General features: G+C 68.3%; 47 protein-coding genes and 1 pseudogene (1 of these 48 running past the window's edge). 30 read left to right on the top strand and 18 right to left on the bottom strand.

The features are described from left to right. Positions 1 to 597 carry the 5' portion of a molybdate ABC transporter substrate-binding protein gene (locus LSI54_RS09985; protein WP_241478280.1) on the bottom strand. The gene continues 261 nt to the left of window position 1, outside the view, so the window shows 597 of its 858 coding nt (coding positions 1-597); it begins with the start codon at positions 595 to 597; its stop codon lies off the left edge, out of view. Between the two features lie 74 nt (positions 598 to 671). Further along, positions 672 to 1,109, bottom strand: coding sequence for a DUF4307 domain-containing protein (locus LSI54_RS09980; protein WP_241478279.1), 438 nt, complete (start codon positions 1,107 to 1,109; stop codon positions 672 to 674). 233 nt (positions 1,110 to 1,342) lie between these two features. On the opposite strand from LSI54_RS09980, the gene mca reads away from it, so the two are divergent. The 4 genes from mca to LSI54_RS09960 all read left to right on the top strand — a co-directional run bounded on the left by mca (position 1,343) and on the right by LSI54_RS09960 (position 7,338). Next, positions 1,343 to 2,200: a mycothiol conjugate amidase Mca gene (gene mca, locus LSI54_RS09975; RefSeq protein WP_241465557.1), complete on the top strand. Its 858-nt coding sequence runs from the start codon at positions 1,343 to 1,345 to the stop codon at positions 2,198 to 2,200. A gap of 118 nt (positions 2,201 to 2,318) precedes the next feature. Next, on the top strand, positions 2,319 to 2,693 hold the full coding sequence (locus LSI54_RS09970) for a hypothetical protein (RefSeq protein ID WP_241465155.1): 375 nt from the start codon (positions 2,319 to 2,321) through the stop codon (positions 2,691 to 2,693). Positions 2,694 to 2,811: 118 nt separating this feature from the next. Beyond that, a complete protein-coding gene (locus tag LSI54_RS09965; protein ID WP_241478278.1) occupies positions 2,812 to 5,019 on the top strand; it encodes a prolyl oligopeptidase family serine peptidase in 2,208 nt (735 codons plus the stop codon). A 135-nt stretch (positions 5,020 to 5,154) separates the two neighbouring features. Further along, on the top strand, positions 5,155 to 7,338 hold the full coding sequence (locus LSI54_RS09960) for a thioredoxin domain-containing protein (RefSeq protein WP_241478277.1): 2,184 nt from the start codon (positions 5,155 to 5,157) through the stop codon (positions 7,336 to 7,338). Between the two features lie 4 nt (positions 7,339 to 7,342). Here the strand turns inward: LSI54_RS09960 and trhA are convergent, their stop codons facing one another. After that, complete coding sequence (gene trhA, locus LSI54_RS09955; RefSeq protein ID WP_241470661.1) at positions 7,343 to 7,972, bottom strand: PAQR family membrane homeostasis protein TrhA; 630 nt, start codon at positions 7,970 to 7,972, stop codon at positions 7,343 to 7,345. Positions 7,973 to 8,184: 212 nt separating this feature from the next. Between trhA and uppS the strand changes: the two genes are divergently transcribed. Both uppS and LSI54_RS09945 read left to right on the top strand, forming a co-directional pair. Further along, positions 8,185 to 8,967 carry a polyprenyl diphosphate synthase gene (uppS, locus tag LSI54_RS09950; protein ID WP_241465152.1) on the top strand — a complete coding sequence of 261 codons (783 nt, stop codon included), beginning with the start codon at positions 8,185 to 8,187 and terminating at the stop codon, positions 8,965 to 8,967. A 307-nt stretch (positions 8,968 to 9,274) separates the two neighbouring features. Then, entirely contained in the window at positions 9,275 to 10,651 is a 1,377-nt protein-coding gene (locus LSI54_RS09945; RefSeq protein ID WP_241478276.1) for a PhoH family protein, read from the top strand. 89 nt (positions 10,652 to 10,740) lie between these two features. Here the strand turns inward: LSI54_RS09945 and LSI54_RS09940 are convergent, their stop codons facing one another. Further along, positions 10,741 to 11,451, bottom strand: a complete 711-nt coding sequence (locus tag LSI54_RS09940; protein WP_241465151.1) for a rhomboid family intramembrane serine protease — start codon at positions 11,449 to 11,451, stop codon at positions 10,741 to 10,743. Positions 11,452 to 11,597: 146 nt separating this feature from the next. On the opposite strand from LSI54_RS09940, the gene LSI54_RS09935 reads away from it, so the two are divergent. Both LSI54_RS09935 and LSI54_RS09930 read left to right on the top strand, forming a co-directional pair. Beyond that, positions 11,598 to 12,194, top strand: a complete 597-nt coding sequence (locus LSI54_RS09935) for a MarR family winged helix-turn-helix transcriptional regulator (RefSeq protein ID WP_241478275.1) — start codon at positions 11,598 to 11,600, stop codon at positions 12,192 to 12,194. 78 nt (positions 12,195 to 12,272) lie between these two features. Further along, positions 12,273 to 13,694 (top strand): class II fumarate hydratase, encoded by a 1,422-nt coding sequence (locus LSI54_RS09930; RefSeq protein ID WP_241478274.1) that lies wholly within the window; start codon positions 12,273 to 12,275, stop codon positions 13,692 to 13,694. 97 nt (positions 13,695 to 13,791) lie between these two features. Here LSI54_RS09930 and LSI54_RS09925 read toward each other — a convergent pair whose 3' ends face one another. The 4 genes from LSI54_RS09925 to LSI54_RS09910 form a co-directional block, all read right to left on the bottom strand. Next, positions 13,792 to 14,319, bottom strand: coding sequence for an NUDIX hydrolase (locus LSI54_RS09925; RefSeq protein WP_241465148.1), 528 nt, complete (start codon positions 14,317 to 14,319; stop codon positions 13,792 to 13,794). Positions 14,320 to 14,323: 4 nt separating this feature from the next. Beyond that, positions 14,324 to 14,857 carry a prepilin peptidase gene (locus tag LSI54_RS09920; RefSeq protein WP_241478273.1) on the bottom strand — a complete coding sequence of 178 codons (534 nt, stop codon included), beginning with the start codon at positions 14,855 to 14,857 and terminating at the stop codon, positions 14,324 to 14,326. Positions 14,858 to 14,942: 85 nt separating this feature from the next. Continuing rightward, on the bottom strand, positions 14,943 to 15,572 hold the full coding sequence (locus LSI54_RS09915; RefSeq protein WP_241465146.1) for a carbonic anhydrase: 630 nt from the start codon (positions 15,570 to 15,572) through the stop codon (positions 14,943 to 14,945). Further along, complete coding sequence (locus tag LSI54_RS09910) at positions 15,569 to 16,207, bottom strand: DUF4245 domain-containing protein (RefSeq protein WP_241465145.1); 639 nt, start codon at positions 16,205 to 16,207, stop codon at positions 15,569 to 15,571. The genes LSI54_RS09915 and LSI54_RS09910 overlap by 4 nt, the downstream gene beginning before the upstream one ends. A 134-nt stretch (positions 16,208 to 16,341) precedes the next feature. Between LSI54_RS09910 and glpX the strand changes: the two genes are divergently transcribed. The 3 genes from glpX (at position 16,342) to LSI54_RS09895 (ending at position 18,755) form a co-directional block, all read left to right on the top strand. Next, on the top strand, positions 16,342 to 17,406 hold the full coding sequence (gene glpX / locus LSI54_RS09905) for a class II fructose-bisphosphatase (RefSeq protein WP_241465144.1): 1,065 nt from the start codon (positions 16,342 to 16,344) through the stop codon (positions 17,404 to 17,406). Between the two features lie 420 nt (positions 17,407 to 17,826). After that, positions 17,827 to 18,405 (top strand): nuclease-related domain-containing protein, encoded by a 579-nt coding sequence (locus LSI54_RS09900; RefSeq protein WP_241465143.1) that lies wholly within the window; start codon positions 17,827 to 17,829, stop codon positions 18,403 to 18,405. Between the two features lie 50 nt (positions 18,406 to 18,455). Further along, complete coding sequence (locus LSI54_RS09895) at positions 18,456 to 18,755, top strand: putative quinol monooxygenase (protein WP_241465142.1); 300 nt, start codon at positions 18,456 to 18,458, stop codon at positions 18,753 to 18,755. A 42-nt stretch (positions 18,756 to 18,797) separates the two neighbouring features. Here the strand turns inward: LSI54_RS09895 and LSI54_RS09890 are convergent, their stop codons facing one another. Then, positions 18,798 to 20,195, bottom strand: coding sequence for a S8 family serine peptidase (locus LSI54_RS09890; RefSeq protein WP_342357814.1), 1,398 nt, complete (start codon positions 20,193 to 20,195; stop codon positions 18,798 to 18,800). Between the two features lie 191 nt (positions 20,196 to 20,386). Between LSI54_RS09890 and LSI54_RS09885 the strand changes: the two genes are divergently transcribed. Genes LSI54_RS09885 through LSI54_RS09865 form a run of 5 tightly spaced genes read left to right on the top strand, consistent with a single transcriptional unit; the run spans position 20,387 to position 25,771 of the window. Beyond that, on the top strand, positions 20,387 to 21,673 hold the full coding sequence (locus LSI54_RS09885) for a 5-(carboxyamino)imidazole ribonucleotide synthase (RefSeq protein WP_342357813.1): 1,287 nt from the start codon (positions 20,387 to 20,389) through the stop codon (positions 21,671 to 21,673). Beyond that, a complete protein-coding gene (gene purE / locus LSI54_RS09880; RefSeq protein WP_370642697.1) occupies positions 21,670 to 22,272 on the top strand; it encodes a 5-(carboxyamino)imidazole ribonucleotide mutase in 603 nt (200 codons plus the stop codon). Before LSI54_RS09885 ends, purE begins: the two co-directional genes overlap by 4 nt. Beyond that, positions 22,269 to 23,906, top strand: coding sequence for an LCP family protein (locus LSI54_RS09875; RefSeq protein ID WP_241478272.1), 1,638 nt, complete (start codon positions 22,269 to 22,271; stop codon positions 23,904 to 23,906). The genes purE and LSI54_RS09875 overlap by 4 nt, the downstream gene beginning before the upstream one ends. 25 nt (positions 23,907 to 23,931) lie before the next feature. Further along, positions 23,932 to 25,248, top strand: coding sequence for a mannose-6-phosphate isomerase, class I (gene manA / locus LSI54_RS09870; protein ID WP_241478271.1), 1,317 nt, complete (start codon positions 23,932 to 23,934; stop codon positions 25,246 to 25,248). Positions 25,249 to 25,258: 10 nt separating this feature from the next. Further along, positions 25,259 to 25,771, top strand: coding sequence for a GtrA family protein (locus tag LSI54_RS09865; RefSeq protein WP_241470389.1), 513 nt, complete (start codon positions 25,259 to 25,261; stop codon positions 25,769 to 25,771). A 123-nt stretch (positions 25,772 to 25,894) separates the two neighbouring features. Here the strand turns inward: LSI54_RS09865 and LSI54_RS09860 are convergent, their stop codons facing one another. Next, positions 25,895 to 26,719: a TIGR03089 family protein gene (locus LSI54_RS09860; RefSeq protein ID WP_241478270.1), complete on the bottom strand. Its 825-nt coding sequence runs from the start codon at positions 26,717 to 26,719 to the stop codon at positions 25,895 to 25,897. Positions 26,720 to 26,897: 178 nt separating this feature from the next. Between LSI54_RS09860 and LSI54_RS09855 the strand changes: the two genes are divergently transcribed. The 8 genes from LSI54_RS09855 to ahcY all read left to right on the top strand — a co-directional run bounded on the left by LSI54_RS09855 (position 26,898) and on the right by ahcY (position 38,260). Further along, positions 26,898 to 27,506, top strand: a complete 609-nt coding sequence (locus LSI54_RS09855; protein WP_241478269.1) for a WhiB family transcriptional regulator — start codon at positions 26,898 to 26,900, stop codon at positions 27,504 to 27,506. A 56-nt stretch (positions 27,507 to 27,562) separates the two neighbouring features. Then, positions 27,563 to 31,156 carry a hypothetical protein gene (locus tag LSI54_RS09850; protein ID WP_241478268.1) on the top strand — a complete coding sequence of 1,198 codons (3,594 nt, stop codon included), beginning with the start codon at positions 27,563 to 27,565 and terminating at the stop codon, positions 31,154 to 31,156. Then, positions 31,153 to 33,408 (top strand): DUF5719 family protein, encoded by a 2,256-nt coding sequence (locus tag LSI54_RS09845; RefSeq protein WP_241478267.1) that lies wholly within the window; start codon positions 31,153 to 31,155, stop codon positions 33,406 to 33,408. The genes LSI54_RS09850 and LSI54_RS09845 overlap by 4 nt, the downstream gene beginning before the upstream one ends. 307 nt (positions 33,409 to 33,715) lie before the next feature. Continuing rightward, positions 33,716 to 34,183 carry a DUF3499 domain-containing protein gene (locus LSI54_RS09840; protein ID WP_241478266.1) on the top strand — a complete coding sequence of 156 codons (468 nt, stop codon included), beginning with the start codon at positions 33,716 to 33,718 and terminating at the stop codon, positions 34,181 to 34,183. A gap of 99 nt (positions 34,184 to 34,282) precedes the next feature. Continuing rightward, positions 34,283 to 34,663: a MerR family transcriptional regulator gene (locus LSI54_RS09835; protein WP_370642696.1), complete on the top strand. Its 381-nt coding sequence runs from the start codon at positions 34,283 to 34,285 to the stop codon at positions 34,661 to 34,663. Positions 34,664 to 34,856: 193 nt separating this feature from the next. Further along, complete coding sequence (locus LSI54_RS09830) at positions 34,857 to 36,380, top strand: SulP family inorganic anion transporter (RefSeq protein WP_241465132.1); 1,524 nt, start codon at positions 34,857 to 34,859, stop codon at positions 36,378 to 36,380. Positions 36,381 to 36,477: 97 nt separating this feature from the next. Beyond that, positions 36,478 to 36,684 (top strand): hypothetical protein, encoded by a 207-nt coding sequence (locus tag LSI54_RS09825; protein WP_241465131.1) that lies wholly within the window; start codon positions 36,478 to 36,480, stop codon positions 36,682 to 36,684. An 85-nt stretch (positions 36,685 to 36,769) separates the two neighbouring features. After that, positions 36,770 to 38,260: an adenosylhomocysteinase gene (ahcY, locus tag LSI54_RS09820; protein ID WP_241470384.1), complete on the top strand. Its 1,491-nt coding sequence runs from the start codon at positions 36,770 to 36,772 to the stop codon at positions 38,258 to 38,260. A 244-nt stretch (positions 38,261 to 38,504) separates the two neighbouring features. Here ahcY and LSI54_RS09815 read toward each other — a convergent pair whose 3' ends face one another. From LSI54_RS09815 to LSI54_RS09795, 5 genes are read right to left on the bottom strand one after another with little or no spacing between them, the layout of a single operon-like run. Beyond that, on the bottom strand, positions 38,505 to 40,265 hold the full coding sequence (locus LSI54_RS09815; protein ID WP_241465129.1) for an amidase: 1,761 nt from the start codon (positions 40,263 to 40,265) through the stop codon (positions 38,505 to 38,507). After that, positions 40,262 to 41,347 carry an agmatine deiminase family protein gene (locus tag LSI54_RS09810; RefSeq protein ID WP_241465128.1) on the bottom strand — a complete coding sequence of 362 codons (1,086 nt, stop codon included), beginning with the start codon at positions 41,345 to 41,347 and terminating at the stop codon, positions 40,262 to 40,264. The genes LSI54_RS09815 and LSI54_RS09810 overlap by 4 nt, the downstream gene beginning before the upstream one ends. Before the next feature lie 9 nt (positions 41,348 to 41,356). Beyond that, a complete protein-coding gene (locus LSI54_RS09805) occupies positions 41,357 to 42,883 on the bottom strand; it encodes an APC family permease (protein ID WP_241465127.1) in 1,527 nt (508 codons plus the stop codon). Positions 42,884 to 42,899: 16 nt separating this feature from the next. Next, a complete protein-coding gene (locus LSI54_RS09800) occupies positions 42,900 to 43,757 on the bottom strand; it encodes a universal stress protein (RefSeq protein WP_241465126.1) in 858 nt (285 codons plus the stop codon). Continuing rightward, entirely contained in the window at positions 43,750 to 45,192 is a 1,443-nt protein-coding gene (locus tag LSI54_RS09795) for a flavin monoamine oxidase family protein (protein WP_241478265.1), read from the bottom strand. Before LSI54_RS09795 ends, LSI54_RS09800 begins: the two co-directional genes overlap by 8 nt. 197 nt (positions 45,193 to 45,389) lie before the next feature. Between LSI54_RS09795 and LSI54_RS09790 the strand changes: the two genes are divergently transcribed. Beyond that, positions 45,390 to 46,073 (top strand): TetR/AcrR family transcriptional regulator, encoded by a 684-nt coding sequence (locus LSI54_RS09790; RefSeq protein WP_241465124.1) that lies wholly within the window; start codon positions 45,390 to 45,392, stop codon positions 46,071 to 46,073. On the opposite strand, the gene LSI54_RS09785 is transcribed toward LSI54_RS09790, so the two are convergent. From LSI54_RS09785 to LSI54_RS09775, 3 genes are all read right to left on the bottom strand, one after another. Next, the gene (locus LSI54_RS09785; protein ID WP_241465123.1) at positions 46,054 to 47,484 is read right to left on the bottom strand and encodes an aminobutyraldehyde dehydrogenase; all 1,431 of its coding nucleotides are present in this window, start codon (positions 47,482 to 47,484) and stop codon (positions 46,054 to 46,056) included. The genes LSI54_RS09790 and LSI54_RS09785 overlap by 20 nt on opposite strands. Positions 47,485 to 47,589: 105 nt before the next feature. Then, entirely contained in the window at positions 47,590 to 48,402 is an 813-nt protein-coding gene (locus LSI54_RS09780) for an RDD family protein (protein WP_241465122.1), read from the bottom strand. 48 nt (positions 48,403 to 48,450) lie between these two features. Continuing rightward, positions 48,451 to 49,224, bottom strand: a complete 774-nt coding sequence (locus LSI54_RS09775; protein ID WP_241465121.1) for an isocitrate lyase/PEP mutase family protein — start codon at positions 49,222 to 49,224, stop codon at positions 48,451 to 48,453. 88 nt (positions 49,225 to 49,312) lie between these two features. Between LSI54_RS09775 and LSI54_RS09770 the strand changes: the two genes are divergently transcribed. The 5 genes and pseudogenes from LSI54_RS09770 to LSI54_RS09750 all read left to right on the top strand — a co-directional run. Next, entirely contained in the window at positions 49,313 to 50,302 is a 990-nt protein-coding gene (locus LSI54_RS09770; RefSeq protein WP_241465120.1) for a stage II sporulation protein M, read from the top strand. A gap of 186 nt (positions 50,303 to 50,488) precedes the next feature. After that, the gene (locus LSI54_RS13190) at positions 50,489 to 53,386 is read left to right on the top strand and encodes a helix-turn-helix transcriptional regulator (protein WP_342357812.1); all 2,898 of its coding nucleotides are present in this window, start codon (positions 50,489 to 50,491) and stop codon (positions 53,384 to 53,386) included. A gap of 488 nt (positions 53,387 to 53,874) precedes the next feature. Continuing rightward, complete coding sequence (locus tag LSI54_RS09760; RefSeq protein ID WP_241478264.1) at positions 53,875 to 55,473, top strand: DUF1461 domain-containing protein; 1,599 nt, start codon at positions 53,875 to 53,877, stop codon at positions 55,471 to 55,473. A gap of 86 nt (positions 55,474 to 55,559) precedes the next feature. Beyond that, on the top strand, positions 55,560 to 56,300 hold the full coding sequence (locus LSI54_RS09755; protein WP_241465117.1) for an aspartate/glutamate racemase family protein: 741 nt from the start codon (positions 55,560 to 55,562) through the stop codon (positions 56,298 to 56,300). Positions 56,301 to 56,853: 553 nt separating this feature from the next. Further along, a pseudogene (locus tag LSI54_RS09750) lies at positions 56,854 to 57,671 on the top strand (hypothetical protein); the annotation flags it as partial.

The following is a 57,671-nucleotide window of genomic DNA, read 5'->3' as shown; positions in this document are numbered from 1 at the left end:
GAGGTTCTGCAGCGCGCTGTCCGGCTCTGCGGAGAAGCCTGCGCGGGTCATGTGGAACTCCTCGTCGGTCAGATCCAGGTCGAAGGCGCCGGAGAGGTCGGTGATCTGTTCGGTGCAGGGAGCATCTCCGGCGCAGGTGCTCACCCTCAGGTCAGCGGCGCGGGCGGCGAAGTCGTCGAAGTCCAGGATCTCGAAGGGATTCTCCGCCGTGGCGACCAGCACCAGTCGGTTGCTCGCCAGTGGAATCGGATCACCCTCGATGCTCCCGTCCTGGGTGAGTGCCAGCATCTGGTCCCGCGAGGCGGTCAGGACCAGGTCGGCGTCGTGGCCAGACTCGATCGTGCGCTCGAGCGCGTCGCTGCCGAGGTACTCGACCTGGGCGGAGACTCCGCTCTGCCGGTCATGGAGATCAGAGCGCAGCGCGTCGAGTGCGGGGGCCGTGGAGGGTGCCGCCAGCACGGTCACGCTGCGATTTTCACCTGCGGAGACTCCGGTGGCAGGGCCGCAGGCGCTGAGTACGAATGCCGCGACGAAGCAGAGCAGGAGCACGAGCGCGATCACGCCGCGGAGTCGGAAGAAGAGAGAATCGGGTTTCATGGACAGGCTCCCCTGAGAAAAGGGTGTGGAGCCCGTCTGCTAGAGCTCTGTGTGTGATGCGGGTGCTGCGGCGGTCAGTCGACGTCCCAGCAGGAGTCCACCACTCCGGTGACTCCGCGGGACTCCGTCCGCACCTCAGTGCGGTAATACTCGCTGCGATCCCCTGGGCTCGATCCCTCGTGCGGACCGATGGTGATGACCCGGGCGCCGACAACTGCATAGCTGTTGTCCAGCACATGGATCATGCACTGAACAGTAGCATCCTGGTCTTTTGACACTTCGAAGTCCACCGAGGCTTCGGTGTCCGAGATGATCCTGTACCCGACGTCGTTATGGGTGAGCTGACCGACCGCATTGCCCACCGTGAAGTAGACGATGGCTCCGAAGGCCAGCACCAGGGCGCCGATGATCATCCAGCGCTGGGATCTCGCGGACGCGCTGCGCCTCGGGGTGCCGTACCTGGACTGAAGCTCAGTGGAGGCAGCGGCGTCGGTGGTGCTGGACTCAGTCATCAGGACTATTCTAGGTGCTTATGCAGAGCTCACACCGCACCCTCTCGAAGAAGTCCCCACCGGCCGCCTCCACCGCCGCATCGGTTCAGCCGAATTCCCGGGCCGGCCGCGCGGGCGGCGCACACCATGGCGCCGGTGCCAGCACCGACGTCGGGGGCGGTGTCGGCACCGAGGTTGCGGCGGCGCTCGCCGGCGCCAAGGCGCAGAGCCTTCCGAGATCCTCAGGCCTGCGCATGCTGGCCGTGCACGCCCACCCCGATGACGAGTCCTCCAAGGGTGCCGCCATGATGGCGGCCTACGCGGCTGCCGGTGCTCAAGTCATGGTGGCCACGGCGACCGGGGGTGAGCAGGGCGATCTGCTGAACCCGGCCGCGGGGGAGATCCTGCAGACCCACCGCGACCTCCCCGGGGTGCGCCGGATGGAGATGGCCGAGGCTGCCGCGGCGCTGAACATCTCCCATGTCTGGCTGGGCTTCGCCGACTCCGGGCTGCCCGAAGGTGACCCCACGCCGCCGCTTCCCTTCGGGAGCTTCGCGACGCTGCCGCTGGAGCAGGCCACGGCCCCGCTGGTGCGCCTGGTCCGCCGATTCAAGCCCCACGTGATCCTTTCCTATGACGAGGTCGGCGGCTACCCGCACCCGGACCACATCATGAGTCACAAGATCACGGTGGAGGCCTACCGGGATGCCGGCGATCCCACCAGGTACCAGGGCCTCGGTGAGGCCTGGGAGCCGCAGAAGCTCTATTACGACCGGGCCTTCAACCCCGGCCGGTTCGAGGCGATCCACAAGGCCCTGCTGGAGGCCGGGCACAAGTCCCCCTATGAGGATCGACTGCTGCGCTTCCGTGACGGGTCGATCCCATGGATGACCGAGCACGAGGTGACCACCCAGATCCCGGTGGGCACCTTCCTGGAGCACCGCGACCGCGCCCTGCGCGCCCACCGCACCCAGGTGGAGCCCGACGGGTTCTTCTTCGCGACCCCCAACGACTTCCTGCGCGAGGTCTGGCCCTATGACGACTACGTGCTGGTCGACTCCCGGGTGAAGACCGAGCTGCCGGAATACGATCTCTTCAGCGGCCTGCGCTGAAGACTTGGTGCGGTGCCGGATTTCTACAACGCGTAGACTTGAGTCGATGGCCGCCGTCGGCGGCTGCCGAAAAAGCCCGGTCCGTCAGGACTGACGACGTTCAAAGGCAGAGACACCTGTGGTTCTAATTCCCTCGGTCAACAACCCGTGGCCAGGTGGGGGCGGCGGTGACGCTCCCGAGCTTCGCCCTGGGCTGGAAGAGGCCGACATCACCCCGGGGATCGAAGGCTTCCTCTTCACCGCGCTGGTCGTGGTGCTGCTCATCGTGGTGGTCCGGGACCTGGTCAAGCGCATGCGCCGGATGAAGTACCGGGCGCAGGTGGAGGCCGAGTACGGCGAGGACGAGGCCGAGTTCCCCGGAGAGATCACCGAAGCCGAGATCTCAGCGGCCCAGCAGCGCTCCCGCGACGCCGCCGCCGAAGCCCGCTTCGGCCCAAGCCCCACGACTCCGGCCCCGCCCGCCGAGAACGAACCCCACCCACCCTCCCGCTGAGCCGGGTCCCCTCCTGCGTCGAGCGGCGGATTCTACGTGGATCTGAGACCGGGAACCCACTGAACTCCTCGCAGAATTCGCCCCTCAACGCCTGGGTGGGGTGTCCTACACTGGCGCCATGGTGACAACTCTCCCTTACGGATCCTGGCCATCGAGCATCTCCGCGGAACAGCTCGCCGTAGGCGGCAACCGCCTGGGCTCCCCGCAGTGGGTGGGGGAGCAGCTCTGGTGGACCGAGGCGCTCGCCGCCGAGGGTGGCCGGCAGACCATCGTCCGGACCGACGCAGATCCACTCAGCGCCGCTCGGACCGACGACGACGCGGCCCGCCCGACCCAGCAGACGCACCCCCACACCGTGACGGTGCTTCCGGCGCCGTTCAATGCGCGGTCACGGGTCCACGAATACGGCGGCTCCTCCTGGATCGCGCTGCCCGCTGGGACCCCCGCCGCGACCGCACCGCCAGAGGGCGCCCGGCAGGATCAGGGGGCCTCCGGGGCGCCGCTGGTGCTGTTCGTGAACTTCACCGACCAGCGGGTCTACGCCTTCGTCGAGGGTGGGACTCCGCAGCCGATCAGCCCGGTGGGCCCCGAGGTCACCTCCGCAGGCGGGCCCTCGCTGCGCTGGGCCCAGCCCACGGCGGTCTCCCTCGCCGACGGCACCGTGGAGATGTGGTGGGTCTGTGAGGAACACCTCGACGGCGACGACGCCACGGGCGCCCCGCTCGTGGAGCGCTCGATCGCTGCCCTCCCGCTGGACGGCTCAGCCGCCGAGGACCAGCGCGCGCTGCGACGAGTCACGCCTGCCTCGCGCTTCGTCGCTCACCCGCAGCTCTCACCTGACGGGACTCAGCTCGCCTGGATCTCCTGGGAGCACCCGCAGATGCCGTGGGACGGCACCGCGCTGCACGTCGGCCGCGTCGCCGGCGGGATCGTGGTCGACGATCACGTCCTCGACGGCGGCCCCGAGGTCTCGGTGCTGCAGCCGCAGTGGCGCCGTGACGGCGAACTCATCTACCTCAGCGACCGCTCCGGATGGTGGAACCCCTGGACCGTGCAGACCGTGGAGACCGGGACCCAGACCGGGCAGACCGGGCCCCAGACCGACGCCCAGACTCGTACCCAGGGTGGGCCCGCAGCGATCGAGACGCCGCGCCAGCTGCTGGTCGATGAGCAGGAGTATGCCGGGCCGCTGTGGCAGCTGGGCCAGCGCTGGGTCACCCTGATCGACGCTGACCACGCATTGTGCATCCACGGGACCGCCACGGACTCGCTGGGCGTGCTCGACCTGCGTGCCGGCACAGTGGTGCCCCTGGAGCTGCCGCACACCAGCATCGCCGGGGTGAGCCTGCGCCAGGACGGTGCGCTCGCGATCCACGGTGCGTCGACCACCGAGTTCTCCGCGATCAGCGTCGGCCCGCTCGTCGTCAGCGACGGACGATGGCGGGTCGACCGTCCCGGCGTCGTCCGGTCCTCCCGTGATGACGCCCCGGACCCGGCGCTGCTGCCGGCCCCGGAGCCGATCACGGTGCAGGACGACTCCGGGCAGGAGATCCACGCGGTGCTCTACCGGCCGCGCCAGGATGGCTTCGCCGCTCCGGCGGGGGAGCTGCCCCCGTTCATCGCACAGGTGCACGGCGGACCCACCGGCCAGGCCGCCGTCGGACTCTCGCTCGCGATCGCCTACTACACCTCGCGCGGGATCGGGGTGGTCGACATCAACTATGGCGGTTCCACCGGGTTCGGTCGGGCCTACCGCGACCGGCTCAAGGGCCGATGGGGCGTGGTGGATGTGGCGGACACCGTCGCGGTGATGGAGCACCTGGTCGCCGAGGGCATCGCCGACCCCCGACGGCTGGGGATCGAGGGCGGCAGCGCCGGCGGATGGACCACCCTGGCGTGTCTGACCCGCACCGAGACCTTCGCCGCGGGGGTCTCGAGCTTCGGCGTCGCCGACCTGGTGGCGCTGGCCGAGGACACCCATGACTTTGAGTCCCGCTATCTGGACGGGCTCGTGGGCCCCTACCCGGAGGCCGCAGAGATCTACCGCGAGCGGGCACCGCTGAACCACGTGGACTCGCTGAGCTGCCCGGTGCTGCTGCTCCAGGGCGACGAGGACCCGATCGTTCCGCCGAACCAGGCCGAGATGTTCCGCGACGCCCTCGCCGCGAAGTCCATTCCGCACGCCTATCTGCTCTTCGCCGGAGAACAGCACGGCTTCCGCAAGGCGGAGAACATCATCACCAGCTTCGAGGCCTCGCTGAGCTTCTACGGACAGATCTTCAGCTTCGAGCCGGAGGGGATCCCGCACCTTGAGCTGAGCCGCTGACGTGTCCCTGCCGCGTTGAGGGGCGGATTCTCCGAGCGGTTGAGCGGGTTCGAGGCATCAGATGCCCGGAATTTCCGCCCCTCAACGCGGGAGCAGGCGCTCGACGCCGGGTCGCGGGTGCGCAAGACTGGACGGATGGGACACCGCCTCGCCGAAAGCTCCTCGCTGTACCTCCGATCCCACGCGGAGAATCCCGTGGACTGGTACCCGTGGGGAGCCGAAGCCTTCGCCGAGGCGCGTCGCCGGGACGTCCCGGTCTTCGTCTCCATCGGCTATGCGGCCTGTCACTGGTGCCACGTGATGGCGCGCGAGTCCTTCGCGGACCCTGCGCTCGCCGAGACGCTGAATGAGCGCTTCGTCGCGATCAAGGTGGACCGCGAGGAGCACCCGGATGTCGATGACACCTATATGGCCGCCACCCAGGCGATGACCGGGCAGGGCGGCTGGCCGATGAGCGTCTTCACCCTCCCCGATGCGCGGGTCTTCCACGCCGGCACCTATTTCCCACCCCGACGGGTCGGACAGGTCCCGTCCTTCGCCGAAGTCCTCGACGCCGTCCATGCGGCCTGGACCGAACGCCGCGCGGAGGTCGAGACCTCGGCGGGCAAGATCGCCGAGTCCCTCGGCATTCAGCGTCGACAGCAGGCAGGACTGGCCACCATGGTCCACACCCAGGACGACGACGGCGTGCCCGGTGCGCACGCGACCATGGAGCCTGCAGAGCTCGACGGACTGGTCGCAGCCGCCCTGACGGTGCTCAGCGAGCAGGAGGACCTGGTCCACGGCGGGTTCGGGTCCGCGCCGAAGTTCCCACCCTCCCCGCTGCTGGGCTTCCTGCTCGAGGAGTCCGCATGGGACCCCGGCTCCGTCGCCGCAGGAATGGCGCTTCGCACGCTGGAGACCCTCGGCCGCTCGGCGCTGTTCGACCAGGTCGAAGGCGGCTTCGCGCGCTACGCCACCGATCTCGCCTGGGCGCTGCCGCATTTCGAGAAGATGCTCTGCGACAACGCCCAGCTCATCGGGCACTATGCCCGGCTCAGCGTGCACCCCGCGGCCGATGCCACACAGCGTGCACGTGCCGAGCGCCAGGCCCGGCTCAGCCTGGACTGGCTCACCGAACGGATGCTGCTTCCGGACTCAGGGCTGCTCGCCTCCTCCCTCGACGCCGACACCGTGGATGCCCATGGTCGGCACGCCGAGGGCGCCGCCTACCTGTTCTCCGACGCCGAGCTGCTCGACGCCGCCGGGGCTGCCGGCCTGGGGGAGGAGCAGGGGCAGCAGCTGGTGGCGCTGAACCGCGGCGTGCCCGCCGATGAGCAGGCGATCACGCAGGGCGCCCCGCTGGACATCACCGCGCAGACTCCGCGCACCCTGCACTTCGATGAGCCGCTGACCCGGGCCCAGACGCAGCTGTGGGAACAGGTCGCACCGGAGCTGCGCCGTCGTCGTGCGCTGCGGGATCAGCCGGCGCGGGATGAGAAGGTCGTCGCGGCCTGGAATGCGCAGGCGATCTCCTCGATGGCCACGGCAGCCGCACTCTGGGATGATTCCGCACTGTTGGGGCGGGCCGAGGCCCTTGCCGAACAGCTCTGGCGCACCCATGTGACGCTCGAACCCGCCAGCGACACCAGCGACGACGCCGGCCGGGCGCGCGTCCGGCGGATCTCCTATGCCGGAGTCCCCGCCGCCGAGCTGGGCGGACTCGCCGATCACGCGCATCTCGCCGTGGCCTGCTTCCAGCTCGGCTCCGCCGGCGCGGACGCCGCATGGGTCCGCCGCGGAGCCGCCGTGCTGCGCCAGATTCTGCAGAACTTCGTGCGCCGGACGGACGGCGAGATCCAGCTGCTGGAGAGCCCGGACACCACGGGTCTGCTCGCCGCCGCTCAGCAGGGGCCGCTGTTCGCCACCCCGCTGGATGGGCCTGAGCCCAGCAGCGTCGCCGCACTGGCCCAGGCGCTGCAGATGGCGGAGGCGCTGGAGCTGCTCGGGGCCGAGGATCTCAGGCCTGGCCTGATCCTGCAGCATGTGAAGCTCGCCGCGTCCAAGGCGCCCACGGTGATCGGAGCATCCTTGCTGGTCGCTCGGCGCGCCGGACGGCGGTCACCGGCCCTCCGGTTCCTCGCCGGCACCGCCGAAGACCTGGCCCAGGTGCGTCGGGCGGGCGCGCTGCACGGGGTGCCGGTGGAACCGGTGGCTGTCGAGGCGGTGGGCACGGAGACCCCGCTGCGCCTGAGCGTGTGCCTGAACTCCGTAGGCACCATGATCTGCCTGCCCCCGGTGGGCTCGGTGGATCAGGCCCTGGCCGCGCTTGACGGGTGACCGCTCAGTCCAGCAGCGCCAGCATGATCGCGATGTAGTGGCAGATGAACCCGATCAGCGTGCAGGCGTGGAAGAGCTCGTGGAACCCGAACCAGTGCAGCGAGATGTTCGGCCGCTTGAGCGCGTAGAAGACCGCGCCCACGATGTAGAACACCCCGCCGACGCAGATCAGCGTGGCCGCGGCGACGTCGGCGGCGAAGAAGTCCCCGAGGAACACCAGCGCCGCCAGGCCCAGGATGATGTAGACCGGGGTGTAGAGCCAGCGCGGAGCGTCGGTCCAGAACACCCGGAAGGCCACCCCGCCCAGAGCTCCGATCCAGACCGCCACGAGCAGGATCAGGTCGCGGGGCTCCGGAAGCAGCGCGAGGGTCAGCGGGGTGTAGGTGCCGGCGATGATCAGCATGATGTTGGTATGGTCCAGGCGCTTGAGCACCCGTGCGGTGCGCGGAGACCAGGTGCCCAGGTGATAGGTGGCCGAGACTGCGAACAGCAGCAGCCCGGTGATGACATAGACCACCGAGGCGGCGCGCAGCGTGCCTGAGGGGGCCAGAGCGATGAGCACGATGCCGGCGATCAGGGCCAGCGGCACCATGCCGGCGTGCAGCCAGCCGCGCATCCGCGGCTTCAGCGGCATCTCGGAATCGAAGAGCCGCTCCGCAGGGGCGGTGCTGCGATCAGGAAGCTCGGTCTCATGCTTGTTCGGGGCCACGGCACCAGTGTAGAGCCACATGTGACCGCTCAGTAATATATTGTGGCGCACGCCGCACTCGGACGCGCACCACGCTCGGGCCCAGATCCCAGGGCCGTCCCTTAGGGTGGGAATGCATCCACCCAGCAGGAGGTCCAATGGGGCTGCGTTCCCTCGCCTACGCCGTCTATGAACGGCAGATCAGCCGCGCACTGCCGCAGGATCGGATCCCGCAGCATATCGGCGTGGTCGTGGACGGCAACCGGCGCTGGGCCAAGCTCGCCGGCACCCCCGCCGCCGACGGGCACCTGGCGGGCGCGAACAAGATCGTGGAGTTCATCGACTGGTGCGCCGAGCTGGGCGTGCCCACGGTGACCCTCTACATGCTCTCCACGGACAACATGAGCCGGTCCGCCGAAGAGCTGGACCAGCTCATGGAGATCATCGGCGACACCCTCGAGCGGCTGTGTGAATCCCGCCCCGGCGGACGCCCCGTGCGGGTCCACCCGGTCGGGCAGCCCGAGCTGCTGCCCGCGCCGCTGGCCGAGCGGCTGCGCTGCGTGGACGCCGAGCTTGCCCGCGCCGAGGAGGAGCCGGCCGTGCACGTGAACGTGGCGGTGGGCTACGGCGGGCGCCAGGAGATCGTGGATGCCGTCAAGGAGCTGCTCCGCGACGCCGAGTCCAAGGGCCGCAGCATCAGTGAGGTCGCCGAGCAGCTCACCCCGGGCTCGATCGCCGACCGGCTCTACACCCGCGGTCAGCCCGACCCTGATCTGATCATCCGCACCTCGGGTGAGCAGCGGCTCTCCGGATTCCTGATGTGGCAGTCGGCGTACTCGGAGTTCTACTTCTGCGAGGCGCTGTGGCCCGACTTCCGCCGCGTGGACTTCGTCCGCGCGCTGCGCGACTACGCACAGCGGCAACGACGCTTCGGAAACTGACCGCCACTTCCGTCCCGGCTTGAGCTGTTTACCCGTTCGTCACCCGGAACTCACCAGAACTACTGCCATGTAGTTCGATGCCGGAGTACGCTCTGAAGTGTCAGAACACTGACCGGAGAGGCCCGATCACGTATGCCGCAGGCATCGCGCAGAAGGGGTCGGACCGGCCCCGCAGGGCCGAACCGACCACCCTTGCGAATCACAACGGGGACAGTTCAAGGTTCCGCCACGAGCCGGATGCGCCACCAGGCGCCTCCCACCAGGACTCGCGGGCGGAACCTTCTGTGTCTCCGGATATGGAGAAACCATGGCCTCCTCACATGTGACCCCTGCAACCCCCGACGCCGTCAGCAGTGACGAGCTGGACTCAGCAATCGCCGGGGCGCTCGCCCAGCAGTCCTTCGTGCTCGACACCTCGGTGCTGCTCTCAGACCCCAAGGCATTCCTCAGGTTCGCCGAGCATGAGGTGATCCTCCCCGTCGTCGTCATCTCCGAGCTGGAGAAGAAGCGCCACGACGCCGAGCTGGGCTACTTCGCCCGATCGGCGCTGCGGCTGCTCGATGAGCTTCGCGTCAAACATGGGGCGCTGAACCGACCGATCCCGCTCAACGACCAGGGCGGGCAGCTGTTGATCGAGCTCAATCACATCTCGCTGGAGGTTCTCCCACATGGTTTCCGCGGCTCGGACAATGACGCGCGGATCCTCGCAGTGGCGAAGAACTTCGCCGATGAGGGCCGTGAGGTCACCGTGGTCTCCAAGGACCTGCCGATGCGGGTGAAGGCCTCCGCCATGGGGCTCGCGGCCGATGAGTACCGCAACGAATGGGTCACCGATTCGGGCTGGACCGGTCTGGCCGAGGTCAGCGCCAGCTCCGAACAGATATCCCAGCTCTACGACGGCGAGAAGATCGACCTCGAGAATGCCGAAGATCTGCCGGTGAACACCGGACTGGTGATCTCCTCCGACCGTGGCTCCGCGCTGGGAAGGGTCAAGCAGAACGCCGCCTCGCAGAAATACGTCCAGGTGGTCCGCGGAGACCGTGAGGTCTTCGGGCTGCATGGACGCTCCGCCGAACAGCGGCTGGCCATCGACATGTTGATGGATCCTGAGCTGGGCATCGTCTCGATGGGAGGTCGAGCCGGAACGGGGAAGTCCGCGCTGGCCCTCTGCGCCGGGCTAGAAGCCGTGCTGGAGCGCGGCGAGCACAAGAAGATCATCGTCTTCCGTCCGCTCTACGCCGTGGGCGGCCAGGAGCTGGGCTACCTGCCCGGCTCCGAGGCGGAGAAGATGAACCCCTGGGGCCAGGCGGTCTTCGACACGCTCGGCGCGCTGGTCTCGGAGAACGCGCTGGACGAGGTGATGCACCGCGGGCTGCTCGAGGTGCTGCCGCTGACCCATATCCGCGGGCGCTCGCTGCATGACGCCTGGGTGATCGTCGATGAGGCGCAGTCGCTGGAGAAGAACGTGCTGCTCACGGTGATGTCTCGGATGGGGCAGAACTCCAAGATCGTGCTCACCCACGACGTCGCCCAGCGCGACAACCTCCGGGTGGGCCGCCACGACGGGATCGCCGCGGTGGTGGAGATCCTCAAGGGCAACCCGCTCTTCGGCCACGTGACCCTGACCCGCTCGGAGCGCTCGCGGATCGCCGCGCTGGTCACCGAGCTGCTCGAAGACGCCTAGGGTCCGTGCGGCTCACCGGCTCACCGGCTCACCGGCTCCCGCCCGCGGCCGGTGGGCGGGAGCCGGTCTTCTGGCCCGGGGGGCTCCGTTCAGCGCCGGGCGGGCGACTTGGCGGCCCTCTCGCTGCGTGCGGACCGGGTGAAGATGAAGGCGACGGCGACGCCGGCCACCGCCCCTGCCAGGTGCCCGGACCAGGACACCCCGCCGGGGCTGATCGGTGTCATCCCGATGAGCATGCTCAACCCGTAGAGGAAGAGCACCGCCAGGGAGAACACCACCGCGAGGATCCGACGTGTGATGAACCCGAAGGCGACCAGGAAGGTCGCGAAGCCGTAGACGACTGCGGAGGCACCGATGTGCAGTCGGCCGCAGCCCACGCCCAGCGGATCGTGGCAGATCCAGGGTGTGCCGCCGAGCCAGAGCAGCACCCCGGAGAGCAGCCAGATCACGGCCGTGATCCTCACGAACCGGCGGGTCAGCAGCGAGACCATGCCGCCGAGGACCAGCCAGGACATCGAGTTGCTCAGGATGTGTCCGAAGCTGCCGTGCAGCAGCGGCATGAACAGGATCCCGAGCAGTCCATCGGCGTCCCGGGCCTGCAGTCCGAACGCCCGATTGATCCAGTTCCCGGTGAAGACCATCACCAGATAGACCGCCCACATCCCCACCAGCGGCACGACGACGGGCAGGAAGGTCCGGCCGAAGGTGGACTTCAGGTCGGTGCTCAAGGATCCCCAGGAATCACCGGGTGCGCTGCCGATCGGATCGCCTGCTCCGGATCGCTGGAATGCTCTGCTCATCACTCCATGCTACGCAGAGCTCGGGTGTCGGCGTGCGCGGACGGTGGCCCCGAAACTGCTGGTGCCATACCATTGGCCAGAGGGGCCAACACTTAGTCCGAGCAACTATCAATATGTGGTGGCGTGACGGCCACTCCTAGGCGGGGATGTTGAAGGACGAACGCGCACACCAGACCCCCGAGGTCACGGCTGCGGCACCCGAACCTGTGATTCCAGGTCCGGAAGCCCACCATGAGGCATTCCCAGCTGACGCGACCCACGATTCCCCGACGCCCCGGCCAGGCGGCTACTGGTATCAGGACTCCGGCCACGCGCCGAGCTCCGTGGATGTGCTGAACCTGCTGCGTCGATACCGCGAGTCGGAGCGGAAGATGCGCTCGCGCACCCGGGAGTCGATGAGCATGGGTGAGACCGATCTCCTTGCGCTGCGCTTCGTGCTGCGCGCCCAGTCCGCCGGGGAGCTGCTGCGCCAGCGCGATCTCGCCCAGGAGCTGGACATCAGCGCCGCCTCGGTCAGCGTGCTGGTGGATCGGCTGATCCGCTACGGCTATGTCCGCCGCGTGCCCTTCCCCAGTGACCGTCGTTCGGTCGCGATCGAACCGACGATCGCCGGGGACCAGGAGGTCCGCGAGACGCTGAGCGAGATGCACCGCCGGATGATCGAGACTGTGGAGACGCTCACCGAAGCTGAACGCGCGGCGGTGACGAAGTTTCTCCTCGGACTGATCGCCAGCGTCGACTGATCTCCGCCGGCTCATCTTGAGCCCGCTGGCTGCGCGTCACAGTCTCAGTCCCCGGAGATCGGTTACTAGACTGAACCTATGACCGAGAACACTGCTGAGACCGAATACCGTATCGAGCGCGACACCATGGGTGAGGTGAAGGTGCCCGCCCAGGCCCTGTATCGCGCGCAGACCCAACGCGCCGTGGAGAACTTCCCGATCTCGGGACGCACCTTGGAGCGCGCCCACATCGAAGCGCTGGCCCGCGTGAAGAAGGCCGCCGCTCGGGCGAACCAGGAGCTCGGGGTGCTCGACCCCGAGCTCGCCGAGGCGATCGTCCACGCCGCCGAGCTGGTCGAGGCCGGAGACCTCGACGAGCACTTCCCGATCGACGTGTTCCAGACCGGCTCCGGGACCTCCTCGAACATGAACACCAACGAGGTGCTGGCCACCTTGGCCAACCGCTACCTGGCAGAGAAGGGCTCGGACAAGGAAGTCCACCCCAACGACCACGTCAACGCCTCCCAGTCCTCCAACGACGTCTTCCCCACCTCCGTGCATGTGGCAGCCACCTCCGCGCTGGTCAACGACCTGCAGCCGGCGCTGGCGTACCTCGCCGAGGCGCTGGAGGCCAAGTCAGAAGAGTTCGCCTCCGTGGTGAAGTCCGGCCGCACCCACCTGATGGACGCCACCCCGGTGACCCTGGGCCAGGAGTTCGGCGGCTACGCCGCACAGGTGCGCTACGGCGTCGAGCGCATCGACTCGGCCCTGCCGCGCGTGGCCGAGGTGCCCCTGGGCGGGACCGCCGTGGGCACCGGGATCAACACCCCGCTGGGCTTCGCCGAGAAGGCCATCGCCAGCCTCGCGAAGGACACCGGCCTGCCGCTGACCGAGGCCCGGGACCACTTCGAGGCCCAGGCCAACCGGGACGGGCTGGTGGAGGCCTCCGGGCAGCTGCGCAACATCGCCTATTCCCTGATGAAGATCAACAACGACCTGCGCTGGATGGGGTCGGGCCCGAACACCGGCCTCGGCGAGATCGCGATCCCTGACCTGCAGCCCGGCTCCTCGATCATGCCCGGCAAGGTCAACCCGGTGATCTGCGAGTCCGCCATCCAGGTCTGCGCCCAGGTGATCGGCAACGACACCACCGTCGCGCTGTCCTCCACCAACGGCGCCTTCGAGCTCAACGTCGGCATCCCGGTGATGGCCGCGAACCTGCTGGAGTCGATCAGGCTGCTGAAGAACACCAGCTACGTGATGGCCGACAAGATGATCAAGGGCCTGACCGCCAATGAGGAGCGCGCCGCGTTCCTCGCCGCCGCGTCGCCGTCGGTGGTGACCCCGCTGAACAAGCACATCGGCTACGAGGCGGCCGCCGAGATCGCCAAGCACGCGGTGAAGAACAAGCTCACCGTGCGCGACGCCGTGATCGAGCTGGGCTACATCGAGCGCGGCGACCTCACCGAGGCGCAGCTCGATGATTCCTTGGACCTGATGAGCATGACCCGCCCCGGCTGATCTGAGCTCTGCGCGCGCAACGCCACTCCTCCCCGCTGGTTGAGTTTTCCGGTACATACGTATCCACCGGAGAACTCAACCAGCGGGGAGTTTGGTCTCAGCTGCGGAATCGTGCGGGGGCCTCGGTGTCCAGCGCCCAGTCGATGACCATCCGCTGGTCCTCGCTGATCGGCTCTGGCAGCGCGGAGACGGGGAACCAGCCGACCTCGACTGACTCATCATCATTGACCCGCGCCTGCCCCGAGATGGGCTCCATCTCCAGCACCGTGTCCAGGTACCGGCAGGCGTCCCCGTTCGGGTAGCGCACCAGCCCGGTGGCGAAGACTCCGGCCACCCGCACCGGACGGGCGACGACGCCGGTCTCCTCTTCTACCTCGCGGACCGCTCCGACGGCAGGATCCTCACCGGGATCGAGGATCCCCGAGGTCACGGTCCACGCACCGTTGTCGGCGCGGCGCACGAGCAGCACCTCGGTCTCGGCGGTGGAGGGTGCGGCAGGGGAGGGTGCGGCGGCCTCGCCACCCACCGCTCCCCGGCGGAGCACCACGCCGCGGGCCGCAGGGATCCAGAGCTCCTTCGTGCCGATGTCTTGACGCAGTTCCTTGATGAAGTCTGGGGTGGGCATGTCCTCAGCCTAGCGAGTGGCCGCCGCTGAGCATCAGGGCGATGGTGGTGCCCAGCAGCAGGAAGGGTCCGAAGGGCACCGCGGTCTTGGCCGTGCCGCGCCCGGAGAGCAACAGCGCTGCTGAGACCAGTCCGCCGAGCAGGAAGGACACGACGACGGCGGTCAGCACCGTGTCCCAGCCGAGGAACCCGGTGTAGAGGCCCAGCACCACGGCCAGCTTCACATCCCCCATGCCCAGCGCCGGGGGAGCGATCAGCCGCACGAGCAGGAAGAGCCCGCCCCAGGTCAGGGCGGCAGCCAGGGCGCGCAGCGCCGCAAGCGGATCGCCCAGCAGCAGTGCAGTCGGCAGCAGCAGCCCCATCACGAGCCCGGCCCAGGGATAGATGATGCGGTTTGGAAGCCGGTGCTCGCGCAGATCGCTGAAGCTCAGCGCGATGGCACAGACCGCGAACACGACCCCGGCGATCAGCAGCAGCACACCCGCCATGGCCCGGCCCGGCGCCCCGGAACTCAGCAGCTCGGTGATGAACGCGATCACGGTCCCACCCTAGGCGTCAGGGGCTCAGGAGGGAATGGGCATGACTATCTGGGGAAGATGCCCCTGAATGCCGCTGAGCTGAGGGTCAGACTTCGCCGATGCTGGTGACCACGTCGGCGCGTCCCTCCGAGAGCCGGTAGGTCACACCCATGACCGCGGTGCGGCCCTCCGCGACGGCGTTGTGGAGCACGCGGGAATGATCGACGATCCGGTGGGCGGTCTGCTTCACGTGTTCTTCCACCGTCTCGTTGACGCTGGTGATTCCGGCGCGCTGCGCGGCCAGCACCGAGGGGGTGATGCGCTCGACGAGGCTGCGCACGAAGCCGGTGGGGGTGACTCCGGACTCGGTGGCCTGCAGCGCAGCCGAGACGGCGCCGCAGGAGTCGTGGCCGAGGACCACGATCAGCGGGACCTTCAGCTCGGCGACGCTGAACTCCAGAGAGCCGAGCACCGCGTCGTCGGTGACCTGCCCGGCGGTGCGGACCACGAAGACGTCACCGAGGCCGACGTCGAAGATGATCTCCGCGGCCAGGCGGGAGTCCGAGCAGCCGAAGATCGTCGCCATCGGATGCTGGGACTCGGTCAGCGAGGATCGGCGGGCGGCATTCTGGTTGGGGTGCTTCGATTCACCCGAGACGAAGCGTTCGTTGCCGGCTTTGAGCAGTTCCCAGACCTCCGCGGGAAGCGGCTGCGCGGGCGTGGTCGATGCGGTCATCCTGTGGAACCTCCGTTGTCTTCCCCTGTTTCTACCTCAACATGTTCTACCTCAACATCGATCGATTCGGTGACCGCTCTGCGGAAGATGTCGAACTGCTCTGCCGTGGCCTCCCCGCCGAACACGATCGCCGTGCCGTCGACCGTGTTCGCCTCGGCCTCCAGGACGTAGTACTTCCACTCGTCGTTCTCGCGGACCTCGAGGGTCAGCCCATCGACGGTCTCCTCCCCGGTGGCCCCGATCTGCCGCGTCGCATCGTTGACCCATGCGGGGTTGGGCTCGTCGGTCTGCGCGAAGCTCAGGAAGCTCTGCTCGTCGACGGAGTACCCGACCTCCCAGGCAGTGACCCCGAGCTCTGCGCGGTTCTCCCACCGGGCATAGTTCGCCGTCCACCCCTCGGGCACATCCGGGACGATGGCGGTGTAGCCGGCCACGTCGCTGGTCCAGCCGGCAGCCTCTTCCACGTCGACGTCAGGGGTGAAGGCGACATCGCGTTCTGGTCTCAGCCCCATCACGGCGAACAGTGCCAGCATGGTGATCGCCACCGTGATCACGACGCCGATGAGGGGCTGGCGCAGACGCTTCGCCTGGGACTGCGTCAGCTGCGGGGTGGGGGTCTCTTCTGGCTCGGTCACTCCTCCATTGTGTCACCGCCGGCAGACATGCCCGGGCCCGTGACTCGGTGCCGTGTCGGCGCTCACGGCTATGATGGCGGCAGGGCCGGCGACGAGGCCGGTCAGAAGCCGAGACGACAAGGTGGCCCAAGCCCATGAACGATTCTTCGCAGCCCGGCGGCAAACGCTCCGACGACGGCTCCACCCAGGACTTCTCCCACCTTTCAGCGCGCCTGGCCGTCGGAGACTCCGAGCCTGACCGCCACCTCGCAATGGAGCTGGTCCGGGTCACCGAGGCCGCGGCCATCGCCGGCGGCGCCTGGGTGGGCATGGGTGACAAGCTCACCGCCGATGGTGCCGCAGTGGATGCCATGCGCTCCCTGCTGGACACCGTGAACCTCAACGGGATCGTGGTCATCGGCGAGGGGGAGAAGGATGAAGCCCCGATGCTCTTCAACGGGGAGCGGGTCGGCAACGGCAGCGGACCGGAGGCCGACGTGGCCGTGGACCCGATCGACGGCACCCGGCTCACCGCGCTGGGCTACAACAACGCGCTGGCAGTGCTGGCCGTGGCCGAGCGCGGCACGATGTTCGATCCATCGGCGGTGTTCTACATGGACAAGCTGATCACCGGACCCGAGGCCGCCGACATGGTGGACCTGCGCCTGCCCGTGAAGCAGAACCTGCACCTGATCGCCAAGGCCAAGAACAAGCGGATCAGTCAGCTCAACGTCTGCGTGCTCGACCGCCCGCGCCACTCCAAGCTGGTCGAGGAGATCCGCGAAGCCGGAGCTCGCACCCGTTTCATCATGGACGGTGACGTGGCCGGAGGCATCGCCGCGGCCCGCGAAGGCTCCGGCATAGACGTGCTCATGGGAGTGGGCGGCACACCTGAGGGCATCATCACCGCCTGCGCCATCAAGGCCGTCGGCGGTGTGATCCAGGGTCGCCTGGCTCCGATCGACGACGAGGAGGCGCAGAAGGCGCTCGACGCCGGCCACGACGTCAGCAGGGTGCTCACCACCAACGAACTGGTCACCGGCGACAACTGCTACTTCGCCGCCACCGGCATCACCGACGGCGATCTGCTGCGCGGCGTCCGGTACCAGGGAGACAAGGTCACCACTCAGTCCATCGTGATGCGTTCGAAGTCCGGCACGGTCCGGGTCATCGACGCTGAGCACCAGGCTCGCAAATGGGAGTCCTACACCAGGCAGTGATGCACCGGCACGCGCGGAGCTATCAGGAGATCGCGCGGGACAGCTGATGCGTTCGTCGTCTCTGTGGTCTGAGCTGTCCGCGGGCGACGGCGATTTAAACGTGATGCCCGTGAGTGATGGATTTCAGCGGTGACAGACGACATCGGGGGATGGATGACAGCGGAGAATGCCGAGGACCTCAGGCGACTGCGGCTTCGCTATGCAGGAGTTTGCTGCGTCTGCGCAGTACCGCTCCAGCAAGGGACCGAGGCTCTCTACTCCGACCGCCGCAGGAAGGTGCTCTGCATGCGCTGTTCCCCCGCAACGCACACAGACATGTCACCACCTCTGGCTGAATCTGAGGTCCCTCCGGTTGGGGGCCGAGGGCGCGCCGGGGCGGGTGCGCAGCGGGAGTATGACCGCCGAAGGGCCAAGGATGATGTGCGGATCCGGCAGAAGTGGGGACGCTTCGGCGGCGTCGCCATCGCGCTGAGCCAGGAGAAGCAGAGCACCACCGCCTGGGCGATCGGCGCGGAGGGAGAGCGTCGGGTCGGGTCCCGCCTGGACAGGGTGGCTCTCGAGCTGGGCGGCCTGGTGCTGCATGATCGGAAGATCCCAGGGTCCCGCGCCAATATCGACCACATCCTGATTGTGCCCAGCGGAGTCTGGGTGATCGACACCAAGAAGTACACGGGCAGGGTGGAACTCCGGCGGAGCGGAGGACTGCTGACCTCGAGGGTGGAGAAGCTCACCGTGCGCGGGCGGGACTGCACATCCCTGGTGGATCAGGTGCTCAAGCAGGTGGACCTGGTGCGTGGTTGTGCGCCGAACGTCCCAGTCTCGGGAATGCTGTGCTTCTACCGCGCCGAATGGCCCCTGGGTGGGCATCCACGCACCCGGGGAGTTCATGTGCTCTGGCCCAGACGCGTCAAGCAGGTGGCGAGGGCCGGGACTGGGGCGAGGATCGACGTCGACTCCATCGGCGCGCAGCTCGCCGACCGCTTCGCAGCTTCTGGGTGACTCCTCACGAGGGGCTGACAGGGCCACGCGGCCTATCTTATTGTGGTGTCATGGCTTTCGCGAATGTGGGAACGCTGGGAGTTGTGCCAGGCGCCCGGGACCGAGTCGTCTCCATATTGACCCGCCATAATCCAGACCTGGAACAGGCCGGATGTCTTCTCTACGAGGTCGGCATCAGCGACGAGCACCCCGAGACGGTCTTCGTCAGCGAACTCTGGACCTCCGCGGAGGCCCACCAGGACTCGCTCCAGCTGCCGAGCGTCCGTGCACTCATCGCCGAGGCCATGCCCCTGCTCTCGGGTGCCATGGACGGATACCAGTTCGACGTGGTCGGATCCCCGCTGCCGTAGCCGCTTCCATGTATCAGGGACCTCCGTCCCACGCATCCGGCGCTACTGGATCTCGGCGTCGGGCGGGGCGATATGGTGCCGCTGACCGCCGTCGGCCGAGGCCACCCCGGCCACCGCGGAGAAGCCCTTCGGCTCCTCACCCGCGGCCTGCGCCTGCATCCCCGGGGTCGCCTCCGTGCGTCCGGTGATCTGCCCCAGGCTGCGCAGCACCCGGTCCACCACGAGCCCAGCCGATTCCAAGTCAGCGACGACCTCGTCGATCGCGTCCAGATGCTCCTCGTCCACGGTGATGATCCACTGCTGCTCCGGCATGGTCACTGTCCTTTCGGCCGCTGGGATCGCAGCCAATCCCGCCCCGACATCCTCACGCTCAGCGCCTGCCAGGGGACGCGCGGTGCGGATCAGCTCATCCCACAGCGCCTGGCCGCGCAGCCCGGTGGAGGCCGAGAGCAGGGCGGCGATGCCGGAGACGTGTGGGGCTGCCATGGAGGTGCCGCTGATGCTGCGGTGGTGCTCGGGACGCGGCCAGGACGAGTAGACGTCCACCCCGGGGGCGGCGATGTCGACCTGCCCACCATCGTGCGGCAGGGAGCGGGCTGAGAAGTCCGCCACGTGCAGCCCGGTGTCCAGCGCGGCCACCGCCATGACGTAGGGGCTGTTCGCCGGCGCCCCCACGAAGCCGGGGTTTCCTGCGCTTCGTCCGGCGTTGTTGCCCGCCGCGGCTACCAGCACCGAACCCCGCTCCAGCGCCCGCCGACCAGCGGTCACATACGGAGGATGGACCTCGCGCACATCGGCGCCCAGTGACATCGAGATGATCTGGCAGTTGTTCGCCAGCGCCCAATCGATCCCAGCGAGGATCGAGGCGTCTGAGCCGGATCCGTCCGCACCGAGCACCTTCGCCGAGAAGATCTCGACCCCGGGGGCCACGCCGAAGCCTCGACCGGACGGGGGAGCCCAGGGTCCGCAGGCGGTGCCCACGCAATGCGTGCCATGACCGTGGACGTCCTCCGGACCCTCCCCGGCGATGAAGGACTCTGCCGTCACCACGCGGCCGGCGAAGTCCGGATGGTCGACGTCGAAACCGGTGTCCAGCACCGCGATGCGCACCCCGGCGCCGGTGAGCCCCGCCGCTTGGGCGCGGCCGATCTCAATGGCCTGCAACCCCCAGGTCAGTGCAGCGGTGTCGACGACTGCGGCTGTCGTCGTGCGCTCGGCGGGGGTCGCCCCGATCGCGTAGTAGGTCAGCTCCCGGCTGTAGCTCATCGGCGCTCGACGTTCACGACATCGACCGCTGAACGCCTCGAGGTCACTGGACTCGCCGTCGACCACGCCGACGCCGAGTCGAGGGAAATAGATGTCGGTGGAGAAGCCCTGGGCGCTGAGCAGCCCGGGAGCGTCCCGTTCCAGCACTTCTGAATCTGAGGTGTCAAAGGTCACTACAAAGCGTCCCATTGTTGTCCCGCCCCTCCGCCGCGCCGACACGTGGGCACCAGGCTAGGGTTGCAACCTGCATATTCGCCGAGTGACCTGGAGATCGTCCCTGCGGCCAGCTGTCCGGCGCGGTCTGCTCCACCCGGGGGTGTTTCCCTGTGCGGGCGAGCAGAGGTCATGGCGCATAATTGGGGACTGTGACGCGACAGGACAGCAACCCAGCCCCGCCCAGCGGCCCCGCCGGCACCCCGAGGATCGGGGTCATCGGCGACGGCCAGCTGGCCCGCATGATGGCCCCCGCCGCCGTCGAGCTGGGCATCGAGCTGCATCTGCTCGCCGGCTCGGCCGACTCCTCGGCCGCGCAGGTCATCCCGCACACCACGTTGGGGGACTACACCGCCCCCGCAGACGTGACGGCGTTCGCGGCCGGCCTAGACGTGATCACCTTCGATCATGAGCACGTGCCTGCCGAGGTGCTTGACGCTCTCACCGCGAACGGCGCCGAGATGCATCCCGGTCCCGAGGCGCTGATCTACGCCCAGGACAAGCTCGCGATGCGCCGCGCCGTGGAGCAGCTGGGCCTGCCGAACCCGCGCTGGGCCGAGGTCCGCAGCGTCGACGAGCTGCTGAGCTTCGGCGCCGACGCCGGCTGGCCGGTGGTGCTGAAGACTCCGCGCGGCGGCTACGACGGCAAGGGTGTGCGGATGATCGACTCGTCCGAGCAGGCCGCTGACGCCCAGGACTGGTTCGCCCGCGCCGCCGAATCCGGCGCGGGCCTGCTCGCCGAGCAGAAGGTGCCCTACACCCGCGAGCTCTCCGCCCAGGTCGCGCGCTCGGCCACCGGGGAGACCGTGACCTACCCGGTGGTGGAATCCACCCAGACCCACGGAGTCTGCGACGAGGTGATCGCCCCCGCGCCGCACACCAGCCAGGACCATCTGGACCTGTGCGAGCGCATCGCCCGCACGATCGCGGAGAAGCTCCAGGTCACCGGCATGCTCGCAGTAGAGCTCTTCGAGATCAGTGAGGATGACGCCGACCCCGAGGCTGGAATCATCCCCGGCATCTACATCAACGAACTGGCCATGCGGCCGCACAACTCCGGGCACTGGACGATGGACGGGTCCATCACGAGCCAGTTCGAGCAGCACCTGCGCGCGGTGCTGGGCCTTCCGCTCGGCGCCACCGAGGTCAAGGGCGGCGCCGGCGGCTACACCGTGATGAAGAACCTGCTCGGCAGCGCCGCCGCCGGCGAGCGATCCCTGCACGGCTCCTTCGCCGCGGCGATGCGCCGCTCGCAGGGCTCGAAGATTCACCTCTACGGCAAAGAGGCCCGCCCGGGTCGCAAGATCGGGCACGTGAACATCCTCACCCAGACCCATTCCACGCAGGAGACCTGGGAGGCACGTCGAGCAAGGCTTCAGCGTGTGCGCCGAGCTGCAGCAGACGTGGCCGAGATCATCGTGGAAGGACCCGCCCAATGAGCCAGACCACCGAGAACCACCCCACCGATGCGAGGCCAGGGGAAGCCCAGGCCCAGCCCGGCGCCCCCGGCGCCGCCCAGGTGAGCCTCGTCATGGGGTCGAACTCCGACTGGCCGGTCATGAAGGCCGCCGCGCAGGCGCTGGACGAGTTCGGCATCACCTTCGAAGCCGACGTCGTCTCGGCCCACCGGATGGCCGAAGAGATGATCAGCTACGGCAAGACCGCGCACGAGCGCGGGATCCGGGTCATCATCGCCGGTGCTGGGGGAGCCGCCCATCTGCCCGGCATGCTCGCCTCGGTCACCCCGCTGCCGGTGATCGGCGTTCCGGTGCCGCTGAAGCACCTCGACGGCATGGATTCACTCCTGAGCATCGTGCAGATGCCCGCCGGGGTCCCGGTGGCCACCGTCTCCGTCGGCGGCGCCCGCAATGCGGGGCTGCTCGCCGTGCGCACTCTGGCTGCCGGGGACTCGGCCCAGGCCGCACAGCTGCGCGAGAAGCTGCTCGACTTCCAGAAGGCGCTGGCGGCTGAGGCCCACGCGAAGGGTGCCGCGCTGCGCGAAGAAGCCGCCGAGCTGGAGACGTACCGGACACGATGACCGACTCCGCCATCAGCTACCACCGGTTCAACAGCGAACCGGATGTGATCCGCAGCCCGCAGCGTGGTTCCGCGACCGACCGCACCCGTCGCGCCCTCATGCTCCTGGCGCTGACCCTCTTCATCCCCGGCGCCGCCCAGGTCGCCGCAGGCTCCAAGAAGCTCGGCCGCGCCGCCCTGGCGGTGACGGTCGCCTGCTGGTTCTCCGCACTGCTGCTGGGACTGATGTTCCTCACCATGCGAGGGGTCGTGCTCTCTCTGCTGACCCAGCCGTTCATGCTCTGGCTCAGCGCCGTGGTGCTGGGCGCGCTGGCGATCGGCTGGCTGATCCTCTGGCTGGACACCTTCAGGCTGCTCCACTTCACCTCCCTGGCGCCGCGACTGAAGCCGATCGTCGTCGTCGTGCTGGTGGTGCTGATGACCGTGACCTCCGGAACGCTGGGCTACGGCGCCAAGCTGGTCAACGAGGGCCGTGCGGCTCTCGGCGGGATCTTCGCCGCCGGGCCCGGCATCGACGCCGTGGACGGTCGATATAACTTTCTGCTCATAGGCGCCGACGCCGGCGAGGGACGCGAGGGACTTCGGCCAGACTCCATCCACGTGGTCAGCGTCAACGAGGACTCCGCGGAGACCATCATCTTCTCGATTCCGCGCAACTTCCAGAACGCCCAGTTCAACGAGGACTCCCCGTTGAACGCCGTCTACCCGACAGGCTATGACTGCGGCGACGAGTGCATCATCAACTTCCTCTACACCGATGTGATGGACAACCATCAGGACCTCTATCCCGAGGCCGAGGATCCCGGTGCCGAGGCCATGATGGACGCGGTCTCCGGCAGCCTGAACCTTGAGGTCTCCGGCTACGTGATGGTGGACATGGGCGGCTTCGAGGACCTCATCGACGCCATGGGCGGGGTGAGCGTGAACTCCGGCGGCTGGGTGCCCTACCGCGGCCCGATGCCCGATGGCAGCTGGGGCGACAACTGGTGGGCCCCCGGGGTGTACGAGTTCTCTGGCCAGGAGGCACTGGCCTACGCGCGATCGCGCACCTTCAGCTCCGACTACAACCGGATCCAGCGTCAACAGTGCATCCAGCAGGCGATGATGTCCCAGTTCAACCCGCAGACGCTGCTCTCGCGCTTCAGCGAGATCACGCAGGCCGGAGAGAACGTGGTGGAGACCAACCTGCCGCAGTCCCAGCTGGGTTCCTTCCTGGACCTGGCCGTCGACGCGCAGGGCCAGACTCCGCAGCGACTGGTGCTCGGGGCCCCGGACTTCGGCGCCTCCGGTGACATGTTCTCCACCTACCCGGACTTCGAGCAGATCCAGCGCCGGGTGGATGAGCTCATCGCCAATGAGGAGCACCAGAGCGGCGGAGGCCTCTTCGGATCCGCAGGGTTCCTGCCCGCACACTCGGGTGCGCTGGGTGTGACGCTCACGACACCGCAGGCCACGCAGCAGGCCGCCGACGCTGTGGAAGATGACGAACCCCCGATCGACTCCACCCCGCCGCCCACTCAGCCAGACGGCTCTGAACTGACCCGGGAGTACCTGGTCGAGGCTCAGCTGAACGGTCAGACCGCAGTGCTGGAGGAGGCCGCCTCCTCGAATTACCGCTGTGACCCGGTGAAATAGGGCTGATAAGGTTCTCCCGATGTTCATGATGATCAACCCCGTCCGCGAGTATGCGTGGGGTTCCACCACCGCGTTCAGCGAGCTCTTCGGCTGGGCCGCTTCGGCGACCCCGCGGGCGGAGATCTGGATGGGTGCTCACCCTGGAGACCCCTCCTCCCTGCAGCTGGCCCCTGAGTCTGTGCGGCAGCCGGTCGAGGTCACCTCGCTCCCGGACTACCTGCGAGGCTCCGACCAGGCTCCGGGAAGCTTCCCCTTCCTGCTCAAGGTCCTCGCCGCCGAGCAGCCGCTCTCGATCCAGTCCCACCCCACCGCGGACCGGGCCCGGCGTGGCTTCGCAGCGGAGGAGGCGGCGGGAATCGCGCTCGACGCCCCGCATCGCAGCTATAAGGACCCCAACGCCAAACCTGAGCTGATCGTCGCACTGACGGAGTTCTCCGCGCTGTGCGGATTCCGGCCCCACGCGGAGGCCGAAGCGGCGCTGACATCGCTCAGCTCGGCCGTTGCCGGTGTCGAACGCCCGGCAGACGACCAGCAGCTGCCCGCGCTTCTGGACCGGCTCCACGACTTCGTGGCGGCGCAGGACTACGCAGGAGGGCTCGAGCATCTGCTGCGCAGCGGACGCGACGCGACCCAGGCTGCCGCGGAAGAGCTGCACAGGTTCCTGGGTCGGGCCGACCTGCCTGACGGGCAGGGCAGGGCCGCCCTCCGCGATGCGCTGGACCCAGGCACGCGCGAGATGCTTGCGCACGTCAGCGCGGCGTTCCCCGCAGATCCCGGTGTCTTCGTCACGTTGCTGCTGAACCGCGTCAGGCTCCAGCCCGGAGAGTCGATCTACCTCCCGGCCGGCAATCTTCACGCCTATCTGCACGGGGTGGGAGTGGAGCTGATGGGCAACTCTGACAACGTGCTGCGCGGCGGACTGACCAGCAAGCCCCTTGCCGTCGATGAACTGCTCAGCGTCACCGACTTCGGCGTGCTCCCGGTCCCACACTGTCCGGTGCAGGAGTCTGGGCCCGCTCCGCGCCGGACCCAGTACCAGGCTCCGTTCGAGGAGTTCCAGCTGGAGCTGATCGAGTTCCCAGGCGAGACGGTGCTGGATCGACTCGGTCCCGGTATCGTGCTCTGCACCGCGGGAACGTTCACGCTGCACGCTCCCGACGCGGCCTCGAGCGAGGATGCCGCCGGTGAAGAACTCACCGCAGCCCCAGGAACGCCTCGTATGCTCACCCTTACTCCGGGCGAATCCGCCTTCCTGCCGGCAATCGCCGGCCACCGGCTGAGTGCATCCGCTCACGCCCAGGCCTTCCTGGCCAGCACCTCCTTCGCCAGCCAAGACCTGTAGGACTATTCCCATGATCCCCAAGCTGTACCGGCGCATCGAAACCCTCGTCCTCAGACTCTGGCGCGAGGTCGCGAAGTTCGGCGCCGTGGGCGGCGTCGCCTTCATCATCGACTCCGCGATCTTCCTCTGGCTGATCAGCGGCCCCATGGATGACTCGCAGCTCAAGGCCAAGGTCGTCGCCGGCGTCGTCGCCACGCTCTTCTCCTGGATGGCGAACCGCTACTGGACCTTCCGGCACAAGCGCTCCACCGGCAAGACCCGCGAGCTGGTGATGTTCCTGCTGATGAACGCGATCGGCCTGGGCATCCAGACCGGCTGCGTGGGCATCGCGAAGTACGCCCTGGGCATGGATTCGGTGAGCGAGGTCTTCATCGCCGGCAACGTGATCGGCCTAGTGCTGGCCACCGTATTCCGCTTCTTCGCCTACAAGTACTGGGTCTTCACCACCGACCGCTCGGGTCTCGCGGAGCTGCCCACTGAACAAGATCCAGCCGCCGACGCCGCCGAGGTCACCTCCCGCTGAGCCAGCGGGCTGAGCAGCTCCACAGTCGGACAGCTGTCGAATCCGCGGGTCATTCCACCCGTCTCCGCCGCAGGGATGGGACGGGCATCGCCGCGGGAATCGAGTGGGTGAGGGGAGCCGCTGTCAGCGGATCCCCTCATTGCGCAGCATCTGTTCCCAGGCCTTCGGCTGCGCGGCGGGATCACCCTGGAACAGCACCACCGGGCGGCTCTGCGCCCAGGCTGCAAGCATCTGAGCGAACAGTTCGCCGCCGCCCCAGCGCACCAGTCCCCAGTCCTTCAGGCTAACCTCGGTCGGTTCACCGACGACGACGAGCCCACCGCCCACACTGCCGCCCGCCCCGGCCCCTGCGTCCGCCCCGGGCAGCTCGAGCGGCGGCAGCGGAGCCGGCAGCTGGTCCGGATGCTGGCGGACCTCGGCGGAGATGTCCAGCGCCCAGGCCGGAAGTCGCTGCCCGGTGGCCTCCTCGAAGGACGCATCCAGCAGGCCGGGGGAGAGCGCCGCGAGTTCCGCATCCCCGAGAGCATGCGCCAACGGGCCCGCGCCGGTCCAGTCGCCGGGCCGGTCGGTGAGGATCAACCCCGGCTCCAGCGCCGAGGCAGTGGCTGCGCGGGCGTCGTCGTCGTTCTGCGCGGCTCCCAGCGCAACCAGGGTGGCCCTCCAGCCCAAGGCTCCTGCGGCCAGCAGGACGGCGGTGGCCTTCCAGTGAGGTGCGGCGTCGACCAATACGGCGGCGCCTTCATCGATCTCACATTCCTGGCTGAAGAGGCCGATCAGCTTGACCGTCCAGTTCTGCAGCACCCGCCCGGAGAGCTCCACGCGTTCCTGGTCCTCGCCTGCTCCATACCAGATCAGCGCGGGCTGCGGACGAGACTCGAGCAGGTCCAGCAGGGCAGGGAACGTCTGGGGCGGCCGGGCGGTCGAGCCGCCGAGTGTGAGCGGGGTCATAGTTTCTCTCCTGGGCCCGCCACGCCTCGCGGCAAGCTTATTTTTGACGGCGTGTCGGGCGTGATCGAGGGGTTGACGGTCTGATAGTGGCGACTTAAGTCGCTCACTTGACGGATCATTACTTACGCCAGTGTAATTAGGAGCAGTACACGCATGATCAACCTCGGGAGGCCCTTTGATGGGGAACGCAGAGCGGCTGGGCACAGAACAGCCCGGCACCACGGCCATAGCGCGCAGGACGGGTCTAGAGGTTCCTGCTGATTGGTTCGTGGACCCTGCTGATCCTCAGGCCGCCGAGCGGCTGGAGCACGGCAAGACCCTCGAGGATCAGGCCACCGCATTCCTCGCCGCCCATGAAGAGGCCGAACGTCGCTCTGCGGGGAACGCCTCGGCCGGCACCAGCTCTTCGGTCACCGCTCTCAGTGAGGCTCCTTCCCGCCGCACTGAGGCCCCGACCCGCGAGCTGCCTGGCCGTGAGACCGCAGCGCCGGAGACCCGTCCCGCGGACTCGAGCAGGACCACCTGGCTGGGCCTGCCCGCGCTCGTTCCCACCGATGAGATCGAGGGCGAGCTCGCCTGGCAGGTCGACGCGCTCTGCGCGCAGACGGACCCGGAAGCCTTCTTCCCCGAGAAGGGCGGCTCCACGCGAGACGCCAAGAAGGTCTGCGGCGCCTGCAACGTGAAGCAGGAATGCCTGGAATACGCGCTGGGCAACGACGAGCGCTTCGGCATCTGGGGCGGACTGTCCGAGCGGGAGCGGCGCAAGCTGCGAAAGAGAGCACTCTGATCAACGGTCACTCTGGCCCCCACATCGCCGCCGTCGTCCTGAACGACGGCGGCGATTTGTCGTCCGCTCCAGGCCACGCCGGACCCGACGCCGCCCCCGGCGCTTCCAGCACCGCAATGCAGCGGACCCGGGACGCGCTGGCCGCGCAGTCCCGGGCGCCCGATCACATCATCGAACTCTCGGCAGCGAGCTACCGCGGGGTACAGGACCTGTCGCGCTCGCTGCGATCCGGATTGCTCGAAGACCGCCGACAGGCACGCAGCACCGCAGGCAAGGGCTCGGGCGGGACCAAGACCACCCAGCTCTGGCGCAGCCTCGAACGGCAGCTGCCGGACGGCTTCAATCCGCGCCACCAGTGGCTCTGGATCATGCCCGCCGGCACGGTCCCCACCTCAGACGCCCTGGAGCGGCTCGAAGAGCGCCTCTTCACCGTCAAGGACGAGGAGCACCACGCGCAGATCCAGGTCATCGGCGCCAAGCAGCTCTCCGCCGAGACCCCGGAACGGCTGGTCAATGCGGGCCTCTTCAGCGCCCGCTCCGCGGAGGTCCTCACCGCCACCGAGCCCAAGGAGCTGGACCAGGGCCAGTACGACGGCCGCGACGCCGTCCCCGCCGTCTCCGGGGAGGGCATGCTGGTGCATGCCTCACTCTTCGGCGACCTCGGCGGCTTCGACCCGGGGCTCAGCGGAGACTACGCCGCCGCGCAGTTCTGCCGCCGCGCCCGCGAGGTCGGCGCGCACATCGTCATCGAACCCACCGCCCGGGTGCTCCGCGAGGACCCGCCCCGCCGAGACACCGTCCACCGCCTCGGCGGCACGCTCTACCTCCCTTCCGCCCAGCGGATCAGTCAGATCCGCCGCCGACTCGTCAACGCGACCCCGATCGCGGTCCCGTTCCTCTGGCTGGGCATGTGGGTCTCCGCGCTGCTGCGGCTGATCGGGCTGACCGTGGTCAAGGCACCTGATGCCGGCGCCGGTCAGTTCTTCGCCACGCTGCGCGCCCTGCTGGGCCTGGGAGCGATCGCCCATACGCGTCGCTTCGCCACCGAGGGCCGCAGAGCCGCCCTGGCCCGACTCAGCCGCGACGAACAGATCAGCTCCGCCGCCGAGCTGCTGCGCGCCGGACGCCAGGCCGAGGCTCGGAGGACGCTGAGCCCCTCCGAGGTCCGGGCGCAGCGACGCTCGGTGATGACCGCTGAGACCGTCTCGGTCCCGCGCACCCGGTTCACCCCCGGGTTCTACGGCGAACCCGATGACACCGGCGAACGCGAGAACAACGAGGACGCCCTGCTCGAGATCGGGGCCTCCGACGGCGAGTTCGACGAGATGCCCTCGCGTCGCTCCGGGGACCGACTCGGGCTGTTCCTGATGCTGCTGGCGCTGGCCGGAGCATCCCTGCTGGCCTTCCGAGACCTGCTCTCGGCGGAGGCGATCACCGGCGGCGCCGCACTCCCGCTGGCAGGTTCGCTGCCGGAGGTCTTCGCCCACTCGGTGAGCTTCCTGGCCGCGGACAGCCTCGGGTCGCTCTCCGCCGCGGACCCGTTCAACCTGTTGCTGCTGGCGCTCTCCGCGCTGAGCTTCGGCCACGGATCCGCCGTGCTCGTCTGGCTGCTGATCCTCGCGCTGCCGCTGAGCGCGCTCAGCGCCTGGTACGCCGCGGGTCTCTGGTCTACCAAGGCCTCCCGACGGGTGGTCTCGGCGCTGCTCTGGACCGCCATGCCCACATTGCACATCGCCGTGGGGGAGGGTCGCATCGGAGCGGTCCTGGTCCACATCCTGCTGCCGGTCGCCGTGGTGGCCACCGTCCGGGCGGTCGGCCGCGCCGCCGTCGGCCTGGGCGTCGCCGGAAGCTGGGAGTACGCCACCGGCGCTGCGCTGCTGCTGATGGTGCTCACCGCCGCGTCCCCGACGCTGCTGCCGCTGGTGGTGCTCGTCGGGGTCGCCCTCGCCCTGATCCTGGGTCGCCGGGGCCGCCCGCTGTGGCTGATCCCGCTGACCTCGCTCGCCGTCGCCGCCCCGATGATCGCCTCCGCCGTCATGCAGGGCAAGAACCTCGCCGCGGTGCTCGTCCATGAGCCGGGCCGTGCGCTCACCGCCGACGCCGCCCCGCTGTGGCAGCAGCTGCTCGGCTTCTCCCGCGCCTTCGATCCCGCCGCCGGACTGGCCTCCGCCGGCGCCTCAGGATCCTGGCTGCCGGCCTACCTTGCCGGGGACTTCTGGAGCCTGCGCATCGCACTGCTGATCGGGCTTCCGCTGCTGATCATCGCTCTGTTGGGCATCTTCACCGGCAGCCGCACGCGGCCGCTGCCGATCGTGGCGGGCACACTGCTGCTCGCGACCCTCGGCCTCTCCGCGCTGGTCGGGCTCCTGGCCGCAGGATCCGACGGCACCGCGGTGATCAGCGGAAACCCTGGACCGCTGGTCTCGGTGCTGCTGTTCTGCCTGCTGGCGGCCGGTATGGCATCGCTGGACCGGTTCCCGCTGGCCTTCCCCCGGGTGGGCGGCACGATCACCCCGGTGATCTCCACGCTGCTCGTGCTTGCCATCGGCGCCTCTCTGGTCCTGTTCTACAGCCCGCGCATGATGCCGGACGCGCCGCTGACCGGTCAGCCGCTGACCGCGGTCAACGCCGCTCCGACGCTCATCGAGGCCGGGGCGCTGCGTCAGCTCCCGGCCACGGCCGCAGACCAGGGCACCGGTCCCGCGCAGGTGCGCACGCTGGTGCTCTCTGCGGCTGATCCCGGTGTGATCGGCGAGCTGGTCTCCGGGGAGGGGCGCACGCTGGACAAGTCCCGCGCGGTGGTCGCCGCCGGTGACATGCCGCTGTGGGCCCAGCCGGACCGCATCCCGAACCTGTTCGGCGGCACCCGCGACGACGCCGGCGGCCCAGCGCAGACGGTCACTGGATTCTCTGCCGCCGAAGAGCGCCTGGCCTCGCTGATCGCGTCGCTGATCACACCCGGGGCGCTGGAGACCGAAGACCTGATGGCAGAGCTGGGCGTGGGCTATGTGCTCATCGACCGGAACGAACCCGCTGTGCTCAGCGACGCCGTGGACACCGCCGCCGGACTCGTTCCGGTGGGGGTGACCGACCGCGGTGAGCTGTGGCGGGCCGAGCTCGATGAGGGTGCGCTGCTGCCCTCCGGGAAGGGCGTCTCCGGGGTTCCCACCAGCTGGGCCCGGATCGTGGACCCCCAGGGTGAGGTGCAGGCGCTTCTGCCGAGCCATGCGCAGGCGCTCGACGTCGATCTGGAGCAGGTCACAGCCGACGACGGCGCCGGCCTGGGTCTGGATCCGCAGGGCGAGTACCTGCTGGAACTCTCCACCGAGCACGCGAAGGGCTGGCGAGCCAGCTGGGACGGCCAGGACCTCGAATCTGTGGCGGTGCAGACCGACGCGCCCGCACAGTCCTCCGATGGATCTGCCGCCTGGATGCAGCGCTTCGAGCTGCCCGCGGAGGCGCTGACCGATCAGGGTGCGGGGCTGCAGGGTCAGCTCAGCGCAGATCACCGCAGCGGCTACCAGCTGCCGGTGCTGATCACTCTGGGCGTATTCCTGCTGCTGGTGGCGCTGATCGCCATCCCGCTGCCCCGCGGAAGCCGCATGCTTCCCGTGGCAGACACCGATGAGCTGGAGGGACGCCGAGGATGAGCGCCAAGAAGGTCAGGGTCAAGAAGCTCATCAAGGAGCAGCGCCAGGCGCGCAGGCGCGCCATCCGCGACCAGGAGCGCGCCGCCACGCTGAAGGCCAAGCAGGACGCGGCCGCGGCCCGAGCCGAATTGAAGGCTGAAGAGCAGCGGCTGCGCATGGAGCAGCAGCAAGAACGCCGGCAGCGGCAGGAGCAGGAACGCCAGCGCCGGGAGGAGCAGGAACGCCAGCGCCGGGAGGAGCAGGAACGCCAGCGCCGGGAGGAGCAGGAACGCCAGCGCCGGGAGGAGGAGCAGAAGCCGGCCACGGCGGCAAAGGCTGCCCCTGCCGTTGAATCCGCCGCCGAGCCGGTCGCTGTCGGGCCTTCCCCTGTCGACACCGGGGCCGACGATCAGATCGAGGCTCCGGCCGACATCGAGATGTCCGCCAGCACCGAGGCTTCGGCCGTCACCGAGACGTCGGCTGCGCCCTCGACTTCTGGAAAGCAGAAACGTCCCAAGGGCACCTGGCGGGACCGCCGCCGTGGAGCCCGGAACAATGACGGCAGCCCTGAGTCCGGCGCGGAGCACACAACCGCCCTCAGGAGACGAAGGGGCACGAAGTCCCGCACGGCCGCCGTCGTCGTGACCGCCGGAGTTCTGGCCACCATGATCGGCTCGGTCGCAGTGGATGGCCTGATGGATGGCCGCTCCGAGGCCGCCACCGGGACTCCCGGAGAGGGCCAGGTGGCGTCAGCGGCGCTGGGTGCCGTCTCCGTGGCCGCTCCGCAGGCTGGGCGGACCTTCATCTGTCCGCCGCTGCCCGGCCAGCCCGATTCGCTGACCACCGATGGCCAGCTCGAGTACCGCGACAGGGACTCCTCGGCCGTCTCACGGTTCTCCGCGGTGCTCTTCGCCACGGATCTCAACGGGTCCTTCCCCGACTCCTGGTGGGCGCAGCTGAACCAGGAGGGCCGCGTCAACGAGGACGTCCTGACCGAAGCATCCTCCGCAGACGCTGGTGAGATCGAGGAGGGCGGGGACACCGCACAGGCGGAGGCCCCATTGACCCAGCGCGAGGCGGTCTATGAGTCAGACCTCGACGTCGCCCGGCCGCCGCTGCTGGAGACCGCCGCGACTGCCGATGGCAGCGCGCCGGCGGCCGCAGCGCTCTATGAGTACGAGGCCGAGGACGGCCCGGTGGCCGGTCTCGCCGTCGGTCAGTGCACCGCCCCCGAACGCAGCCAGTGGTTCTTCGGCCCCGAGACCGCGGCCGGATCCTCGTCGCTGCTGACTCTTGCGAATCCCTTCGACCGGTCCGCCACGGTAGAGATCACGAGCGTGGACTCCGACGGAGATCGTGGCACCACCGGGACGCGATCCATCGTCGTCCCCGGTCAGACCACCCGCTCGGTCAACATCGCCGGTCTGGCCTCTTCGGGGTCGGACCTGGGTGTCCAGGTCCGCTCAGCCGGGGCGCCGGTCACCGCGCAGCTGCAGTCCTCCCGCGCGTCCGGGCTGACCGGCACCGGCGTGGAGTTTCTTCCCCAGATGACAGCCCCGGGCACCGAGCACCTGATGCCCGGAGTGCCGATCCCCGAAGGCGTCCCCGCTTCCGGAGACGACGACGATGAGGAGAGCACCACGCCGCCGGAGCTCTGGATCCACGTCCCGGGTGATCAGGGCGCGACCGTTGAGCTGCAGGTCTACGGCGAGGACGGCCAGCAGGTCATCGAGACCCCCGGCGTCTTCACCGTGAACGGCGGCGAGATCGACGCCGTGAACCTGCGCGGCCTCGAGCCCGGCGCCAGAGACATCCGCGTGCGCACCGACGTTCCGGCCTATGTGGGGGTGCGCAGCGAGACCGAGACGGGCTCAGACTTCAGCTGGGCGGCTCCAGCCACGGCGCTCGGGGAGGGCTCCGGCACCTTGCTGCCGCAGCTCGGTGCGCCCGAGCTGCACCTGTTCGCCTCCGGCGCCTCGGGCAGCGTCGCCTACCGGGTGATGGACGTCGACGGAGATTTCGGGCCCGAGCAGAACGTCGAGCTCACCGGGGATGGCGCGGGGGTCATCTCCGCCGACGACCTTGCCTCCGCCGAACCTGACGACAGCGAGGACGGCGCCGCGGTGATCGTGTTCTCCGAACCGCAACTCGACGGCGAAGGCAGCGTCCACGCGACGATGTCCACCACCACAGATGACGGTGCGTTCAGCCTGACCCCGGTCTCACCGCTGCGCGGGGCCGCAGAGTACGTGCCGGTGCGGCTGCTGCGCTGAGCGGTTCGGCCCAGCGCCGCGCGCGAGAAGCGGCCGGTCCGATCACGCAGTTCCTGCAGCCCCTGATGGGAGGGTCGCCTGACGTCCAGGGTGCAGGTCCGCTTCTGGTGCTCATACCCGGGAGGGGGGGGGAGCTGCGCGCTTCCTGTCGCCACCTCGCCCCGGCACTGGTGAAGGCCGACGTCGTGATGGTGGCGCAGGCGGGCCGCCGGCCGCAGTCCCAGCAGCCGGAGATCACCCCGGCCGCAAGCCTCGACAAGTCGTGCCTGCCAGGCATCCGGGGGAGTGGTTGCTAGGGTGGTCTCTCGTGGATTCCTCGCGTCGATGCACCAGAAACAGCTGTGAGCGGCCTGCCGCCGCCACCCTGACCTACTCCTATAAAGACTCCACCGTGGTGGTGGGCCCGCTGAGCGTCTACGCGGAGCCGCACACCTATGATCTCTGCGACCGTCACGCAGCGTCGGTCACGCCGCCACGTGGTTGGGAGGTGCTTCGGCTGACCCTGACCTCAGCGCCGAAGCAGGAGGATGACCTCCTTGCTCTGGCGGACGCCGTGCGCGAGTCCCCGGAGGTCCAAGCCGCCTGGGCGCTGGCCCAAGAGGCCCAGCGTCAAGCAGAGCAGTCAGGACAGTCTGCTCCGGCAGCGGAGCGTGGAACAGAGCGCGGCGCTGAGCCCGAGCTGCCCACCCGCTCCACCCGGGACCGAATGGCTCGGCCCGTCCGCGTCGGAGGTCCCGGGATCTCCCGCGGTCATCTGCGCATGCTCGACGACTGAGTCGAGAGCTGAACCGACGCGCGCGTGGACTCCTCAGGCCAGGTCATCCCGCTTCGCAGGCGTTGATAGAGTGACGTGCCAGAGACACCGGGAGGTCACGTGAGCACAGGTCCGCACGCAGAAGCCATGCACATCGGCGAGCTTGCCGATCGCACCGGCCTGTCCCTGCGGACCATCCGCCATTACGGCGACGTCGGCCTGCTTCCGGCCAGCGGCCGCACCGAGGGTGGCTTTCGGCTCTACAGCGAAGCGGACCAGCAGCGGCTGATGCGGATCAAGTACCTCAAACCGCTGGGGTTCAGCCTCGAGGAGCTCTCCGAGGTCGTGGCGCTGCTGGAGCTGGACACCCTCGACGCGGATCAGCGCAATCGGGCGCAAGAGTCACTGGAGCATGTGGACCGGGAGCGCGCCAAGCTCGCGGCCTACCTGGAACAGGCAGATCTGCTGGCCGAACAGCTCAGGAACCAGCTCAGCAGCTGAGGCTGCGCCCACCTGGTGAGACATTGACCACAGAACGTGAACCCTCACCTAACGTTAGGGTAGGGTTCTTGGCGTGACCGGTTAGAGGTTGTCTCACCGGTTCCCCCAATCTTTCCTGCGCAGCGCTGCGCATCCGCACGTCGTATGTAATCCGATGGACACTGCTGTGTCCACAACCCGAGAACGGAGCCTCATGGCACACAAGCCCACGGCCGTCGCCGAGGAGCTGTCACCCGAAGAACGCCAGTCGGTTCTTCGCACACTCAAGTCCCCGCGCCTGCTCAAGACCGAGATCCTGGCCGGACTGGTCGTGGCGCTGGCGCTGATCCCCGAGGCCATCGCGTTCTCGCTGATCGCCGGCGTGGACCCACGCTATGGGCTCTTCGCCTCCTTCACGATGGCGGTCTCGATCGCCTTCCTCGGTGGACGCCCCGCAATGATCTCCGCCGCCACCGCCGCCACCGCCCTGGTCATCGCTCCGCTGGTGGCAAGCCACGGCATCGACTACTTCATCGCCGCGGTCATCCTCGCCGGTGTCTTCCAGGTGTTGCTGGCGGTCATCGGCGTAGCGAAGATCATGCGCTTCATTCCCCGCTCGGTGATGGTCGGGTTCGTCAATGCGCTGGCGATCCTGATCTTCACCTCGCAGTTCCCCGATCTCATCGGCGTCCCGTGGCTGGTCTACCCGCTGGTGGCCCTCGGTCTGGTGGTCATCTACCTGTTGCCGCGGATCACCAGCATCGTGCCGCCGCCGCTGGTGGCCATCGTGCTGCTGACCGTGCTCGGTGTGGTCTTCGCGCTGAACGTGCCCACCGTGGGTGACAAGGGCGAGCTGCCCCAGTCAATCCCCGAGCTGTTCATCCCGGATGTCCCCTTCACCATGGAGACCTTCCAGATCATCGCGCCCTACGCGCTGGGAATGGCAGCAGTCGGGCTCCTCGAGTCGCTGATGACCGCCAAGCTGGTCGACGACGTCACCGACACCCGCTCCGGCAAGGTCCGTGAATCTTGGGGCCAGGGCGCCGCGAACATCATCACCGGCTTCTTCGGCGGCATGGGCGGCTGCGCCATGGTCGGTCAGACCATGATCAATGTGAAGGCTTCGGGTGCGCGCACCCGCATCTCCACCTTCTGCGCCGGGATCTTCGTCCTGATCCTCGCGGTTGCGCTCGGCGACGTCGTCGCGATGATCCCGATGGCCGCGCTGGTGGCCGTGATGATCTTCGTCTCCGTCGCCACCTTCGACTGGCACAGCATCAAGCCTTCGACCCTGAAGATGATGCCCAAGTCCGAGACCGCGGTCATGCTGGTCACCGTCATCGCCACCGTCTGGACGCACAACCTGGCCATCGGTGTGGGCCTCGGCGTGCTCACCGCCATGGTGCTCTTCGCCCGCCGGGTGGCTCACCTGGCCACCGTGGAGCGCCGGATCGAACAGCACTTCGGTGAGGAGATCGCGAAGTACGAGGTCAGGGGCGAGCTGTTCTTCGCCTCCTCCAACGATCTCTACACCCAGTTCAACTACGCGGAGGATCCCGACCACATCGTGATCGACATGTACAACTCCCACGTCTGGGATGCCTCCACCGTGGCCTCCCTGGACGCGATCACCGAGAAGTACTCCAAGTACGGCAAGCGGGTGGAGATCTCGGGTCTCAACACCGCCAGCGCCGCTCTGCACGAGCGGATGGCCGGAAACCTCGGCGCCGGTCACTGACCAGCCCCGCAACAGCCTGAACTGAATGCATAGAGGGCCGGTGTCGTCGGATGACGACGCCGGCCCTCTGCTGTGCCCTGCGCGGTAGGCTTGGGCCATGCCCAGTGCCCAGTCCTCCGTCGCGCCGAGCCCCACACCGGGGCGGGCCGCCGTCGCACTCTCTGACGATCTGCTGAAGATCCTGCGCTGTCCGGTCAGCGGCAGCACCCTGCGCCAGGACGGGGATCAGCTCATCTCCACGGATGACCCCAGCCTGCGCTACGCGATCGAACGCGGCGTGCCGACGCTGCTCGCCCCGCGCTGAGCCTCTGCCCGCCGCACGTCACCAAGCACGTCACCAAGCACGGCATCGAACTCTCACCCGACACAGCAGAAGGATTCCTATACCTATGAGTTTTGACTACCGCATCGCGGACATCTCCCAACACGAAGCCGGCCGCCACCAGATTCGGCTGGCCGAGCACGAGATGCCCGGGCTGATGTCCCTGCGCGCGGAGTACGGCGACTCCCAGCCGCTGGCCGGAGCCCGCATCGCCGGTTCGCTGCACATGACCGTGCAGACCGCCGTGCTGATCGAGACCCTCACCGCCCTGGGCGCCGAGGTCCGCTGGGCCTCCTGCAACATCTTCTCCACCCAGGACGAGGCGGCGGCCGCCGTCGTCGTCGGTCCGCGCGGAACTCCTGAGGACCCGCAGGGCGTGCCGGTCTTCGCCTGGAAGAACGAGTCCCTCGAGGAGTACTGGTGGACCGCCAGCCAGATCTTCGCCTGGCCCGGTGTGGATGAGGATCCCACCGTGGGTGCGAACATGATCCTCGACGACGGCGCCGACGCCACCATGCTGGTGCACAAGGGCGTCGAGTTCGAGGCTGCCGGCGCCGTGCCCTCGGCGCAGGACTCCGATCCCGAGGAGTACCACTACGTGCTGGCCACGCTGCGGAAGTCCCTCGAGGAGAACCCGCAGCGCTGGACCGGGATCGCGAAGAACCTGCGCGGCGTCACCGAGGAGACCACCACGGGTGTGAACCGGCTCTACCAGTTCGCCCGTGACGGGAAGCTGCTGTTCCCGGCGATCAACGTCAACGACTCGGTCACGAAGTCCAAGTTCGACAACAAGTACGGCGTCCGCCACTCGCTGCCCGACGGCATCATGCGCGCCACCGATGTGCTCATCGGCGGCAAGGTCTCCGTGGTCTGCGGCTACGGCGATGTGGGCAAGGGTGCCGCCGAGGCGCTGCGCGGCCAGGGCTCCCGGGTGATCATCACCGAGATCGACCCGATCAACGCGCTGCAGGCAGCCATGGACGGCTACCAGGTCGCCCGCCTGGAAGACGTGCTGGAGACCGGGGACATCTTCATCACCACCACCGGCGGCAAGGACATCATCTCCGCCGAGGCGATGCAGAAGATGAAGAACAAGGCCATCGTCGGCAACGTCGGACACTTCGACAACGAGGTGGACATCGCAGGCCTCGCCGCGATCCCCGGCGTGCAGAAGGTCGAGATCAAGCCGCAGGTGCACGAGTGGGTCATGCCTGCCGACGGCTCCCGCGCCGAGGGCCACTCGATCATCCTGCTCTCCGAGGGTCGGCTGCTGAACCTGGGCAACGCCACCGGACACCCCAGCTTCGTGATGAGCTCCTCGTTCGCGAACCAGACCATCGCGCAGATCGAGCTCTTCGCCAAGACCGCTCCGGACTACACCGGCGAGGACCGCTACGAGACCGACGTCTACGTGCTGCCCAAGGTCCTCGACGAGAAGGTCGCCCGGCTGCACCTGGACGCCCTCGGCGCCCGGCTCACCGAGCTCTCCAAGGACCAGGCCGACTACCTCGGCGTGGACGTGGCCGGCCCGTACAAGCCGGAGCACTACCGCTACTGATTCCCCCAGCTGATCCCTCAGCTGATCGCTCAGGCAGAGCCTGAGGTGCGACGGCGTCCCCAGCAGCCCCGGCTGTCGGGGGCGCCGTCTGCGTCGGGCCTCATGCCTGTGCGCTGCACACGTTCGTGCCGCGCCAGGTTCAGGCTTCTTCAGTCTCGCGACAGATTGCTGCAGGGGGCTTGCTGAGGGCGTGCGGGGAGCCGGGCGCGGAGGACGACGCGGCTCGATTCGATGCCTGCAGGATTCACAGTCGAGGAGTCAGCGGTGGTTCGGTGCGGCGCTGCCCCGTGGCTTCGAAGGCGGCGGCGATCTGCAGCAGCCGGGCATCCTCATAGGGGCGTCCGGCGAAGGTCAGCCCCACCGGCATCCCGGTGTCCGCCATGGTGCCCATGGGCACCGTCACCGTGGGAATCCCCAGGTGGCGCCAGACGAGATTGCCGTTGGCGACCCATACCCCGTTGCGCCAGGCCAGCTCGGCCGAGTCCGCTGAGACGTCTGCATCCGCCGGCCCGACGTCGGCCACCGCGGGAAAGGCGATGACGTCGAAGCCGTGGTGATCCATCCACTGCTCGAAGTCGAGCTCGCGGGTGCGGACGAGCCCTTCGATGCCGTCCTGCATCAGCGGAATGCCCGCCAGGTGCAGGTCGGGGTGGGCACGCACCAGCTCCGGCAGGGTTGCGATGTCATCATCGAAGCCGTCGTAGCGATCCGGCAGAGCCCCGGGCGGAGGCGGAAAGATCTGGCTGCCGTCGACGCGGACGAGGCTGTGCAGGGCTGGATCCGCGTTGGCCGCCAGGAAATCCTCACAGGACCAGGCAGAGAGCAGCCCCACCTCCTGGCGGAGGTACTCCTCCGACACGAGCCCGCGGGTCTTGATGGTCGGAGCTCCCGGCCGGTCCCCCTCGTAGTTGGACACCACCGGCAGGTCGCTGCGGGTGAGCGTGGCGCCGGCGGCGGTGAGGCTCTCGACCGCGGCCTCCCACAGCTCGAGCACCGAGGCTCGCGGGAGCACCCTTCGTCCGGTGGATCCCCCGATGCCGGTCACCCCGTCGAATCTGGGCGCGGCGGTGCCAGCCTCAGGATCCTCGCCCAGGTACATCCGGGGCGCGCCGATGTTCAGCCCGCCCAGCACCTCGCGGGCAGCAGAAGGGTCATCTGCCGCAAGGGCGGCGTAGGAGTCCGGGCGCAGCGCAGAGGCCGGTGGCAGAGCGAGCCAGGGCTGAACCCGCCAGAAGTCCCCGCGGGGCTGCGCGTCATCGGCGACGATCACCTCCAGCACCTCGAGCATGTCGGACATCGTGCGGGTGTGCGGCACGGCGACGTCCATGGTCGGCACCAGCGGCCAGTTCCCCCGCATCGAGATGACGCCCCAGGAAGGGGTGTAGGCGCAGAGCGCGTTGTTCGAGGCCGGTGCCCGACCGGAGGACCAGGTCTCCTCAGCCAGCCCGAAGCTGGCGAAACTGGCCGCGGTCGCCGTGCCGGAACCGTTGGAGGATCCGGAGGCGAAGGCGGAAGTCAGGAACGCCGAATTGTAGGGGCTCTCGGCTCTGCCGTAGAGGCCGCGCTGCATCCCGCCGTTGGCCATCGGAGGCATGTTCGTCAGCCCGAGCAGGATCGCTCCCGCGCCGCGCAGCCGCTCCACGACGAAGCAGTCCTGCTGTGCCACCAGGTCCGCGAAGGCGGGGGAGCCGGCGGCCACGGTCAGCCCGGCGGCCTTGTAGCTGTCTTTGGCGGTGTAGGGGATTCCTTCGAGCGCGCCCAGCGGTTCGCCCGCGGCACGCCGCGCGTCTGAAGCACGAGCCTCCTCGAGGGCTCGTGGATTCATCACCACCGTGGCGTTGAGTCGGGGACCGTGCTGGGTGTCCTGCCGGTCGTACGCCTCGATCCGGTCCAGATACGCCTTCACCAGCTGCTCGCTGGTGAGCGCGCCGCGATCCAGGGCGTCGCGCAGCTGGGCGATGGTGGCTTCGACGACGTCGAAGGCGCTCTCCGGTGACCCGCTCATCGGTCCGTCTCTCCGTCGACCAGGCTCAGCGGCGCCGAGTGGCTCACGGCGGAGGGCTGTTGCTGCGTGATGCAGTGGATGCCGCCGCCGAAGCGCAGGATGTCTCGGGCGTCGAGAAGTTCGATGCGCCGGTCGGGATAGGCCTCGGCGAGGATCGCGGCGGCGGTGTCGTCGTTGGGGTCGTCGTAGGCGCACAGGGCCACCACCCCATTGGCCACATAGTGGTTGATGTAGGTCCAGTCCACATGCTCGCCGTCATCGAGGATGGTGGCCGGCGCCGGGACGTCGATGATGCGGAACGGATCGCCGGCGGCATCGTGAGCCGTCTCCAGGAAGGCGCGCAGCTCGCGGGTCACCTCGTAGTCCGGGTGGGCCGGGTCGTCCTGGCGGTGCAGCAGGATGCTCCCGGACGGGGTGAAGGCCGCGAACATGTCCACGTGGCCGCGGGTCCCGTACTCCTCATAGTCCCGGGTCAGTCCGCGTGGGAACCAGACGGCATGGGTGGTGCCCAGTGCGGCGTGGATCTCGGCCTCGATCTGTTCATGGGACTGTCCAGGATTCCGGCCGACATCGCGCTGGACCGTCTCGGTCAGCAGCACCGTGCCGCGACCATCCACGTGGAAGCCCCCGCCCTCATTGACCAGCAGGCTGGTGACCCGCGCGGCTCCCGAAACTGCAGTCACGGCGGCGGCGATGTGCTGATCGCGGGTCCAGTTCGCCCAGCTCTGCGCGCCCCAGCCGTTGAACGCCCAGTCCACCGCGGCGAGCTCGCCATCGGCCCGATGGACGAAGGTCGGCCCGATATCGCGCATCCAGGCGTCATCCAAGGGCATCGGCCGGAGCGTGACTGCGTCGCCGAGCAGCTCCTGGGCCACCGGCAGGTCCAGCGGATCTGCCACCACGGTGACGGGTTCGTGATCGGCGATGACCCGGGCGACCCGACCCCAGGCCGCGCGGACGGCGTCCAGGGTGTCTGAACCGGGGTCGCCGAAGGTTGCGTTGGCAGGTGGGAAGGCCATCCAGGTCCGGTCATGCGGCGCCCATTCCGGGGGCATCCGGAGCGGGTCGTGGGGCGAGGTCATAGGGCTCCGTCAGAGGGTAGGGAATTCGGTGGTCTCGAAGCGCCGGCGGAAGAACTCCGGCCGCTTGTGGTGCTGCCAGAACATCGCGGCGATGCCGAGGCTGAAGACCAGCATGCCCAGGATGAAGACCAGGCCGACGCCGCCGATCTCCGAGCCGGAGCCGTAGTCGGGGTCCATGGAGTCCCAGATGGTCTGGAAGAAGAAGATCAGCAGCAGGATCCCGCCGACCAGGGGAGCGAGCAGCTTGTTGAAGAAGTCCCCGGCGGAGGCCGTGGCCTCACCGCGGAAATACCAGACGCAGGCCAGCGCGGTGATCCCGTAGTAGAAGCAGACCATCATGCCCAAAGTGGTGATGGTGTCCCACAGGACGTTCTCCGAGATGATGCGCATCACCACGTAGAACACCGAGGCGATCACCACGGCGACGACGGTGGCGTAGGCAGGTGTCTGATAGCGCGGGCTGACCTGGGCGTACTTCCGGTTGAGGGCGCCGTAGTGGCCCATGGCCAGCATGGTGCGGGCCGGGGAGATCATGGTGGACTGCAGCGAGGCGGCCGAGGAGGAGAGCACCGCCAGCGACATCAGGATCGCCATCGGGCCCATGACCGGTCCGGCCAGCGCCGCGAAGACGTTCTCCTGGATGTCGGGGTTGCCCAGGCCGAACTCGCCGTCGGAGACGCCGGCGAATGTCAGCGCCCCGAGGGTGACGATGGTGTAGAGGCTGACGACCACCAGGATGGTCAGGATCGCGGCCCGCCCCGGGGTGGTCGTGGTGCCGCGAGACTCCTCGTTCATGGTCAGCACCACGTCCCAGCCCCAGTAGATGAAGACCGAGAGTGCGATGCCGGCGGAGAAGGCGGAGAAGGACTCGATGCCGAAGGGGTTGAACCATTCCCAGCTGAAGGCCGTGGCGTCGAAGGCTGAGCCCGCGGAGACCTGGCGGAACGCAGCGACGGCGAACCAGAGCAGCACCAGGACCTGGAAGGAGACCAGCACATACTGCACGGTCTTGGTGGTCTCCATGCCTCGGTAGGAGACGTAGGCGGCCGCGGCCATGAAGATCACACAGGTGATCACGTTGATCGGAACGTTGCGGGTCAGCTCCGCGATCGAGTCGACTCCGGTGATCTGGCTGATCGCCAGGTAGAAGAAGTCCACCGCGATCCCGGCCAGGTTGGAGAGCACCAGGATGGTCGCGGCGAGCAGGCCCCAGCTTCCCATCCAGCCGATCCACGGACCGAAGGCCTTCGACGCCCAGGTGAAGGTGGTGCCGGCGTCGGGCATCGCGCGGTTGAGCTGTCGGTAGCCCAGCGCGACCAGCAGCATCGGGATGAACCCGACGATCAGCACCGCCGGCAGGTGATCACCGACGGCGGAGGCGGTGGGGCCCAGCGCCCCGGAGAGGGTGTAGGCGGGGGCGATCGTGGAGACACCGATGACCACAGCACCGAGCGCACCGATGCTTCCGATGCTCAGTCCCTTGCTGTGGGTGTGTCGGTCCGGTGTCTGGATGTCGGTGCTGCGGGGTTCGCGCATGGTGTGGTCTCCTCGGTCAGCGCGCGGCGGGCGCGCTGGTGTCAGGGTCGCGCGGCAGCAGGACCATGGGGATCGGCAGATGGGAGAGCACCCGGGCGGCCGTCATGCCCAGGAAGATGTGCCGGCGTCGCGCCAGCGGGGACGAGCCGATGAGCAGGATCCCGCCCTGTGGCCAGTCCACCGTGCCCACCGCGTGGCGCAGCGTCCGTCCGGTGGCGAGGATGTGCTTGATCGGCTCAGCGGAAGCTGTTCCGGCGTCGGCATCGGGCCCCTTCCCGGCATCGTGCCGGGCCGGACCGGATTCCTTGTCCTCGAAGGTCACGAAGGTCAGCGCGGCACCCAGCTGGCCTGCCCAGGATTCACCTGAACGGGTGACCTGGTGGTCGGGGTGAGCGGCGGAGACGGCGGCCATCACGTCGGTGATCTGCGTGTTCGCCCGGTAGCCCGCGGGGGCCAGCGCCACCGGGACGGGGGAGCTGTGCAGCAGCGCGGTGACCGCCGGGTGGGTCATGATCCGGCCGAACCCGATGCCGGAGCCGGTGACCAGCACGTCGGAGTCCAGCTCCTGCACCGCGGAGACGAGTCCCTCGGCGATCGAGCCGGCGGGGCGGATGTGGCTGTGGTGCCTGATCTCGGGCGGGATGACGGCTTCGGCCTCGGCGATCCACTGCTGGGCCTGTTCGGCGATGATCCCGACGACGCTTCCCACCGGGGGATATTCCTGCTTGAACGCCGAGTCCTGGCGGATCACCAGGATGAGGTCGAGTCGTGCCCCGGCCGACCGGGCCAGCGCGATTCCCAGCGCCAGGGCGTCGAGGCTTCGCTCGTCGCCGCCGAAGCCCACCGCCACCCGGCGAATAGTCTTCTCAGCCATGGTTCTCCTCCACATGATCGGTGTGCTGCGCGTCATCATCTGTGTTCCCCGCCAGGCGGTCCACGACGTCCGCGGCGGTCCGGCGTCCCTGCCGCAGCGCCCCGTCGACGTGTTGGTAGCCTTCCGCCGCCAGGTCGGAGCAGGCCCAGTGCAGCGGACCTACCGCGCTGCGCTGATGCGCGCCGTAGCGGGAGAGTCCGCCGATGTCGAAGCTCGCGGCGTAGGCGCCGCGGGTCCATTCCTCGGAGCCGAAGTCCGACTCGTAGTAGACCTCTGGAGTCAGCGCCTCCTCGCCCAGGTAGGCGGCGAGTGAGCGCAGGATCGTTTCGCGGCGCTGCTGCGCGGTGAGGGTGAACATCTGATCGGCCACTTCATCAGAGACGAAGCCGACGAGGGTGCCGCGATGGTCCTGGTGGTTGGTGTTGTCGTAGACCTCCTGGCAGACCTCGTTGGGACCGAAGCCGGTGCCGGAGAGACCCTGTTCTCGCCAGAAGGGACGGTCGTAGACCGCGTGGACCTTGATCACCTGGCCCATGGACTGGTGCTGATGCATCTGGTGCTGGAGCCGTGGCAGCGGCGGCTCGAAGCTGATCCGCGAGTACAGGTTCGGCGGCACCGCGATGATGACCTCGCGGGCTCGCACGGTGACCCGATCGGAGAAGACGGTGACCCCGCCGTCGGGGTTCCAGGCGATGGTGCGCACCGGGGTGGAGAGCTGCACCGAGTCGGCGGGCAACCGGGCCTCCATCGCTTCGGAGACGCTCTGCATCCCGCCGACCACGCGGCGGTCGAGGATGAAATCCTCGTCCACCAGGTTGCTGAAGGATCCGGCGGAGGTGGCCATCAGTACCGCCTGCAGCGCGGAGAAGGCGTGATCGGGTTTGGTGAGCATCCCGCCGGCGAGGAAGATCGCGATGTTCTCCCGGGCGGCGGCGTCCTCGGTCTGGCTGCGCAGCCACGCGTTGAAGGTCACGGTGTCGAGCTCGCGCGCCATCGGATGGGCCCAGGGCTCTTCGGGCCCGATGGAGGCGGACAGCTCGTCGAGGATCCCGATGATCCGCTGCATCTCTGCGACAGTGTGCTCCGGTGCGGGAAACATCTCGCTGGTGAACTCGTGGCGGACGCCGTCGCGGTCGAGGTAGAGGTTCGCACCCTCCCGGTAGCGGGTGAAGGTCTCCATTCCCAGCTCTTCGAGGAGCTCCAGGAGTGCGGTCTGGTTCCGGGAGACCCACTGGCCGCCGATCTCCAGGAAGGCGCCGTCGATCTCTTGGGACCAGGTGCGCCCGCCGACGCGGTCTCGCGCCTCCAGCACGATGGTGGAGCGGCCTGCGGCCTGCAGCGTCCGGGCGGCCATCAGCCCGGCGGGTCCCGCGCCGACGACGACGACGTCGCACTCGCGCGCTTCGCTGCTGCCCAGTGATCGTTTAGCTTCCATGCTGTTCCCCTTCGCGGATAAATTAACTATATTCATTAACGGGGAGTCTCGAGCGGTTGTCAAGACCTGCTGGAGATTTTCACCGGGGTGATGTCAGGCCCATAGACTGGGCCCTCGTGGCCAGCGGCCAGTGACTGACGGATCACCGGTGTCGACGCTGTCGCCGACGGCGCGAGATGAGCAGGGGGAATTGCACAGTGACTGCGGAGAAGACGCGATCTCGAGGACGAGGTCGACCCACCTCCCCGGTGCTCTCGCGCGGGGTGATCGCAGGCAAGGCCATGACCTTGGTCGCCGAGCGCGGGTATGACCATCTGACCATGGCGGGTCTGGCGCGCAAGCTCGGGGTGTCGGCCTCGGCGCTGTACAACCACGTGTCCTCCAAGCAGGACGTGCTGGTGCTGATCCAGGATCGGCTCAACGAATCGATTGACTGTTCCGCCTTCGACCGGCTGCCCTGGCCGGAGGCGCTGAGCGTATGGGCGCGCTCCTATCGTGAGTGCTATGTGCAGCACACCGAGCTGATTCCGCTGATCGCCGTGCTGCCCATCGCTGACGCCCCGCAGTCGCTGCGGATGTACGAGCGGGTCTTCAGCGCCCTGCACTCGGCTGGGATAGAAGACCGCGCCGCGGTGGACATCATCGCCGGGATCGAGGCGCTGGTCTTCGGAGCGGCCTATGACGCCGCAGCCCCGGCGGACATCTTCGACCCGGGCGGCAGCCTCGACATCGCACCCACCTTCGCCCGGGCAGCCGAGCTGCGATCAGCCGACGCCCGCGCCTCGGCTGATCGAGCCTTTGAGATGACCCTGGAGGTCCTCGTAGACGGGCTGGCTCGCCGGGTCGAGAAGGGTGAGACGTTCAGTCCAAGGCATGCATGACGTGTTTGACCCGGGTGTATTCCTCCACTGAGTAGAGCGAGAGGTCCTTGCCGTAGCCGGAGGCCTTGAACCCGCCGTGCGGCATCTCGGCCACCAGCAGCAGGTGGGTGTTGACCCAGACGCAGCCGAAGTCGAGATCGCGGCTCATCCGCATCGCCTGTCCCTGATTCGTGGTCCAGACACTCGAGGCCAGCGCGTAGTCCACGCCGTTGGCCAGCTCCACGGCCTGCTCCTCGGTGGAGAAGGGCTGCACCGTGAGCACCGGGGCGAAGGTCTCCTCCTGGACCAGCTCGTCCTCCTGGCGGACCCCGGTGATGATGGTGGGCTTCACGAAGAATCCCTTGGAGTCCTTCGACGGTGCGCCCCCGGTGATCACCGTGGCGTGGTCGGGGATGTTCTCCAGCTTGGTGCAGACGGTCTCGAAGTGGCGCACGTTGTTCAGCGGGCCGTAGTCGTTCTTCGCATCATCGAGCTCGCCGGTGGTGAGCTTTGCCGCCTGGGCGGCGAGAAGCTCGACGAACGCGTCGTGGACGCTGTCCTGAACCAGGACTCGGGTCACCGCCGTGCAGTCCTGGCCGGCGTTGAAGGTGCCGAAGGTCAGGATCATCTCGGCTGCCTTGTGCAGATCTGCGTCGGCGAAGACCACCGCAGGAGCCTTGCCGCCCAGTTCCAGATGGGTGCGCTTGACCGACTTCGCGGCAGACGTCGCGACGGCCTGGCCCGCACGCACCGAGCCGGTGATCGCCACCATCGCGGGGGTGCCGTGTTCGGTGAGCAGCTGCCCGGTGCTGCCGTCGCCGAGCACCACGTTCAGCACGCCGGCGGGCAGCACCTCCCCGGCGAGCCGTGCCAGCACCAGGGTGGATTCGGGTGTGGTCTCTGCGGGCTTGAGCACGATGGTGTTGCCCGCGGCCAGGGCGGGTCCGATCTTCCAGATGGCCATCATGAGCGGGAAGTTCCACGGAGTGATCTGCGCGACGACGCCGACCGGCTCGCGCCGCACATAGGAGGTGTGTCCTTCCAGGTATTCCGCCGCTCCGCGGCCTTCGAGCAGTCGTGCCGCCCCGGCGAAGAAACGCAGCTGGTCGGCGCCGACGGCCACCTCTTCCTCGGCGATGATCCGCCGCGGCTGTCCGGTGTTGCGGTGCTGAGCCTCGACCAGCTCGTCGGAATGCTGCTCCATCTTGTCCGCCAGCGCCAGCAGGCAGCGCTGGCGTTCCGACGGCGTCACCGACTTCCATGAGCGGAAGGCTTCGTGCGCCGCGGCGAAGGCGGCGTCGACGTCGGCCGCATCGGAGACCGGGGAAAGGGCGACGCGCTCGCCGGTGACGGGACTGGTGACGTCCATCTCCGTCGAACCCCTGGCTGCCACGAATGATCCGTTGATGTAGTTCTCAAGCCGCGAGCTCACAGAGATCTCCTCCACACTCAGATAATGATTCGGATTCATTTTACGGTGAGAGCATGTGATGCGCAACACTCCTGGAGAATCCGTGAGGGAGCGGAGGCGTCCCGCTCAGCTGTAGGGCAGTCGGTGAAGCCGCTGGCCCAGCCGGTGCTGCCGCTCGGCCTGGATGCGCAGCCGTCGATATTCGCGGTTGCGACGCTCAGCCATGACCGCAACCAGGAACTCGGTGGCGGAGGAGGGCGGGGCCGGCGGAGCGACGTGGCCGGCGACCTCATCGGCCAGCCGGTTGGCGGTGTGCTCCAGCGCCTGGGTGTTGTGCCCGCGAGGGCTGTCCTGGATGGTGCGCAGGAACCGCGAGGCTCGAGCAGCCACGGTGTCCGGGATCCGGCCCAGGTCAGCGATCTGGGTCCAGGAGGTCAGCTGCGGGGGCACCGGCAGCATCATCGGCTTCACCGCCGGCTGGCGGACCCGGATCACGTAGGTGCCGGCGACCATGTCGCCCAGGCGCTTGGTGCGCCGACTGAACATCCCGGCGAAGAGCGGGATGATCCCGAAACTGAGGTAGATCTCCCCGAAGCCGACCAGCGCGCGGATTCCGGCATGGCGCAGCCGGATCGCGCCGCCGTCGTCGCGCACCACCCGGGTGCCGAAGATCAGCCGCCCCACCGATCGACCTCGAGACAGGGTCTCCACCGTCATCGGCAGGATCACCAGGCACAGCACGGCCCCGCCGAGCATGACCGCGGCCTCCAGGGCCGGGTCGACGGCGCCGGCGCCCGCGGCCATGCCGGAGAGGAGCAGGAAGGCCAGCAGCGCGGCCCAGGCGATGATCAGGTCCACGATCAGCGAGGCGGCGCGGGTGATCAGCGAGGCGGCCGGAAGCTCCAGCTCGACGCCTTCACCGGTGATCACATTGCGCATGAGCCCAAGCGTAGCGTTCCGGGGGCGGCGTCACGCGTCGGCGGTCATCTAGGCGGTGGGAGTCCAGGGCTGGAGGATCTCACCCATCGCCTCGGTGAGGCTGCGCTGCAGCAGCGGACCGAAGGACACCCGCTTCACGCCCAGCTTCGAAAGCTCCTCGAGGCTCAGTCCCTCGGGGATCGCGCCGTTGACCGGGTGGGCCGTCACGTTCAGCGGGGTATTCACCGCCGCCAGGATCCGTTCCAGGAAGTCCCGGGAGGGGACCTTCACGGGGTAGAGCGAATCCGCTCCAGCCTGCTCGAGCAGGCGCATCCGGTGCAGCGCATCCTTGAGCTGGGCCTCCGGGTCTTCGTCGGTGGTGAACGCATCGGTGCGGCCGTTGATCACCAGATGCGTCCCCGCGGCGTCGGCGGCGGCGCGGATCGCGGCGATGTAGGCGGCGTGCTCCTCGGGGGAGCGCATCTCGTCCATCGAATGGACCGTGTCTTCGATGTTGATCCCGGCCGCGCCGGCCTCCAGGGTCCGGTGCACCAGCTCCTCGGCGGGAGTGTCATATCCGGACTCCAGATCCACCGAGACCGGGATGTCGACGACGTCGGTGATGCGTCGCACCACGTTCAGGACGTCGGACAGCTCCATGGCCTCGCCGTCGGCCTCACCCAGGGAGTCCGCCACCGGGTGGCTGCCGATGGTCAGCGCGGAGAAGCCGAGGGAGGCGCACGTCTCGGCCGACCAGGCGTCCCAGACGGTGGGCAGGATGACCGGGGTGGCCTGGTGGTGGAGCTCGAGGAGACGCTGGGCATGCTGCGCAGAAGTAGTCATCTCCGCATCGTGGCACATGCGCGACGTCGAGGGAAGGTGGTCCCGCAGGTGCCGCCGTGACGCGCTGAGTACGGGGTAGTCTCATGGCGTGGATATCGACGCCTTCATCGCCGTGCATCAGCATGAGTGGGACCGGCTCGCCACGCTGGCCTCGCGCCGTCGACTCTCCGCTGGAGAGGCCGATGAGATGCTGCGGCTCTACGAGCGGACCTCCACACACCTGTCCATGATCCGCGCGGCCGAGCCGGATTCGCCGGTGGTGGCCTCGTTGTCCGCCCCGTTGGGCCGGGCCCGTGCGCATCTGACCGGGTCCGGGGAGAACGTGTTCGTCTCCAGCGCATATTTCTTCACGCAGACCCTGCCGGTGGCGTTCTACCGGATCCGATGGCTCACCGTGATCCTGGGGGCTGGGTTCATCGCCGTGACGATCGCCTTCGCCCTCTGGACGATCCATCACCCACAGATCGATCTGCTGATGCCGGAGGATGCCCGGCAGAGCTACGCGGGCACCGAGTTCGTCAACTACTACTCGGAGCACCCGAACTCCAGCTTCGCGGCTCAGGTATGGACCAACAACGCCTGGATCGCCGCCCAGGAGGTCGCCTTCGGGGTGACCGGGGTCTTCGTGCCCTTCGTGCTCTTCGTCAACGCCCAGGGTCTCGGCATGGCGGCCGGAGTCATGGCCGAACAGGGCGAGGCCTCCACCTTCTGGCTCTACATCCTGCCGCACGGGCTGATGGAGATCACCGCGATCTTCATCGCCGGGGCGGCCGGTCTGCGGATCTTCTGGGCCTGGGTCGCGCCGGGACAGATGCGCCGCTCCGCCGCGCTGGCCGCCGAGGGGCGCAAACTCATCACGGTGGCCTTCGGGCTGGTGCTGGTGCTGCTCATCTCCGGGGTGGTGGAAGGCTTCGTGACCCCCTCTGATCTGCCGCACTGGCTGCGCATCGGCATCGGCGCCGCGGTGCTCGCCGCCTACTGGGTCTACACCCTGGTGCTGGGCGGGCGGGCACACCGGGCCGGGGTCACCGGGGACCTCGGAAAATACGACGCCGGCACGGTGGAGCTCACAGCCTGAGGCGCGGACCGAAACAGCTGGGGCGCCGGCCCTCGGTCCGCGCTCTGCGTCCCAGGCCCTGCAGAGCACGGACTACTGAGTTCTCTACCTATTCCCTGAGGACACCGGTCACATCACACTGGTGTACGACGGCACATCCGACACGATCATGACACTCGAGGCCCGCAGCAGAGAAAGACAGCATTAGTGACCCTCAATGGTTTTGGCATCTCTCGCAGAGAGCTCGTCGGCAGATCCGCCGACATGCAGATTCTGCAGCAACACGCCGAACGTGCGCGCCAGGGACACGCTCAGCTCGTCGTCATCGAAGGCGAGGCGGGCGTGGGAAAGACGACGCTCGTCAAGGAGTTCCTGGCCTCCCTGGAGGGGTTCAGCCAGTTCTCCATGACACTGCTGGAGGAGGATCAGCAGAAGCCGGCTTCGGTCTTCCGGCTGGTCTCAGCCGATCCCTCAGCCCCGACGATCCGAACGCCCCAGGAACTGGTCGAGGCCGCCCGATCAGGGGTGGCCGCGCTGCACGGTCCCTTCATCGCAGTGGTGGAGGATTTCCACTGGGCCGACCCGGTGTCGGTGGAGGCCGCAACGCTGGGCCTGCGCCAGATCATCCCAGCTCCGGGCCTGATCCTCTTCACGATGCAGCACCCCGAGCGTGAGGATCTCAAACGCCTGGTCCAGATCGCCCAGTCGAATCCGGCGGCCTCCCACATCGTGCTGTCCACGCTCAGCGAGCAGGGCGTTCGCGAATATCTCAGCGCCGCGACCGGGCTGCCCATCTCGGAGCATTCAGCCGCCCAGGTCCACCACATCACCGGAGGGCTGCCCGTGGTGGTGCATGAGGCGGCCACCTGGCTGGAACACACGAAGTCCTTTCCCGGGCGCAGCACCCAGCACGTGCTGGCGCGCGTGGAAACCGCCATGCAGGAAGATGCCAGCCGGTACCGCCAGCACATCGTGGCAAGCATGGAATCACTCAGCACCAGCGCTCGCGAGGTGCTCGAGCTGTTGGCACTGGCCGCCGTGCCGCTGCCTGGGTGGTACCTGCTGCGTGGGCTCCACGCGCAGGAGCAGGATCTGGCGGAACTCCGGAACCTGGATCTGGTGAGCCGCGACTCCGCGGGGGTGAACTACCGGCTGCGAAGCGCCAGCTGGCAGAGCACCCTCCGGGATCTCATCCCACCGGTGGACCGGGTCAGGCTTCTGCTGGCACTGGCAGAGTTCGACGACGGACCGGAGAGCTTCGCATTCCGGCTCAGTGCGGCTCGCCTCGGGGAGGACCAGGAGCACCTGGTGATGTTGGGTGAGCTTGGGGTCGAACGCACTGCAGAGCTGGAGGAGCAGGGGTTCGGGGAGAAGGCTGAGAGCCTGATCGAGCAGGTGACCACCGCGCTGCCCCAGGAGGGCGGCCTGCGTGCACTGATCAGCCTTGCTGTCCGTCGACGTGCGCTGCCCCAGGTGATCAACGACGGCCTGGATGTGGCCTTTGAGAACATGCCCGAGGGGACCCTGCAATCGGCGTGGAACGCGCTCATGCTGCTGCGCCGAGGTTCCACCGGCGAGGCCGTGGCCTCACTGGGGCTGTTCCCGCCCGGCCCTGCCAGCCGGACCGAGGACGTCGTGGTCTTCGCCTACGCGGTCAGCGAATGTGGCAGGCTCGCGATCCCCTATGGCATCGGGGTTCCCAGCCCTGCCTTCTTCGGGACTGCGCTCACCGAGATCCAACAGTGGCGTGATGCGTCTCGTGCTGGAGCCGAGTCCCGCGAGGACGCCCCTGAGGTGGGGGACTATCTGGGGCAGCTGATGGTGATCATCGAGATGTGGAGTGTGCTCGCCAAGGGCCGGGGGGAGCGAGCCCCTGATGAGAGTGTGGCGGAGCTGCGAGACCTGTTGGCGCGTCGAGTGCCTGGCGCGGGGACCGGGCTCGCCGCGAGTGCGGTGCGGTCCGCGCTGGGTGCTCGGATGCGGCTCGCCGGCGAGTGTCGGGCGTCCTTTCGGATGCTCGAATCCCTTGTCCAGGAGCCTGCTACTGACTATCTGGACTCTGCTCGGCTTAATTTCGGCCTCTCGCTGTTCTACTCGGGACGCTGGGACGAAGCGGAGCAGCTGACTACCCGCGTGGCGGCCAATGGCCTGGACAACGGTGAAGACGTCCATGCCCTGATCGGCTATGCCTTCGCGGCGCTGGTGCCCCTGGCCCGTGGACAGGCGCGCGGTGAGCGGCTGCTCGATGTCGTGAAGAAGGCCCAGCACGGTCCCGAACCGACGGCGGCGGATGCGATCTGCGTGTTCGTCGAAGCGTGGGCCTGCCTGCTGCGAGAGGAGAACCCGCGTGCGCTGGACCTGCTGCTGGCGTTGAAGGAGCGGCAGTCACCGTGGAGCGTCATCGGTCTGATGCAGGTCACGCTCCTGGGGCGCCTGCTGTGCCAGCAGGACCGGAGCGCGGAGGCGCGGGACCTGCTCCAGACGGTCAGCGATGTCAGCATCCCGGCAACACCCGCTTCGCGCCGATACGCGGAGAATTACCTCTCCGGGCTGACTGCAGATGATCCGCGGCAAGGCATGGGGCGCCTCCTCGCCGCGATCGATCTGCTGGATCTCATCATGCAGCCGCAGCGTTCCCCGGGGGAGGCTGAACGGGGGAGCTTCCGGCTGCACCGAGCGCTGCTGGCGCTGGACATCGCTGACCTCTGTGCCGCGCACCCCGAGGTTCTCAGCGAGCATCGGACTCGCGCTCTGGGCCTCCTGGCCTGGGCTGGGGTGGTGTTCACCCGGTGCGGCGTGGAGCCTCTCGCAGAACATGTCGGTCAGACCCGCCAGCGCCTGAGAGCGGGAATCCGCGGAGGAGCCGCGGGCGCCGGCGTGGTGGCTGACTTCGACGATGGGCTGCATGTGCTCACCCGACGCGAGCGTGAGGTCGCCAGACACGTCGCCAGGGGCCTGACCAACCGGGAGGTGGCGGATCACCTGGTGCTCTCGGTCCGGACGGTCGAGACCCATGTCCGCAATATTCTGAAGAAGTTGGAACTCGACAGCCGCAAGACCCTGCGCCGGCGGCTGACGACGACGGCACCTGCGAGGCAGCAGTAACCGCACCTGGCAGGTTGCCGAACATCTGCGCTGGAGAACCTCGAGCCCACCCTCGTCCTCCGATCTGACTCCGGAGTGCAGACCGGGCCGCACCACAGGCTCAGACAAGGATGAAGCGCAGGGGCGCAAGCTGATTGGAACGGCGCTCGAACCCGATCGTCAGGACCTCAGCTCCTGCATGTAGACGCCGATGTCGTCCTGGCGCTGGTGAAGGCTGTGCGGGAGCTTTGCACTGAAACGACCTACGCGAGTCCGGAGGGTGACTGCGCTGAGCGCCCTCCGAAGCAGGAGGAAGCCCCAGGACAAGCGCCGAGACTCTGGGTGACCCCCACGCCGCCTCAGGCCGCGAAGAAGCTGACCTGCAGTCGGTGTGCGCCTCGCGAGCACCTGAGACGAGGCCCGACGCCGACTCTCCGCGCTTCCTCCCCACATAAGGGGTGCCGCGCTCATACTGTTGAGGAGAGTCAGTAATGCGTGGAGAGGCAGATATGAGCGCGAATTCCGATCGGAACGAGGCCGGCAGGCCCGCCGATGAGAACGAAGATTTTGAATCCGGGCTGGACTACGGTGCCTTCGCATCCGAAGAGCCCGATTTTCCCGACGACAACCTGAGCGCCGAGCGTGACCAGCGCCCGGCCCAGTCGGGTCGACGAGGTGCAGCCGAGTCAGCCACCGGTCAGTCAGGCACGGGTCAGTCAGGCGCAGGCCAGGCCGGCGTCGGTCAGCCCGATGAGCAGGCCACCCAGGCCATCCCGGCGACCCGCGACCCGCAGGACACGTCCGGTCGTCACGACCAGGGCAGGGACGCCCCCACCGAGAGCATTTCGCGCACTCCTGCGCCGGGCGCCGGTGCGGAGAGCCCCAATGCCACGCGTTCCCTCGATGATCTGCGCTCGCCCCGGGACACCCGTTCGACGGATGACACGACCACGTTCACCGGAGCGGCTGCGGCAGGTGCACAGGGAGCAGGTGCCGCGACCTCAGGTGCAGCAGCATCAGGCGCTGCGGGGGATTCCAGAACCACGCAGCAGGCCACGCCGAGCCCTACTCCAGCGACGCCGAACCAGGGTGCTGATACCGACCAGCCGACGGAGAACGCCGCGGAACTGAGCCGACGTGAGCAGCGTCGTCGTGATCGGGCCGAAGCGAAGTCCGACGATCAGGACACAGCCGTAGTTCCCGCTGATCGCTCCGATCGTCCAGGGTCCAGTCAGACCCACGCGGCCTACGGCTCGGACGAGTCCGTCACCGACGCTGACCTGAACGATGAGGTCGCCCGCTCCAAGCGTGGCGTCTCCCGCTTCTTCCAGGTCCTGATCGCGATCTTCACTCCGATCCTGCTGCTGGTCGCCGCAGTGCGCCTGGTCGCCTCCCCGCTCTTCCTCTGGGTGGCCTACAACCGTCCATGGATTCCGGACGGCGCCTACAGCATGGACGCTGATGACCGGCTGGTCTACGGCTCCTATGGCACAGACTTCCTGACCAACCTCGCAAACTCGCGCTACCTGTCAGAGCTCGCGCCCGGTGGAGAACAGTTGTTCACCGAGGGTGAGGTCGCGCACATGGTCGACGTCAAGTTCGTGGTCCTCTGGGCCATGCTCATCGGCGTCCTCCTGCTGGTGATCACCTTGATCCTGGCGCTTCTGCTTCGCGCCTGGCGTCCAGGGGGAGTGGCCCGCGGGCTCTTCGCCGGCGCCTGGGTGACCTTAGGCCTCATCATCGCCGTCGCAGTCCTGGCGATCATCGACTGGCAGCTCTTCTTCGCCGAGTTCCACCGGATCTTCTTCGCCGACGGCACCTGGACCTTCCCGACCGACTCCACGCTGATCCAGCTCTACCCCGAGCAGTTCTGGATCGACGCCGGTGTCGCCGTAGTCGCGCTCGCGGTGCTGTTCGCCGTGATCCTGCTGATCGCGACCTGGCCCACCCGCCGTCGGCGTGCGCGCCGGGCAGCACGCCTGGCCGAGGTGCACGAGCGGCGCAAGGTCAAGCTGGTCGAGGAGCTGAACAAGGGCAACGGGGATTACAGCGAAAGCTCGACCCACACCCCCGCTCGTGGTCGCAAGCGTGACCGCAACCTCGACTGAGAGCGGGATCAGACCACCTCGGTGGGCTGAGTCCGCAGTGTTCGACGGGCCCTGCTCAGCGGGCGTCCCGGGTACACTCTTCGCTGATGACCAGTGACAACACCGCCGCAGCCCCAGCCGCCCAGGGCCCCCTAGTAGGGATCCTGGGCGGCATGGGTCCTGCCGCCACCGTCGATTTCTATTCGAAGCTGATCGCGGCCACTCCCGCCGCCACGGATCAGCAGCACCTCCGGGTCATGATCTGGGCCGATCCGACCGTCCCGGACCGCTCGCAGGCGATCGTGGGCCACGGAGAGGACCCGACGCCGAAGCTGTCGGAGGGCGCCCAGCAGCTCAAAGACGCCGGCGCCGCGTTCTACGTGGCCGCCTGCAACGGCTCTCACGCCTTCCTGCCGCGGGTCCGTGAGCAGGTGGACCTGGAGTACGTCTCCATGATCGACGTGACCGCCGAGCACCTCAGTGCCCTGCCCTACGTGAAGGCCGCCGGTCTGCTGGCCACCGATGCGACCCTCACCGCAGGGCTCTACCAGGACAGCCTGGCCGCCTACGGGGTGGAGCCGATCGTTCCCGAGGCCGCCGATCAGCACACGGTGATGGAGGCGATCTACGCGGTCAAGGGCGGCAACCTCGGCCCCGAGCTGCGCGCCGCCCTGGTCAGGGTGGCCCAATCCCTGGTCGCCCAGGGCGCCGACGTGATCGTCGCGGCCTGCACCGAGATCCCCCTGGCGATGACCACCGAGGAGTCCCCGCGACCGCTCGTTGATCCTGCGGTGCTGCTCGCAAACCATGTCGTGACGAAGGCGAATACGCTGCGCGGAGGAGCTTGAGGGCGGCCGGTCCGGACTGAGAGCAATGGAGCGTCGCCGCTGACCGCGTTCGTCAGACTGAGCATGACTCACAGCACCTCCGCGCCCCGCGCTGCGGCGTGAAGACCCCGAGGCCGGCAGCTCATGGATCCCCGAGGGTCGGCTGTTCGACGCGTCGATGCGTCGGTGCGCTCCCTCGACGGGGGTGACTGCCGAGGGCGATGCCCCGCGCAGGGCGAGTCGGACAAGACGCACGGCCGAAACGACGGTGGCATCCAGGACTTGGAGCCGTGCAGACAGTGACGTCGCGACTGGTGGCGGCGGACGCGGACCGCCACGGAGCCCGGGCCCGGGTACCGGGGCCCGTGACAGGGCGCATGAACTCCACGTCCACATCCCCCGGGCCGGGCGTGCCCGGCACAAAACCCGATCGCCGACGGGGTGGCGCACTGATCTGGGACGTGGGGGAAACGCACACGTTGTCGTCAGTGAAACGACAGTCACCGCTCCTAGCGTCAGGAGTGAACGGCATCGTAGATCGTGTCGATGCCGTCGCCCCTGACGAAAGGCAACCATGACTGACCCCATCAACACATCCCCGCGTCCTTCCAATCCAGAGGATGCCGCGAGCAAGACCCCGTCCGCAGCTGAACCCCGGACATCCTCACCAGACTCAGATGCGACCGGACCTGTGCCCGCGGTCCATGCCGCCCCCTCGGGTCTGGAGCCGGTGACCGGTGAACCGGGCTACTCCGCCCGGCATGCCTCCGAGACAGGTTCTCCGGGCACGACCGACCAGTCCCGGTCCGGTCCGGCCAGCGCGAGCCGGCCCAGCACTGGCCAGAGCACATCAGACCAGGGCTCATCCGAGCAGGGCAGGTCAGATCAGGCGACGTCAGATCAGGCCAAGTCAGATCAGGCCAAGTCAGATCAGGCCAAGAGTGCGGCCCAGGACGTGGCCGGTGATGCCAAGGACGCCGGCCGGGCCGTGAAGGACACCGCGGCGCAGGAGGCCGCTGGGGTCAAGGACGACGCGGTGCGTGAGGCCAAGCGCCTCGGCGGTGAGGCGAGCACGATGCTGGAGTCCCAGGCCGCTGAGCAGCTGGATCGGGCGGCAGTCACGGTGCGCACCTTCAGCGATGACGTCGGGCGCATCGCGCGTGGTGAGAAGCCTGAGCCCGGGGTCGCGAAAGACCTCGTGGACCAGCTGAACTCCCGCGCCGAGACCACCGCGAGCTGGCTCGAGGATCATGATCCCAAGGAGGTCCTCCAGGAGGTCCAGAGCTTCGCGCGCCGTCGGCCGGTCGCGTTTCTCGCGATCGCCGCTGGTGTCGGGTTCGCCGCTGGCCGGCTGACCCGGGGCATCTCGCAGCATCACGCCGATGACGACAA

The sequence above is a fragment of the Nesterenkonia sp. AY15 genome, assembly GCF_022565855.1.
Lineage (GTDB): Bacteria > Actinomycetota > Actinomycetes > Actinomycetales > Micrococcaceae > Nesterenkonia.
The sequence above is the reverse complement of the archived record's forward strand: the minus strand, read 5'-3'. Positions and strand labels throughout refer to the sequence as shown.

Coding starts and splice junctions, on each gene's coding strand:
- LSI54_RS09980 (WP_241478279.1), bottom strand. CDS start 1,109: ATGACTGAGTCCAGCACCACCGACGCCGCTGCCTCCACTGAGCTTCAG.
- mca (WP_241465557.1), top strand. CDS start 1,343: ATGCTGGCCGTGCACGCCCACCCCGATGACGAGTCCTCCAAGGGTGCC.
- LSI54_RS09965 (WP_241478278.1), top strand. CDS start 2,812: ATGGTGACAACTCTCCCTTACGGATCCTGGCCATCGAGCATCTCCGCG.
- LSI54_RS09960 (WP_241478277.1), top strand. CDS start 5,155: ATGGGACACCGCCTCGCCGAAAGCTCCTCGCTGTACCTCCGATCCCAC.
- trhA (WP_241470661.1), bottom strand. CDS start 7,972: ATGCCGCTGAAGCCGCGGATGCGCGGCTGGCTGCACGCCGGCATGGTG.
- uppS (WP_241465152.1), top strand. CDS start 8,185: ATGGGGCTGCGTTCCCTCGCCTACGCCGTCTATGAACGGCAGATCAGC.
- LSI54_RS09945 (WP_241478276.1), top strand. CDS start 9,275: ATGGCCTCCTCACATGTGACCCCTGCAACCCCCGACGCCGTCAGCAGT.
- LSI54_RS09940 (WP_241465151.1), bottom strand. CDS start 11,451: ATGAGCAGAGCATTCCAGCGATCCGGAGCAGGCGATCCGATCGGCAGC.
- LSI54_RS09935 (WP_241478275.1), top strand. CDS start 11,598: ATGTTGAAGGACGAACGCGCACACCAGACCCCCGAGGTCACGGCTGCG.
- LSI54_RS09930 (WP_241478274.1), top strand. CDS start 12,273: ATGACCGAGAACACTGCTGAGACCGAATACCGTATCGAGCGCGACACC.
- LSI54_RS09925 (WP_241465148.1), bottom strand. CDS start 14,319: ATGCCCACCCCAGACTTCATCAAGGAACTGCGTCAAGACATCGGCACG.
- LSI54_RS09915 (WP_241465146.1), bottom strand. CDS start 15,572: ATGACCGCATCGACCACGCCCGCGCAGCCGCTTCCCGCGGAGGTCTGG.
- glpX (WP_241465144.1), top strand. CDS start 16,342: ATGAACGATTCTTCGCAGCCCGGCGGCAAACGCTCCGACGACGGCTCC.
- LSI54_RS09895 (WP_241465142.1), top strand. CDS start 18,456: ATGGCTTTCGCGAATGTGGGAACGCTGGGAGTTGTGCCAGGCGCCCGG.
- purE (WP_370642697.1), top strand. CDS start 21,670: ATGAGCCAGACCACCGAGAACCACCCCACCGATGCGAGGCCAGGGGAA.
- LSI54_RS09875 (WP_241478272.1), top strand. CDS start 22,269: ATGACCGACTCCGCCATCAGCTACCACCGGTTCAACAGCGAACCGGAT.
- manA (WP_241478271.1), top strand. CDS start 23,932: ATGATGATCAACCCCGTCCGCGAGTATGCGTGGGGTTCCACCACCGCG.
- LSI54_RS09865 (WP_241470389.1), top strand. CDS start 25,259: ATGATCCCCAAGCTGTACCGGCGCATCGAAACCCTCGTCCTCAGACTC.
- LSI54_RS09860 (WP_241478270.1), bottom strand. CDS start 26,719: ATGACCCCGCTCACACTCGGCGGCTCGACCGCCCGGCCGCCCCAGACG.
- LSI54_RS09855 (WP_241478269.1), top strand. CDS start 26,898: ATGGGGAACGCAGAGCGGCTGGGCACAGAACAGCCCGGCACCACGGCC.
- LSI54_RS09845 (WP_241478267.1), top strand. CDS start 31,153: ATGAGCGCCAAGAAGGTCAGGGTCAAGAAGCTCATCAAGGAGCAGCGC.
- LSI54_RS09830 (WP_241465132.1), top strand. CDS start 34,857: ATGGCACACAAGCCCACGGCCGTCGCCGAGGAGCTGTCACCCGAAGAA.
- LSI54_RS09825 (WP_241465131.1), top strand. CDS start 36,478: ATGCCCAGTGCCCAGTCCTCCGTCGCGCCGAGCCCCACACCGGGGCGG.
- ahcY (WP_241470384.1), top strand. CDS start 36,770: ATGAGTTTTGACTACCGCATCGCGGACATCTCCCAACACGAAGCCGGC.
- LSI54_RS09815 (WP_241465129.1), bottom strand. CDS start 40,265: ATGAGCGGGTCACCGGAGAGCGCCTTCGACGTCGTCGAAGCCACCATC.
- LSI54_RS09810 (WP_241465128.1), bottom strand. CDS start 41,347: ATGACCTCGCCCCACGACCCGCTCCGGATGCCCCCGGAATGGGCGCCG.
- LSI54_RS09805 (WP_241465127.1), bottom strand. CDS start 42,883: ATGCGCGAACCCCGCAGCACCGACATCCAGACACCGGACCGACACACC.
- LSI54_RS09800 (WP_241465126.1), bottom strand. CDS start 43,757: ATGGCTGAGAAGACTATTCGCCGGGTGGCGGTGGGCTTCGGCGGCGAC.
- LSI54_RS09795 (WP_241478265.1), bottom strand. CDS start 45,192: ATGGAAGCTAAACGATCACTGGGCAGCAGCGAAGCGCGCGAGTGCGAC.
- LSI54_RS09780 (WP_241465122.1), bottom strand. CDS start 48,402: ATGCGCAATGTGATCACCGGTGAAGGCGTCGAGCTGGAGCTTCCGGCC.
- LSI54_RS09775 (WP_241465121.1), bottom strand. CDS start 49,224: ATGACTACTTCTGCGCAGCATGCCCAGCGTCTCCTCGAGCTCCACCAC.
- LSI54_RS09760 (WP_241478264.1), top strand. CDS start 53,875: ATGAGCGCGAATTCCGATCGGAACGAGGCCGGCAGGCCCGCCGATGAG.
- LSI54_RS09755 (WP_241465117.1), top strand. CDS start 55,560: ATGACCAGTGACAACACCGCCGCAGCCCCAGCCGCCCAGGGCCCCCTA.